The organism is Sphingomonas jinjuensis (genome assembly GCF_014197105.1).
In the GTDB taxonomy this organism is placed as follows: Bacteria; Pseudomonadota; Alphaproteobacteria; order Sphingomonadales; family Sphingomonadaceae; genus Sphingomonas; species Sphingomonas jinjuensis.
This window is the reverse complement of the sequence record NZ_JACIEV010000004.1, coordinates 198784-256454: the sequence shown is the minus strand read 5'-3', so window position 1 is coordinate 256454 and position 57671 is coordinate 198784. Positions and strand designations below refer to the sequence as shown.

The 57671-nt window shown below is 68.6% G+C and carries 46 protein-coding genes, 1 tRNA gene and 1 pseudogene (1 of these 48 running past the window's edge); 24 read left to right on the top strand and 24 right to left on the bottom strand.

Going from position 1 to position 57671, the window contains the following annotated elements; translation table 11 throughout:
• The 7 genes from ctaD to GGQ80_RS08820 all read left to right on the top strand — a co-directional run.
• Positions 1 to 1944 carry the 3' portion of a cytochrome c oxidase subunit I gene (gene ctaD, locus GGQ80_RS08850; RefSeq protein ID WP_183983858.1) on the top strand. It extends 582 nt beyond the left edge of the window, so 1944 of the gene's 2526 nt are visible here — the last part of the coding sequence; its start codon lies off the left edge, out of view; the stop codon is at positions 1942 to 1944.
• Positions 1941 to 2321, top strand: a complete 381-nt coding sequence (locus GGQ80_RS08845; RefSeq protein ID WP_183983856.1) for a hypothetical protein — start codon at positions 1941 to 1943, stop codon at positions 2319 to 2321. The genes ctaD and GGQ80_RS08845 overlap by 4 nt, the downstream gene beginning before the upstream one ends.
• Positions 2318 to 3085: a cytochrome c oxidase assembly protein gene (locus tag GGQ80_RS08840; RefSeq protein WP_343050964.1), complete on the top strand. Its 768-nt coding sequence runs from the start codon at positions 2318 to 2320 to the stop codon at positions 3083 to 3085. Before GGQ80_RS08845 ends, GGQ80_RS08840 begins: the two co-directional genes overlap by 4 nt.
• A complete protein-coding gene (locus tag GGQ80_RS08835; RefSeq protein ID WP_183983852.1) occupies positions 3082 to 4107 on the top strand; it encodes a c-type cytochrome in 1026 nt (341 codons plus the stop codon). Before GGQ80_RS08840 ends, GGQ80_RS08835 begins: the two co-directional genes overlap by 4 nt.
• Positions 4108 to 4218: 111 nt before the next feature.
• Positions 4219 to 5751 (top strand): sensor histidine kinase, encoded by a 1533-nt coding sequence (locus GGQ80_RS08830; protein WP_183983850.1) that lies wholly within the window; start codon positions 4219 to 4221, stop codon positions 5749 to 5751.
• Positions 5752 to 5762: 11 nt separating this feature from the next.
• A complete protein-coding gene (locus tag GGQ80_RS08825) occupies positions 5763 to 6140 on the top strand; it encodes a response regulator (protein ID WP_183983848.1) in 378 nt (125 codons plus the stop codon).
• A complete protein-coding gene (locus tag GGQ80_RS08820) occupies positions 6134 to 6853 on the top strand; it encodes a Crp/Fnr family transcriptional regulator (protein ID WP_183983846.1) in 720 nt (239 codons plus the stop codon). The genes GGQ80_RS08825 and GGQ80_RS08820 overlap by 7 nt, the downstream gene beginning before the upstream one ends.
• On the opposite strand, the gene GGQ80_RS08815 is transcribed toward GGQ80_RS08820, so the two are convergent.
• The 7 genes from GGQ80_RS08815 to GGQ80_RS08785 form a co-directional block, all read right to left on the bottom strand.
• Entirely contained in the window at positions 6850 to 7524 is a 675-nt protein-coding gene (locus GGQ80_RS08815) for a site-2 protease family protein (RefSeq protein ID WP_183983844.1), read from the bottom strand. The two genes, GGQ80_RS08820 and GGQ80_RS08815, sit on opposite strands and share 4 nt — an antisense overlap.
• A complete protein-coding gene (locus tag GGQ80_RS08810) occupies positions 7521 to 8114 on the bottom strand; it encodes a thymidine kinase (RefSeq protein WP_183983842.1) in 594 nt (197 codons plus the stop codon). Before GGQ80_RS08810 ends, GGQ80_RS08815 begins: the two co-directional genes overlap by 4 nt.
• On the bottom strand, positions 8114 to 8506 hold the full coding sequence (locus GGQ80_RS08805; RefSeq protein WP_183983841.1) for a type II toxin-antitoxin system VapC family toxin: 393 nt from the start codon (positions 8504 to 8506) through the stop codon (positions 8114 to 8116). Before GGQ80_RS08805 ends, GGQ80_RS08810 begins: the two co-directional genes overlap by 1 nt.
• Positions 8506 to 8784 (bottom strand): AbrB/MazE/SpoVT family DNA-binding domain-containing protein, encoded by a 279-nt coding sequence (locus GGQ80_RS08800; protein ID WP_183983839.1) that lies wholly within the window; start codon positions 8782 to 8784, stop codon positions 8506 to 8508. The genes GGQ80_RS08805 and GGQ80_RS08800 overlap by 1 nt, the downstream gene beginning before the upstream one ends.
• Positions 8785 to 8805: 21 nt before the next feature.
• Positions 8806 to 9192 carry a 30S ribosome-binding factor RbfA gene (rbfA, locus tag GGQ80_RS08795; protein WP_183983837.1) on the bottom strand — a complete coding sequence of 129 codons (387 nt, stop codon included), beginning with the start codon at positions 9190 to 9192 and terminating at the stop codon, positions 8806 to 8808.
• A 149-nt stretch (positions 9193 to 9341) separates the two neighbouring features.
• Positions 9342 to 12122 (bottom strand): translation initiation factor IF-2, encoded by a 2781-nt coding sequence (infB, locus tag GGQ80_RS08790; protein WP_183983835.1) that lies wholly within the window; start codon positions 12120 to 12122, stop codon positions 9342 to 9344.
• Positions 12119 to 12865: a DUF448 domain-containing protein gene (locus GGQ80_RS08785; RefSeq protein WP_183983833.1), complete on the bottom strand. Its 747-nt coding sequence runs from the start codon at positions 12863 to 12865 to the stop codon at positions 12119 to 12121. The genes infB and GGQ80_RS08785 overlap by 4 nt, the downstream gene beginning before the upstream one ends.
• A 71-nt stretch (positions 12866 to 12936) precedes the next feature.
• Here GGQ80_RS08785 and GGQ80_RS08780 point away from each other — a divergent pair.
• Positions 12937 to 13248: pseudogene (locus tag GGQ80_RS08780) on the top strand (GIY-YIG nuclease family protein).
• A gap of 133 nt (positions 13249 to 13381) precedes the next feature.
• Here the strand turns inward: GGQ80_RS08780 and nusA are convergent.
• Together nusA and rimP are read right to left on the bottom strand one after the other, a co-directional pair.
• The gene (gene nusA, locus GGQ80_RS08775; RefSeq protein WP_183983831.1) at positions 13382 to 15007 is read right to left on the bottom strand and encodes a transcription termination factor NusA; all 1626 of its coding nucleotides are present in this window, start codon (positions 15005 to 15007) and stop codon (positions 13382 to 13384) included.
• 1 nt (position 15008) lies between these two features.
• The gene (gene rimP / locus GGQ80_RS08770; RefSeq protein WP_183983829.1) at positions 15009 to 15581 is read right to left on the bottom strand and encodes a ribosome maturation protein RimP; all 573 of its coding nucleotides are present in this window, start codon (positions 15579 to 15581) and stop codon (positions 15009 to 15011) included.
• Positions 15582 to 15786: 205 nt separating this feature from the next.
• Here rimP and GGQ80_RS08765 point away from each other — a divergent pair, with 205 nt between their 5' ends.
• Positions 15787 to 16932: a PQQ-dependent sugar dehydrogenase gene (locus GGQ80_RS08765; RefSeq protein WP_183983827.1), complete on the top strand. Its 1146-nt coding sequence runs from the start codon at positions 15787 to 15789 to the stop codon at positions 16930 to 16932.
• A gap of 28 nt (positions 16933 to 16960) precedes the next feature.
• On the opposite strand, the gene GGQ80_RS08760 is transcribed toward GGQ80_RS08765, so the two are convergent.
• Positions 16961 to 17347, bottom strand: a complete 387-nt coding sequence (locus tag GGQ80_RS08760) for a PaaI family thioesterase (RefSeq protein ID WP_183983825.1) — start codon at positions 17345 to 17347, stop codon at positions 16961 to 16963.
• Positions 17344 to 17772 (bottom strand): PaaI family thioesterase, encoded by a 429-nt coding sequence (locus GGQ80_RS08755; RefSeq protein WP_183983823.1) that lies wholly within the window; start codon positions 17770 to 17772, stop codon positions 17344 to 17346. The genes GGQ80_RS08760 and GGQ80_RS08755 overlap by 4 nt, the downstream gene beginning before the upstream one ends.
• Positions 17773 to 17941: 169 nt before the next feature.
• Here GGQ80_RS08755 and GGQ80_RS08750 point away from each other — a divergent pair, with 169 nt between their 5' ends.
• Positions 17942 to 18724 (top strand): crotonase/enoyl-CoA hydratase family protein, encoded by a 783-nt coding sequence (locus GGQ80_RS08750; RefSeq protein WP_183983821.1) that lies wholly within the window; start codon positions 17942 to 17944, stop codon positions 18722 to 18724.
• A gap of 41 nt (positions 18725 to 18765) precedes the next feature.
• Here GGQ80_RS08750 and GGQ80_RS08745 read toward each other — a convergent pair whose 3' ends face one another.
• The 3 genes from GGQ80_RS08745 to GGQ80_RS08735 form a co-directional block, all read right to left on the bottom strand.
• Positions 18766 to 19155, bottom strand: a complete 390-nt coding sequence (locus GGQ80_RS08745; RefSeq protein ID WP_183983819.1) for a BLUF domain-containing protein — start codon at positions 19153 to 19155, stop codon at positions 18766 to 18768.
• Between the two features lie 157 nt (positions 19156 to 19312).
• Positions 19313 to 19579, bottom strand: a complete 267-nt coding sequence (locus GGQ80_RS08740; protein ID WP_183983817.1) for a hypothetical protein — start codon at positions 19577 to 19579, stop codon at positions 19313 to 19315.
• 196 nt (positions 19580 to 19775) lie between these two features.
• Positions 19776 to 21116: a DEAD/DEAH box helicase gene (locus tag GGQ80_RS08735; RefSeq protein WP_183983815.1), complete on the bottom strand. Its 1341-nt coding sequence runs from the start codon at positions 21114 to 21116 to the stop codon at positions 19776 to 19778.
• A 482-nt stretch (positions 21117 to 21598) separates the two neighbouring features.
• Here GGQ80_RS08735 and GGQ80_RS08730 point away from each other — a divergent pair, with 482 nt between their 5' ends.
• From GGQ80_RS08730 to GGQ80_RS08705, 6 genes are all read left to right on the top strand, one after another.
• Complete coding sequence (locus GGQ80_RS08730) at positions 21599 to 23815, top strand: beta-glucosidase family protein (RefSeq protein WP_425506037.1); 2217 nt, start codon at positions 21599 to 21601, stop codon at positions 23813 to 23815.
• Between the two features lie 23 nt (positions 23816 to 23838).
• Positions 23839 to 27024, top strand: a complete 3186-nt coding sequence (locus GGQ80_RS08725) for a TonB-dependent receptor (protein WP_221364279.1) — start codon at positions 23839 to 23841, stop codon at positions 27022 to 27024.
• Between the two features lie 361 nt (positions 27025 to 27385).
• Positions 27386 to 28882 carry a tryptophan halogenase family protein gene (locus tag GGQ80_RS08720; protein WP_221364278.1) on the top strand — a complete coding sequence of 499 codons (1497 nt, stop codon included), beginning with the start codon at positions 27386 to 27388 and terminating at the stop codon, positions 28880 to 28882.
• Positions 28879 to 30384, top strand: coding sequence for a tryptophan halogenase family protein (locus tag GGQ80_RS08715; RefSeq protein WP_183983807.1), 1506 nt, complete (start codon positions 28879 to 28881; stop codon positions 30382 to 30384). Before GGQ80_RS08720 ends, GGQ80_RS08715 begins: the two co-directional genes overlap by 4 nt.
• Positions 30384 to 31442, top strand: coding sequence for a LacI family DNA-binding transcriptional regulator (locus tag GGQ80_RS08710; protein ID WP_183983805.1), 1059 nt, complete (start codon positions 30384 to 30386; stop codon positions 31440 to 31442). Before GGQ80_RS08715 ends, GGQ80_RS08710 begins: the two co-directional genes overlap by 1 nt.
• Entirely contained in the window at positions 31432 to 32613 is a 1182-nt protein-coding gene (locus GGQ80_RS08705) for an MFS transporter (protein WP_183983803.1), read from the top strand. The genes GGQ80_RS08710 and GGQ80_RS08705 overlap by 11 nt, the downstream gene beginning before the upstream one ends.
• A gap of 116 nt (positions 32614 to 32729) precedes the next feature.
• Here GGQ80_RS08705 and GGQ80_RS08700 read toward each other — a convergent pair whose 3' ends face one another.
• The gene (locus GGQ80_RS08700) at positions 32730 to 35816 is read right to left on the bottom strand and encodes a type II toxin-antitoxin system ParD family antitoxin (protein ID WP_183983801.1); all 3087 of its coding nucleotides are present in this window, start codon (positions 35814 to 35816) and stop codon (positions 32730 to 32732) included.
• Positions 35817 to 35900: 84 nt separating this feature from the next.
• Here GGQ80_RS08700 and GGQ80_RS08695 point away from each other — a divergent pair, with 84 nt between their 5' ends.
• Positions 35901 to 37469, top strand: coding sequence for an N-acyl-D-amino-acid deacylase family protein (locus GGQ80_RS08695; RefSeq protein WP_183983799.1), 1569 nt, complete (start codon positions 35901 to 35903; stop codon positions 37467 to 37469).
• Between the two features lie 35 nt (positions 37470 to 37504).
• A complete protein-coding gene (locus GGQ80_RS08690; protein ID WP_343050958.1) occupies positions 37505 to 38728 on the top strand; it encodes a dicarboxylate/amino acid:cation symporter in 1224 nt (407 codons plus the stop codon).
• A gap of 175 nt (positions 38729 to 38903) precedes the next feature.
• Here the strand turns inward: GGQ80_RS08690 and GGQ80_RS08685 are convergent, their stop codons facing one another.
• A complete protein-coding gene (locus tag GGQ80_RS08685) occupies positions 38904 to 40751 on the bottom strand; it encodes an amidohydrolase family protein (protein WP_183983797.1) in 1848 nt (615 codons plus the stop codon).
• 180 nt (positions 40752 to 40931) lie between these two features.
• Here GGQ80_RS08685 and dacB point away from each other — a divergent pair, with 180 nt between their 5' ends.
• A complete protein-coding gene (gene dacB, locus GGQ80_RS08680; RefSeq protein WP_183983795.1) occupies positions 40932 to 42308 on the top strand; it encodes a D-alanyl-D-alanine carboxypeptidase/D-alanyl-D-alanine endopeptidase in 1377 nt (458 codons plus the stop codon).
• Between the two features lie 91 nt (positions 42309 to 42399).
• Here the strand turns inward: dacB and GGQ80_RS08675 are convergent, their stop codons facing one another.
• Both GGQ80_RS08675 and GGQ80_RS08670 read right to left on the bottom strand, forming a co-directional pair.
• On the bottom strand, positions 42400 to 43392 hold the full coding sequence (locus tag GGQ80_RS08675; RefSeq protein WP_183983793.1) for a serine hydrolase domain-containing protein: 993 nt from the start codon (positions 43390 to 43392) through the stop codon (positions 42400 to 42402).
• On the bottom strand, positions 43389 to 44885 hold the full coding sequence (locus GGQ80_RS08670) for an MFS transporter (protein WP_246346963.1): 1497 nt from the start codon (positions 44883 to 44885) through the stop codon (positions 43389 to 43391). Before GGQ80_RS08670 ends, GGQ80_RS08675 begins: the two co-directional genes overlap by 4 nt.
• A gap of 300 nt (positions 44886 to 45185) precedes the next feature.
• Here GGQ80_RS08670 and GGQ80_RS08665 point away from each other — a divergent pair, with 300 nt between their 5' ends.
• The 5 genes from GGQ80_RS08665 (at position 45186) to GGQ80_RS08645 (ending at position 53240) form a co-directional block, all read left to right on the top strand.
• A complete protein-coding gene (locus tag GGQ80_RS08665) occupies positions 45186 to 48296 on the top strand; it encodes a TonB-dependent receptor domain-containing protein (RefSeq protein ID WP_183983791.1) in 3111 nt (1036 codons plus the stop codon).
• Between the two features lie 98 nt (positions 48297 to 48394).
• Complete coding sequence (locus GGQ80_RS08660; RefSeq protein WP_183983789.1) at positions 48395 to 49489, top strand: acyltransferase family protein; 1095 nt, start codon at positions 48395 to 48397, stop codon at positions 49487 to 49489.
• 46 nt (positions 49490 to 49535) lie between these two features.
• A complete protein-coding gene (locus GGQ80_RS08655) occupies positions 49536 to 50657 on the top strand; it encodes a glycoside hydrolase family 130 protein (RefSeq protein ID WP_183983787.1) in 1122 nt (373 codons plus the stop codon).
• On the top strand, positions 50654 to 52222 hold the full coding sequence (locus GGQ80_RS08650; protein ID WP_183983785.1) for an alpha-amylase family glycosyl hydrolase: 1569 nt from the start codon (positions 50654 to 50656) through the stop codon (positions 52220 to 52222). The genes GGQ80_RS08655 and GGQ80_RS08650 overlap by 4 nt, the downstream gene beginning before the upstream one ends.
• 4 nt (positions 52223 to 52226) lie before the next feature.
• On the top strand, positions 52227 to 53240 hold the full coding sequence (locus GGQ80_RS08645) for a glycosyltransferase family 4 protein (protein WP_183983783.1): 1014 nt from the start codon (positions 52227 to 52229) through the stop codon (positions 53238 to 53240).
• Positions 53241 to 53256: 16 nt separating this feature from the next.
• Here the strand turns inward: GGQ80_RS08645 and GGQ80_RS08640 are convergent.
• The 6 genes from GGQ80_RS08640 to GGQ80_RS08615 form a co-directional block, all read right to left on the bottom strand.
• Positions 53257 to 53330: transfer RNA gene (locus tag GGQ80_RS08640), tRNA-Gly, on the bottom strand.
• An 87-nt stretch (positions 53331 to 53417) separates the two neighbouring features.
• Complete coding sequence (locus GGQ80_RS08635) at positions 53418 to 53759, bottom strand: TfoX/Sxy family protein (protein WP_183983781.1); 342 nt, start codon at positions 53757 to 53759, stop codon at positions 53418 to 53420.
• Between the two features lie 16 nt (positions 53760 to 53775).
• The gene (locus GGQ80_RS08630; protein ID WP_183984090.1) at positions 53776 to 54810 is read right to left on the bottom strand and encodes a glycoside hydrolase family 43 protein; all 1035 of its coding nucleotides are present in this window, start codon (positions 54808 to 54810) and stop codon (positions 53776 to 53778) included.
• A gap of 19 nt (positions 54811 to 54829) precedes the next feature.
• Positions 54830 to 56200 carry a glutamate--cysteine ligase gene (locus GGQ80_RS08625; RefSeq protein WP_183983780.1) on the bottom strand — a complete coding sequence of 457 codons (1371 nt, stop codon included), beginning with the start codon at positions 56198 to 56200 and terminating at the stop codon, positions 54830 to 54832.
• 57 nt (positions 56201 to 56257) lie between these two features.
• Entirely contained in the window at positions 56258 to 56671 is a 414-nt protein-coding gene (locus GGQ80_RS08620) for a nuclear transport factor 2 family protein (protein ID WP_183983778.1), read from the bottom strand.
• A gap of 45 nt (positions 56672 to 56716) precedes the next feature.
• On the bottom strand, positions 56717 to 57460 hold the full coding sequence (locus tag GGQ80_RS08615; RefSeq protein WP_183983776.1) for a 16S rRNA (uracil(1498)-N(3))-methyltransferase: 744 nt from the start codon (positions 57458 to 57460) through the stop codon (positions 56717 to 56719).
• Positions 57461 to 57671: the final 211 nt, after the last annotated feature.

The window sequence follows — 57671 nt, the reverse complement described above, 5'->3', positions numbered from 1 at the left end:
AAGTGCCGGCCGCCGGGGATGCGGCTGAACCTGATGCCGCTCTATGCCTGGTACATCCTCGTCGTGGCGGTGATGATCCTGTTCGCCTTCCCGCCGCTGATCGCGGGCGACCTTTTGTTCGAGATGGAGCGGCTGCTCGGCTGGCCGTTCTTCGACGCGGCGAAGGGCGGCGACCCGATCCTGTGGCAGCACCTGTTCTGGATCTTCGGCCATCCCGAAGTCTACATCGTCTTCCTGCCGTCGATCGCGCTGTTCGCGATGCTGATCCCGACCTTCGCGCAGCGGCCGCTGGTCGGCTATCCGTGGATCGTGCTGGCGGCGGTGGGGACGGCGTTCCTGAGCTTCGGCCTGTGGGTCCACCACATGTTCGCGACCGGGCTGCCCAAGATCAGCCTGGCGTTCTTCTCGGCGGCATCGGAGGCGGTGGCGATCCCGACCGCGGTGCAGATCTTCGCCTTCATCGCGACGCTGTGGGCGGGGCGCGTCGTGTGGTCGACGCCGCTGCTCTATGCGGTGGGATCGGTCGCGATCTTCGTCATCGGCGGGCTGACCGGGGTGATGGTGGCGATCGCGCCGTTCGACTGGCAGGCGCACGATACCTATTTCATCGTCGCGCACCTGCATTACGTGCTGATCGGCGGCACGCTGCTGCCACTGTTCGGCGGGCTTTATTATTACTGGCCGCTGATCACCGGCAAGAAGCTGTCCGACCGGATCGGGCGCACCGCCTTTTGGGTGCTGTTCGCTGGCGCCAACCTGACCTTCTTCCCGATGCATCTGTCGGGGCTGATGGGGATGCCGCGGCGCGTGTTCACCTATCCGGCGGAGCTGGGGATCGGGAACCTCAACCTCGCGTCGACGGTGGGATCCTATCTCTTTGCGTTCGGCGTGCTGCTGGTGTGCGTCGATCTGGCGCTGAGCCCCCGGCGCGCGAAGTCGCCGCGCAATCCGTGGAACGCGGGGACGCTCGAGTGGCTGGCGCATCCCGATGACGAGGATTGGGGCATCCGCTCGGTCCCGCTGATCGAGAGCCGCTATCCGATCTGGGAGCAAAAGGATTTCGTGCAGAAGGTCGACGAGGGTCGCTTCTTCCTGCCCGACGCCGAGGAAGGGCGGCGCGAGACGATCGTGACCAGCGTGATCGACGCGCGTCCGGTGCAGGTGCTGCGGCTGGGTGCCCCAAGCGCAGTGCCGATGATGACCGCGATCGCGCTGGGCAGCGTGTTCATCCTGACGACGTATCACCTCTACACCCTTGCGCTGGTCGGTGCGGCGGCGACGCTGGCGCTGGTCCTGTACTGGCTGTGGACGGGCACCGCCGAGATTCCCGAGAAGGAAGAAAAGCCGATCGGCCACGGCATGGTGATGCCGCTCTATATCTCCGGCGGGTCGGCGACCGGCTGGTGGGCGATGTTCATCACCATGCTGGCGGATGCGACGGCGTTTTCGGGGCTCGTCTTCGGCTATTATTTTTTCTGGACGGTGCGGCCGGAGTTCCCGCCGACCGGGCCGGGATTCGACGGGCCGGGCGTATTGTGGCCGATGGTCGCACTGGCGCTGACCGCGGCGAGCTGGGGCGCGACGGTGGCAGCGCGCGAGACGCATGCGCGGGGCGGTGTCGGCACCGCCCGGATCCTGCTGGCGTTCGGTGTCGTGGCAAGCCTGGCGGCTATCCCCGCCGGCCTGGCGGGGCCGTGGCTGTCGGGCATGGCGCCCAAGCTGCACGTCTATCCCGCGATCGTGTGGACGCTGGCGATCTGGACGGTGGCGCATTCGGGCGTCGGCGCCATCGCGCAGGGCTATGCGCTGGCGCGGAGCATCGCCGGGCGAATGACGCCGCGCTACGACGCCGACGTGCGTAACGTCACGGTGTTCATGCACTTCATGCTCTTCACCGCGGTCGTCACCTATCTGACCATCGGCCTGTTCCCGGAGGCGTCGTGAAGCGCGGGCTGGGCCATCGCGTCCGCGAACTGCGGGTGACGCTATGGACGCTGATCGTGCCGCCGAGCGTATGGGCGGCGCATTTCCTGTTCTGTTATCTGTGGGTCGCGGTGTCGTGCGCGAAGACCGGCGGGTTCGAACGCTTTCCGATCGCCTTCGTCATCGGCACGCTGGGAGCGCTGGCGATCATCGCCGCGTCGGGCGCGATCGCCTGGGCGCAGGCGAAGACGCCGGGCGATCCGCCGCCGCACGACGAGGGGACGGACATAGACCGCACCCGCTTCCTGGCAAAGTCGACGCTGCTGCTGGCGGCGCTGTCGTTCGTCGGCGTGCTGTTCACCGCAGCGCCGGCGCTGATGCTGACGGATTGCCGGTGAGGGCTTTTGTATCGCAGATCCTCCCCCGGAGGGGGAGGGGGACCAGCCAAAGGCTGGTGGAGGGGTATTCGCCTCAAGCCGTGACGCCTGGGACGTACCCCTCCACCACCGCTGCGCGGCGGTCCCCCTCCCCCTCCGGGGGGGGATTGGGGTGGGTCGTGGCTGTCGTGGCGACGGTGCTCGCGCTCGGCGGCTGGGGCATGAGCGCACATATGGCCGGGCATATGCTGGCGGTCGCGGTGGCGGCTCCGCTTCTGGTCCTGTCCCGGAGGGGTGGCTTAAAGCAGATTGGGTCGCTTGGGGATGGTACCCCTTCACCAGCCTTCGGCTGGTCCCCCTCCCCCGCCGGGGGAGGATTTGGGTTGCCGTTTGCCTACATGGTGGTGGAGCTGGTCACGGTGTGGGGGTGGCATCTTCCCGCCGCGCGCGAACTGGCCGACGGCAACGTCGTGGCGGCGCTGGTCGAGCAGGCGATGTTCCTGGGCGTCGGTATCGGGCTGTGGCGCGCCAGCCTGGCCGCGCCGGCGGCGGGAATCGCAGCATTGCTGCTGACGTCGATGCACATGACGTTGCTCGGCGCGCTGATCGGGCTGGCGCCGCGTCCCTTGTATCCGATGATGGCGATGCATGCTCCCGAGGCGCTGGGTCCGCTGGCCGACCAACAGTTGGGCGGCGTCGTGATGCTCGCGATCGGCGGTGCGGCCTATATGGCGGGCGGCCTGTGGCTGCTCGCGGGAATGCTGAAGGAAAGGGCGCCGGCATGACGCTGCGGATCACCTGGGCGCGAGCCGCGGCGGCGGTGGTGGCGCTGATCCTGGCGGGGCTGCTGTTCGCCTGGTCGGGCCTGTTCAACGTCGCGGCGTCGAGCGGGCACTGGAAGGCGACCGAGTGGTTCCTCCATTGGGTGATGCGCAATTCGGTGCGCACCCACGCCGCCTTCGCGACCCCCGACGAGGTAACGACGCGCGAGGGGCTGGTGAGCGCCGCCGGCCATTTCGCAGGGGCCTGCGCCTCGTGCCACGGCGCGCCTGGGCAGCGGCCGTTGCCGGTGATGCAGAAGGCGATGCCGCCCGCGCCCGACCTGTCGGTGAACGCGCGCGAGTGGACCGACCGGCAGACCTTCTGGATCCTGAAGCACGGCGTCAAATATTCGGGCATGCCCGCCTGGGCCGCCAAGGAGCGGCCCGACGAGATCCGGCGCATGGTGGCGTTCGTGCGCCGGCTGCCGGAAATGACGCCGGCCGAGTATCGCTCGCTCGCCGGCGAGGCGGGGCAGGTCGGCAGGCTGAACGCCTGCGTGGCATGCCATGGCGCCGACGGTCGCGGGCGCGGCCAACCTGACATCCCGGTGCTGGGCGGGCAATCGCCGGCCTATCTGGCGCGGACGCTGGCGGACTATGCGGCCGGGCGGCGCGACAGCGCGGTCATGGCGCAGGCGGCGGCGCTGCTGACCCCCGAGGAGCGCGTGGCGCTGGCGAAGCATTTTGCAGCGATGCCCGGCCTTGGCCGGGGAACGGCGGTCGACGATGCCAGGGCGCAGGACATCGCCGAGCGCGGCCTGCCGCGGGTCCAGCTGCCCGCCTGCCTCAGCTGTCACAAGCCGGGCGGCAGCGCGCCGGTGCTCACCGGGCAGAAGCCGCAGTATCTGGCGGCGCGGCTGCGTCACTGGAAGGGCGATGGCAAGGAGATCGACGCACGTCAGCCGCAGGACGTGATGCCGGTGATCTCTCGGCGCATTCCCGATGACATGATCGACCGTCTGTCGCGCTATCTGGCCGGCCGCTGACGGGCGTCGGGAGAAGTCCCCTTCGCAAGCGGGCGCGGATCGGGCATTCTTGGCCGACGGCCGACCTGCCGCCGGCCGCAGGCATATCATGGCGAGAGGTGGTGCGTCGGCATGGCTCCAGGACGGCAAGCGGGCGGCAGCGGAACGACGGTCGTCGATGCGATCAATCGCATCTTCAGCGAAGCGCTGTCGACGGCATCGATCGAGGCGCTGGCCAGGCTGTGCCTGCGCGAGATGGAGGCGGTGACCGGCGCCAGCTACAGCTTCATGGGCGAGGTGAACGAGGCGACGGGACGGCTCGACAGCCTGGCGATCAGCGACCGGGCCTGGTCGGTCTTCATCGACGGCGATGCGCGCTTTCCGGCGCCGCCCGCGGGCTTTGCGATCAAGGGTTTCTTCGATCGCGTCCTCAATGAGGGGCGCAGCCTGATCGTCAACGATCCGGCGTCGCACCCCGACAGCCAGGGCGTGCCCAACCGCCATCCCGCGCTCGACAATTTCCTGGGCGTGCCGCTGAAGAGCGGCGAGCGGACGATCGGCATGGTCGGGCTGGGCAACCGGCCGGGCGGCTTCGGCGCGACCGAACGCGAGGCGGTCGAGGCGATGGCGCCGGCGGTGCTCCAGGCACTGACCAACAAGCGCGCCGACGAGGCGCTGCGCGACAGCGAGCGGCGGTTGCAGACGCTGATCGAGGGCATCCCCCAGATGGTGTGGCGTGCGGTCGACGGCGGCCAGGTGACCTGGATCAGCCCGCAATGGACCGCCTACACCGGGCAGAGCCAGGACGAGGCGCGAGGGCATGGCTGGCTGGAATGCGTCCATCCCGACGACCGAGCCGGGGGCACTTTCCTGTGGGAGCAGGCGGTTGTCAGCGGACGGCTGGAGATGGACGGCCGGATGCGGCGGGCGGACGGGGTCTATCGCTGGTTCCAGGTGCGCGCCACGCCGGTGCGCGATGCCGCCGGCCGCATCGTCGAATGGCTCGGCACCTCGACCGACATCGACGACCTTCGCCGGTTGCAGCATGGCCAGCAGCTGCTCGTCGCCGAGCTGCAGCATCGCGTGCGCAACATCCTGGCGGTGGTGCGATCGGTCTTCACCCGCACGGTCGAAGGGGGCCGATCGATCGAGGAGGTGGCGGATCATTTCACCGGCCGGCTCGACGCGCTCGCCCGCACCCAGATCATGATGACGCAAAGCCCGACGGGTTATGTCGACCTGGAGGACCTGATCCGCGACGAGCTGCTCAGCGTGCGTGAGGACGACGACAGCGCAATCACCGTCGAAGGCCCCGACATCGCGCTGCCGGCGCACGCCGCGGAATCGCTGGGGCTGGCGGTGCACGAGCTGGTGACCAACGCGGTGAAATTCGGCGCGCTGAGCAGTCCGGCCGGAAAAGTCCGTATTTCCTGGAGAGTTAACTCACATTGTGGAGGGGTTCGAACGCTTAATCTTACATGGAGCGAACAGGGTGTACCCGCGGTGCCGGTGGCGCCGATCCGTCAGGGTTTCGGAGTCGAGCTGATCGAGGAGGCATTGCCGTATCGGCTGGGGGCGGAAACGAGGATCGAGTTCCTGGGCGGTGGCATTCGCTGTGCGATCGCCCTGCCCCTGCGCGATGGCGACGTCGGTACGGTCACGTGAAGGATGAAGCGATGGCACAGCCATTGGCCGGCAAGACGATCCTGGTGGCGGAGGACGACTATTTCCAGGCGGCCGACCTGAAGCGGGCGCTGATCGAGGCGGGGGCGACGGTGGTCGGGCCGGTGGCTGACGTCGACGGAGCAATGGCACTGGTCGCCGCCGGGCGGCTCGATGCCGCGGTTCTTGACGTAAATTTGTCAAGTACGCTATCGTACCCCTTGGCAGATCGGTTGGCCGCTGACGCAATACCCTATGTCTTCCTGACGGGGTATGATGTCTGGGCCCTGCCGGAGGCGTATCGTTCGGTGCCCCGATTGTCGAAGCCATGCCTGATGGACAGCGTGGTCGTGATGGTCGGCCGACTTATGACTGGGGCAGAAGCATGTTGAACCACGCCATCAAGCAAGCCGCACCGTTGCCGCCGGCGGTCACGCGCCTGGCGTCGCTGGCGACGCTCGACGCCGCCGACCTGACCATCCTGGGCAACGCGATGCAACGTGCGCAGGCGGTGCGCGTCCGCCGCGACCTGATGGTCGAGGGGCGCGAGATCGTCCAGCCGCAGCTGATCCTGTCGGGCTGGGCGGCGCGGGTCCGCATCCTGCTCGACGGCCGGCGTCAGTTCCTCCACTTCCTGCTGCCCGGCGACGTCATCGGCATGAGCCGCCATTCGAACCCGATCGCGGTGTCGACGGTCGTGGCGCTGACGGAAGTCACCGCGTGTCCACTGCCCGACGGCGACATGCCGCCCGGCCTGACCGAGGCGCTGGCGGTGAGCGGGGCGGTCGACGAGGCCTATCTGCTCGCCCAGATCGCCCGGCTGGGGCGGATGAGCGCGCGCGAGCGGATCGCCGACCTGATGCTGGAGCTGCACGAGCGGCTGAGCGCCAACGGCACGGCGGAGGAGCGCAGCTTTGACATGCCGATCACGCAGGAGATACTGGCCGACGCGATGGGGCTGACCGCCGTCCATGTGAACCGGATGCTCCAGTCGGCGCGGCGTAGCGGCGACCTGCTCTGGACCAACGGGCGGCTGACGATCCCCGATCCGTTCGCGCTGGCCCGCCAGGTCGGCCGCACGCCGACCCGCGTCACCAAAGGCTAGATGCTGCTGGCGAGGCGAAGCAGCGCTTCCACCACCGCCTGCGCCGGCGGCACGACGATGCGGCCGATCAGGTTGGCGTTGGGGAAGACCATCGGCACGACGACGATCAGCAGGATGACGATCAGCAGGCCGTAGCGCGCGAGCTTGGCATATTGCATCGCCAGGGGCCGCGGCAGCACGCCCTCCAGCACGTGGCTGCCGTCGAGCGGCGGCACCGGCAGCAGGTTGAATAGCGCCAGGAAGACGTTGACGAGGATGAAGTTGAACAGGTTGGCGGTCAGGAAGGCGCCGACCGGCCCGGTCGCCACCGATCCGACGACGCCGATCGCGATCGCCGCCAGCAGCGCCAGCGCGAAGTTCATTCCCGGTCCCGCCAGCGCCACCAGCACCATGCCCCAGCGCGGATTGCGCAGCCGGCTGGCATCGACCGGCACCGGCTTCGCCCAGCCGAACACCGGCGCCCCCGCGACGGCAAGGCCGAGCGGCAACAACACGGTGCCGACCGGATCGACATGGCGGATCGGGTTGAAGCTAAGGCGGCGCAGGTCCCTGGCGGTCGGATCGCCGAGCCAGCGCGCCGCCCAGCCATGCGCGACCTCGTGAAAGACGATCGCGATCACCAGCGGCACGATCCACGCCGCGGCGCGCAGGACGATATTGTCGGGGTTCATGCCGCCGATATGGGGCGGCCTAGGCTCTCCGAGAAGTGGCGACGGCACAGCGCGATATAGCGGTCGTTGCCGCCGATCTCGGTCTGCTGTCCCTCGGCGACGGGATTGCCGGCGGCATCGACGCGCAGGTTCATCGTTGCCTTGCGTCCGCACACGCACACCGACTTGATCTCCACCAGCGCGTCGGCGACCGCGAGCAGCCGCGCCGATCCCTCGAACAGCCGCCCCTGGAAATCGGTGCGCAGGCCATAGGCGAGGACCGGGATGCCGACCGTATCGCACAGGTGCGCGAGCTGCCCGACCTGCTCGGCGGTCAGGAACTGCGCCTCGTCGACGAACACGCAGGCGACGGGCTCGGTCGCAAGGCGGGCGATGACGCAGGCGGCGATATCGGTGGCGGGATCGAACGGCGTCGCCTTCGCCTCCAGCCCGATCCGCGAGGTAATGGTGCCATAGGCGAAGCGATCGTCGACGCCCGCGGTGAACAGCATCGTCGCCATTCCCCGCTCGCGATAGTTGAAGTCGGCCTGGAGCAGGTTGGTCGACTTGCCGGCGTTCATCGAGGCATAGTAGAAATAGAGCTTGGCCATCAGGCGAGCGTTTCGATGGGCAGCGGCGATGCGACGCCGGCATCGTCCGCAAGATCGTATTCGAAGGTGACGAATCCCGTTGCGCCCCGAGCCGCAATCAGATGGATCATATCGGCGAAATCGGCGCCTTGAGCGTATCGATCCACGCACCATGACACGCCAGCATGTCTTTCGATCGTGATGGTGTCCGTCTTCATCACTTCGCGCAGTATCTCGACGATGGCGCCGCGCGCGAGCCCGTATTTGCGGCCGCCCAGAACCCAGACCAATTCGATGAGGACCGTCAACGAGATCATGACGGGTTCCCGCATGACGGTATCGGCCACGAGACTTCGTCGGTCGTCGTCACGGGTGATCCAGCGGACAAGAATGTTGGTGTCGACCGCCCTCATTAACCGCGATCGGCCCGGCGGTCCGCCTCGTCGCGAACAGCTTGATCCATTTCCTCGAGCGTGACGGCAGATCCCGCATGGCGGTAAATCTGCTTGAACCGCGCCACGGCTTCATCCGGGGAGATTGTCTTGCGAGCCGCCCGCCGTCGCCGCAACATGACGCCATCGACCGTTTCGACGACGTCCAGATCGGTCCCCGGCGACCAACCCAGCCGGTCGCGCACCGCCTTGGGTACGACGACCTGCCCCTTCTCCGACACTTTCGTAAACGCGTTCATGGCGGTAAGATGCGTCTTACCTCACTCGCCGTCAAGGTCGCGCGCTACCTCGGGCTTGCGGAGCAGCGCATCGATGTGGCTGCCTTCGTCGAAGCTCTCGTCGGCGAGGAACTTCAATTTCGCCGCGTATTTCATCTTGATGCGATGCGCGACCTCGCGCTGGAGATAGGCGGTGTTGGTGCGCAGCGCCTTCAGCACCGCCTCCTCGTCGCGGCCGAGCAGCGGCTTCACGAACACCGTCGCGTGGCGCAGGTCAGGGGACATGCGCACCTCGGTGATGCTGACCATGTGGCTTGCCAGCGTCTCGTCGTGGACGTCGCCGCGCTGAAGCACTTCCGACAGGATATGGCGCACCTGCTCGCCGACACGCAGCGTGCGGACGGATTTTTCCTGAGGTTCTTTGTTCATCGTCGGTCCTCACCCCTCTCCCATTGGGAGAGGGAGGGGCCCGCCCGGCGCCAGCCGGGTGGGAGGGTGAGGGCAGGGCGACAACTGCCCTCACCCTTCCGCCGACATCGTCGGCTCCCTCCCTCTCCCACAGGGAGAGGGATTGTGGTTTACAGCGTGCGTTCGCGCAGTTCGACCTCGAAGGTTTCGAGATAGTCGCCCGGCTTGATGTCCGTGAAGTTCTGCGTGAACGTCACACCGCATTCCAGACCGGCGCGGACTTCGGCGACATCATCCTTGAACCGGCGGAGCGAGGCGATCTCGCCCTGGTAGATGATGACGTCGTCGCGGGTGATGCGGGCCTTGAGCGCCTTGCGGATGACGCCTTCGGTGACCAGCAGCCCGGCGGCCTTGCCGGTCTTGCCCGCCGAGAAGACCTCGCGGATCTCGGCACGGCCGACGACCGTCTCGAACGCCTCGGGGCCGAGCTCGCCCGCCATGCCGGCGCGGATCTCGTCGATCAGGTCATAGATGACGTCGTAATATTTCAACGCCACCTTCTGCCGCTCGGCGATCTCGCGTGCCTTGGCATTGGCGCGGACGTTGAAGCCGATGATCGGCGCGCCCGAGGCCCCCGCGAGCGTCACGTCGCTCTCGGTGATGCCGCCGACGCCCGAGTGCAGCACCCGCGCCTTGATGAGATCGGTCGAGATCTTGTTGATCGACGCCACGATCGCCTCGACGGTGCCCTGCGTGTCGGCCTTGACGACGAGCGGATACTCCTTCGCCTGGTTGGCCTTCAGCGCCGAGAACATGCTCTCGAGGCTGGCCGGCGCCGCGGTGGTGCGCTTCTGGGTCAGCACGCCTTGGCGATAGGCCGCGACCTCGCGCGCGCGCGCCTCGTTCTCGACGACCTGGAGCGGATCACCCGCCGACGGCACGCCCGAGATGCCGAGCACCTCGACCGGCATCGCCGGGCCGGCTTCCTTAAGCTGACGGCCCTTGTCGTCGACGATCGCGCGCACCTTGCCGCTTTCCGCACCGACGACGAACACGTCGCCGACCCGCAGCGTGCCGCGATTGACGAGGATCGTCGCGACCGGGCCGCGGCCCTTGTCGAGCTTCGCCTCGATCACCGTGCCCTCGGCGGGACGATCGGGGTTGGCCTGCAGCTCGAGGATTTCGGCCTGAAGCTGGATCTTCTCGATCAGCTCCTCGAGGCCGGTCTTCTTGAGCGCCGACACCTCGACGTCCTGGACGTCGCCGCCCATCGCTTCGACCACGACCTCTTCGCTGAGCAGGCGCTCGCGGATCTTCTGCGGATTGGCCTCGTGCTTGTCGACCTTGTTGATCGCGACGATCATCGGCACGCCGGCGGCGCGGGTGTGATTGATCGCCTCGACCGTCTGCGGCATCAGCCCGTCGTCGGCCGCGACCACCAGCACCACGATGTCGGTCACGTCGGCGCCGCGGGCACGCATCTGCGTGAACGCCTCGTGGCCCGGGGTGTCGAGGAAGGTGACCTTCGACTTGTCCTTCAGCGTCACCTGATACGCACCGATGTGCTGGGTGATGCCGCCAGCCTCGCCGCGCACCACGTCGGTGCCGCGCAGCGCGTCGAGCAGCGACGTCTTGCCGTGATCGACGTGGCCCATGATCGTGACCACCGGGGGACGCGGCTTCAGGCTGTCGGGGGCGTCCTCGGTCGTGTCGAGCGCCAGGTCGATGTCGCTGTCGCTGACGCGCACGATGTTGTGGCCGAACTCGGTCACCAGCAGCTCGGCCGTATCCTGGTCGATGGTCTGCGTCATCGTGACGGGCGAGCCCATCTTGAACAGCGCCTTCACCAGGTCGGCACCCTTCTCGGCCATGCGGTTGGCGAGCTCCTGGACAGTGATCGCCTCGGGCACCTGGACGTCGCGGACCTGCTTGGCCTGCGGCTCGCGCGGGCCGCCGAAGCCACGCTTTTCCTTCTCGCGGGCACGCTTGAGCGCGGCCAGCGAGCGGGCGCGGGCGCCATCCTCGTTGAGGGCACGGTTGACGGTCAGCTTGCCGCCGCGACGCTCGTCACCCTTGCGGTCGCGCTGCTGCGGACGTGCCGGCGGCGCATTGCGCGGCGTGGCGGCGCCGGAGGTGAAGCTGCGCTGCTGCGGTGCCGACGACGACGCGCCGGACGAGGCGGCCGGTGCCGGGCTCGCGGTCGCAGCCGCGGCCGCGGCCGGCGCGGCGGCAGGCTGCTTGGGCGGCGGCGGCGGCGGACGCTCGGGACGGGCGACCGGCGAGAAGCGGCGCGGCGCCGGCATCGACGGATCGCGCGCCAGCTCGACGATCGGCGGCGGCGCCGGGGTCGGTGCGGGCGCCGGCTTGGCGGCGACCGGTGCCGGAGCAGGCGTCGGGGCCGGAGCTGGTGCGGGCGCCGCTACCGGGGCGGCGGGCGCCGGCGTCGGTTCGGGCGCGGCCTCGACGACCGGGGTCGGCGCGGGCGTGGGTGCCGGGGTCGGCTCGGGCTCGGGCGCGGGCGTTGCCGCCTCGACGCGCTTCTCTTCGGCGCGGCGACGCTCGGCCTCGGCGGCCTGCTGACGCTCGCCCTCCTCGCGGCGGCGCGCGTCCTCCAGCGCCTGCATGCGCTGTTCCTCGGCCTCGCGCAGCAGCTTGGCCTGGCGCTCCTGCGGCGACAGCTGCTCAGAGGCAGGCGTGCGGACCGGCTGCTGCGGCGCGCGCGCGACCGGTGCCTCGACGGCGGGCTCGGGCGCGGCGGGCGCCTCGTTCTGCGGCGCCGGCGCGGGATCGCCCGGACGGCGGAAGGTGCGTGCCTTCTTGGTCTCGACGATCACGGTGTTCGAGCGGCCGTGGCTGAAGCTCTGCTTCACCTGGCCGGTCTCGACCGTCCGCCGCAGCCCCAGGGGCGCGCGGGTGCCAAGCTTCGGCTTTTCGTTGTCGGTCTCGCTCACTCAGATTCCTCGTATTCGTCTACGGCCTTCGAACGCCCGGAAACTCGGGGCGGCGATGCGCCCTGCGCGGCCGTTGCGCAAGGTGCCGGGTCGGGGGAAGCCGCCAAAGTCGAGCTTTGACGCGATTCCATAGGGTCGGGTCCGATAAAATGCAGCCAGCGGTCGAGCGCATCGCTCACCCGCGCGGCTGCAGCGCGGTCGGTCAGGCCGAGGTGTACCACATTCTCGCGGCCTAGCGCCAACGACAATATGGGTCGGGCGAGCGGAAGTGCCAAGCCCTGAAGGTCGCTTCCTTCGCGATCGGAGCCCACGCGCCATGCCTGTGCGAGCCGGCGCTTGCCGTCGGGCTGCGCATCGGCGGCATGGTAGAGCGCGTAGAGCTTGCCCGATCGGGCGGCCTTCTCGATTCGCTCGGAGCCGCTCAGCAGCGTGCCCATCTTCGCCTCGAGCCCGAGCCGGTCGAGCGCGTTGCGCTCCAGCGCGGCGGCGACGAGTGTGGGAAGGTCGGCGGGAATGGCGAGGTCGCTGGTCTTGAACGCCCGCGCGAGCGCGCCGCGCAGCTTGCCCTTGGCCAGCGCCTCGGCGAGTTCGGCCTGGTTGACGCCGATCCATGCACCGCGGCCGGGCGCCTTGGCGCGGACATCGGGCAGGATCTCGCCCGCCGGTCCGAGCGCGAGGCGAATGAGGCGGTCGCGGGCCGCGCGGTCGCGGGTGAGGATGCAGGAGCGGATGGGGTCGGTCATGCGGCGATGCTCCCACACGCTTCGTCACCCCGGCCCTGAGCCGGGGTCCATCGTGCGGCAGGCGGCGACGCATGAGGGAGCGGCAACCGTGGGCTTACATGCTGGCGAGTGGCACGTACGGTACGTTGTACCTTGGCGTTAGCTCCAACCTGATCGGCCGCCTGATCCAGCATCGGGAAGGGACGTTCGATGGCTTCACCAGCCGTTACCGCGTGCTTCGGCTCGTTTGATACGAGATGGCCGAGACCATGGAAGCGGCGATCGCCACAGAGAAGCGGCTCAAGAACTGGCGTCGAGATTGGAAGATCGCCCGGATCGAGCGGGACAATCCGCATTGGGCGGATCTTGCCGTGGGTTTGGGCCTGCCGCCGCTCGACGACTGAAACAGCGACCTGAGCCGCGCGCTGAGCGATGGACCCCGGCGCAAGGCCGGGGTGACGCGCTGGGCACGCGCCGCCGTCCGCCCCGGGGGTGACCCGGGGCGTCGTCGCGCGACGCTGGTGGCGTGCTATCCGATCATTGCGCCGAGTCCGCATCAGCGTCCTCCTCGGCGGGCTGTTCCTCGTCGGCGAACCAGTGCTGGCGGGCGGCCATGATGATCTCGTTGCCCTGCTCGTCCGACAGGCCGTATTCGGCGAGAATGCCGCCACGGTTCTCCGAACGCTCGGGGCGGCGGGCGGCGGCGTCTTCGCCGCGGCGACGCGGCTCGGCGCGCTTCCTCTCGACCAGCTCGTCGGTCGCGAGATCGGCGAGGTCGTCGAGCGTCTTGATCCCCGCCTTGCCGAGCGTGACCAGCATCGCCTCGGTCAGATACGGCATCGTCGTCAGCGCATCGTCGACGCCGAGCGCGATACGCTCGGCACGATTGGCCTCCTCGCGGCGCTCGAGCGCTTCCGACGCGCGGCTCTGCAACTCGTCGGCCAGCTCTTCCAGCCCCTCGATCTGCGCGATCTCGTCCGCCTCGACATAGGCGACCTCTTCGAGGCTGGTGAAGCCCTCGGCGACGAGCAGCTGGGCCAGCGTCTCGTCGACGTCGAGCTCGCGCTCGAACATCGTCGAGCGATCGACGAATTCCTTCTGGCGCTTCTCGGAAGCGTCGGCCTCGGTCAGGATGTCGATCGCCTTGCCGGTCAGCTGGCTGGCGAGGCGGACGTTCTGACCGCGGCGGCCGATCGCGAGGCTGAGCTGGTCGTCGGGAACGACCACCTCGATGCGCTCTTCCTCCTCGTCGATGACGACGCGGCTGACCGATGCCGGCTGCAGCGCGTTGACGACGAAGGTCGCGATGTCGGGCGACCAGGGGATGATGTCGATCTTCTCGCCCTGCATCTCCTGCACGACGGCCTGGACGCGGCTGCCCTTCATGCCGACGCAGGCGCCGACCGGATCGATCGACGAGTCGCGGCTGATGACGCCGATCTTGGCGCGGCTGCCCGGATCGCGGGCGGCGGCCTGGATGGTGATGATGCCGTCGTAGATCTCGGGCACTTCCTGCGCGAACAGCTTCTTCATGAAGTCGGGATGCGCGCGGCTGAGGAAGATCTGCGGCCCGCGGTTCTCGCGCACCACCTTCAGGATCAGGCTGCGGATGCGGTCGTTGACGCGGACGACTTCGCGCGGGATCTGCTGGTCGCGGCGGATGACGCCCTCGGCACGGCCAAGGTCGACGACGATGTGGCCGAACTCGACGCGCTTGACAACGCCGGTGATGATCTCGCCCTGGCGGTCCTTGAACTCTTCATACTGGCGCTCGCGCTCGGCGTCGCGGACCTTCTGGAAGATGACCTGCTTGGCGGCCTGCGCGGCGATGCGACCGAATTCGATCGGGGGCAGCGGATCGACGATATAGTCGCCGATCTGCGCGCCCTTCTGCAGCTTCTCGGCGCCCTTCAGGTCGACCTGGGTGAAGTAGTTGTCGACCGCCTCGACCACCTCGACGACGCGCCACAGGCGAAGGTCGCCGGTGTTGGGGTCGAGCTTCGCGCGGATGTCGTTCTCGGCGCCGTAGCGCGCCTTGGCCGCGCGCTGGATCGCGTCCTCCATCGCCTCGATGACGATGCCCTTGTCGATCATCTTCTCCGACGCGACCGAGTTCGCGATCGCGATCAGCTCCGCGCGGTTGGCGGTGGCAACGCTGGCCATCTTACTTTTGTCCTTCCATCTCGGCGTCGTCGTCGGACGCATCGTCTTCGTAATCTTCCGCGCCCTCGGTCGAGAGCGGCGCGGTGGCGGCGATCAGCCGGTCGGTGATCGTCAGCTTCGCGTCGGCGACCTTGTCCATCGGTACCGTCATCGCGCCGTGGCCACGCACGTCGATCGTGATCGAGTCGCCCTCGGCACCGACCAGGTCACCGGTCAGCACCTTGCGGCCATCGATCGGCTCGGCGAGCTTGATCCGCGCCTCATGCCCCGCCCAATCGGCGAAGTCCTTCGCGCGGGTCAATGGGCGGTCGATGCCGGGCGACGACACTTCCAGGCGATAGGCCTCGTCGATCGGATCGCGGCCCGCCTCCTCCAGCTCGTCGAGCCGGTCGGAGATGCGGCGCGACAGGTCGGCGCAGTCGTCGATCGTCAGCTGGCGCGTGTCCGGTCGCTCGGCCATGATTTGCAGCGTGCGATCGCCGGCGCCGCCGAACAGCTTCACGCGAACGAGGTCGAACCCCAGCGCCTTCGCCTCGGGCTCGATCAATGCGGTCAGTGCGGCGATATCCGCCATCGATACTCCATGCGTTGTCGCCGCCGCGGAGAGAACCCCGCAGCCTCCAGCATCCGACGATGTAGAGAAAGCACGCGTGATATAGAGTAAGGGGCGGGGCGACACAATCCCCATCGCGCCGCCTGCGTGACGAAAGGTTGCTGGCGGAACCGGCACGACCGTCCGACAGTAACTGCCCGATACCCTATCGAAGGACCGCCCGCCCGTGTCGACCCGCTTGCTCGCCGCCGCCGCCCTAGTCGCCGCCACCGCCTGCTCCGCCGAGCCTGCCGCCAACCAGGCCGCGCCGGCATCGACCCCGGCGGCGGGTGCGCTGCCGTTCAAGACGACGGTCGTCGCCGACTTTGATGCGCCCTGGGCGATGACGTTCCTGCCGGACGGGCGGATGCTCGTGACCGAAAAGCAGGGACAGATGCTGCTCGTCAGCGCCGACGGGCAGCAGCGCCGGACGATCGCGACGATCCCGGTCGATGCAGCGGGGCAGGGCGGCTTGATGGACGTGGTGCCGGCGCCGGACTTCGCCTCGTCGCGCCGCGTCTATTTCAGCTATGCGGCGGCGTGCGAGGGTGGCGGCAAGCATGTCGTTCTGGCGCGCGGCACGCTCGGCGGCCAGGCCGGGGGCGAACAGCTGACCGGCATCGAGACGCTGTTCGCCGCGCGTCCCTGCGTCGAGGGCGACGGCCATTATTCCGGTCGCATCGCCTTTTCTCCCGACCGCCAATATCTCTTCTTCACCAACGGCGAGCGCCAGAAGTTCACGCCGGCACAGGATCCCCAAGCGACGCTGGGCAAGGTGCTGCGGCTGACGCTCGACGGCAAGCCGGCGGCGGGCAACCCGCTGGCGGCGAAGGGCTTCGCGCCCGAGGTCTGGTCCTATGGCCACCGCAACCTGCTCGGCATCGCCTTCGACGCGCAGGGCAATCTGTGGGAACAGGAGATGGGGCCGAAGGGCGGCGACGAGGTGAACCTCATCAAGCCGGGTCTCAACTACGGCTATCCGAACGTGTCGAACGGCAGCCACTACGATGGTCGCGACATTCCCGATCACAAGCCGGGTGACGGCTATGAGGCGCCCAAGGTGTGGTGGAACCCGGTGATCTCGCCGGCGGGGCTCATGATCTATTCCGGCTCCATGTTCCCGCAGTGGAAGGGCGATGCCTTCATCGGCGGGCTGTCCAGCCAGGCGCTGGTGCGGGTCGACCTGAACGGGACGACCGCGACCAAGGGCGACCAATGGCCGATGGGCGCGCGCATCCGCGAGGTGGAGCAGGGCCCGGACGGCGCAATCTGGGTGCTGGAAGATGGCGGCCGCGGCAGCCAGGGGCGGTTGCTGAAGCTGACCCCGGCGTAACTGTCATCCTCCCCCTGGCGGGGGAGGATCAGCTGTCCCGCACGATCAGGTAATTCATCCGCGCCGAGGCGATCGGCTTCGTGCGGTCGTCCTGCCAGGCCACCGCCTCGACATTGGCGACGCGGGTGCCGAGGCGGGTGACGATGCCCTCGGCCAGCGTCGGCTTGTCGCGACCGCCGCGCATAAAATCGACGGTGACGTTGACCGGCTTGATCCGGCCGCCGCCCTCGTCGGCCAGCGCATAGTCGAGCGCGACGATCGCCGCCATCTCCAGCAGCCCGGCGATCGCCCCGCCGTGGAGGAAGCCGGGGCGGCCGAGGACGCTGTCGGCGAAGGGCATGACCAGCAGCGGCGCCTCGCCGTCGCGCGGTTCGATCGTCAGCCCGAGCAGCTGCGCATAGGGGGGCAGCGTCATGCCGCCGCGTCCAGCAACATGAAGGTGCCGGCGACGGTCGCGACCGGATCGGCGGGGTCGCCATCGTGCGCGGTGCCGCGGACGAAGGCGATGTTGCGGGTGACGCGGACGCACTCGCCGCGGCCGATGACGGCACGGTGCGGGGTGGCGGGGCGCAGATAGTCGACGCGCAGGTCGAGCGTCGCCTGAGGGTGGAACGCCCCTCTGCGCTGCCACACCGCCAGGCTGGCCGCCATGTCCATCAGCGCGACGATCGGCCCGGAGGCGAGGACGCCGCTGGCGGGATCGCCGACGAGCCGCGAATCATAGGGCAGCGTCAGTTCGACCCATTCCGGCCCGTGCGAACCAAGCGCGATCCCGAGCGCGCCGCCGTGGCCGAGCTTGAGCGCGAAGGCGCAGAAGCGGTCGATGTCGAAGCCGGTCATGGCGCGCGGCTGTACACGGCTAAGGGGTAGAGGCAACGCCCCGCCCGTTCGTCCCGAGCGCAGTCGAGGGACATGCGACAGGTGCCTCGACTTCGCTCGGCACGAACGGTGTGGGCCAGCTTGCCCGCGGCCGGAGAGGCGGTAGGTTGGCCGCAAACAGGAGAGACCCATGACCGATCGCGTCGCCACCACCGTTCAGGACGGCATCGCCGACGTCCGCCTGACCCGCGCGGACAAGATGAACGCGATCGACCCGGCGATGTTCGAGGCGATCGGCGCCGCGATCGATGCCTTGCGCGATCGCCGCGACGTCCGCTGCGTCGTCGTATCGGGCGAGGGGCGGGGGTTCTGCGCCGGGCTCGACATGGCGAGCATGGCGGCGGGCGGATCGGGGCTGTCGAAGGACGACCGCAATGACGACGGCGCGATCCTGCCGCAGCATGTCAGCTGGGGGTGGCGGACGCTGCCGATGCCCGTCATCGCGGCGGTGCATGGCGTCGCGCTGGGCGGTGGCTTCCAGATCATGTCGGGCGCGGACGTCCGTATCGCCGCACCCGGCACGCGCTTCGCGATCCGCGAGAGTTACTGGGGGCTGGTGCCCGACATGGCGGGCTTTGCGCTGTGGCGATCGCTGGTGCGCGATGACGTGCTGCGCGAGCTGGTCTATACCGCGCGCGAGTTCGAGGCGGAGGAAGCGCTGGCGCTCGGTTTCGTGACGCGGATCGACGCCGATCCCCATGCAGCGGCGAGGGCGCTGGCGCGGGAGATCGCAGGCCGCAGCCCGCCGGCGATCCGCGGCGCCAAGCGGCTGCTCAACATGGCGCACGATGCCGATCCCCGCGCGATGCTGGAGGCGGAAACGCGCGAACAGGTGGCGGTGATCGGCGGCACGCACATGATGGAGGCAGTGCGCGCCAACATGGAAAAGCGCGCGCCGCGGTTCGAGGACTGATGCGCGCGAACGTCAGTCGCGAGCCTAGGCTCGGCCGTCGCTCAGGCGGCTCGGCGTAGCGACGCGAAGCTGTCGAACGTTGCGCGTACCGTCGGCGAGGCATTGCCGGTCAGATCGGCGATGCGGGCGATCAGCGTGTCGGCATCGGCGCCGGGGCGCTTCTCGGCCATCGCCCAGGCGCCGAACTCACGCTCGTCGATCGTGCGATCGGACAGGACGACGAGGCTGCGGTGCCGCGGGTCGGCAGCGATGCGGGTGAAGGCCCGGCGGACCGGTAGTTCGGGCCCTTCGAGGACCTGAAGAAAGCGAACGCCATCGGCGTACAGCAGGCCGGTGATGTCGTCGCGGGCGTTGTTGCGGCGCGACGCGGCGAGAACGTCGCTGATATCGGGCGTGCCGCGGGCGGTGCTGATGTAGAGAAGCTGGATCACGCTGATCTCCCTTTGCACCCATTGTGGGTGTAAGGGTTTGAAATCCCGTAAATTCACCGTTGATGACGGTTAATGATCGGTCGCAATCCTGCCGTCGCTGTAGGTCGAAGAGCGTCCACTCCCCCGGTACGCCAGGGGGGAAGCCAGCCGACCAGGGTCAGAGGACGATGGTCTTCGGCCTTGCCTCGTCGATCGCGGCGAGGATCATCCGTTCCCAGATGGCGACGTCGCCGACGGCGGCCATCGCCTCGTCCGGTTCGCGCAGCGTGCGCAGGACGGCGCGGGCGTCGTCGAGATAGTTGGGCCAGGCGCTATCGACGGCTGCTGCGGCGGACTCGGCCTCGCCCTCGGCATTGGCGCTGATCCGCTGGGCGGCGAGCACGCGCGCGATGCGTTCGGCGATCGGGGTGATGGACACGTCCATGATGCTGTTCCCTTCACGCGATCAAACCGGCGAGGGGGCAGGGGGTTGCGCGTAATTTCATCCTCCCCCGCCAGGGGGAGGTGGCGGCGAAGCCGTCGGAGGGGGCGGATGCCGCGCACCATCGATGGCGCAAGGCGTCCTCCCCCTCCGACACGCTGCGCGCGCCGCCTCCCCCTGGCGGGGGAGGATCGAAGGTTTACGCGTTCGCCTGCGCCCGGCCGCTGGTCGCGCCACGGCGACGCTGGCTGCCGCCGCGACGGTTGCGGAACTCGCCCGTCTTCACCGGAGCATGGGTTGCCCGCGGCTTGGCCGGGCCGCGCTGCTGACGCTGGCGGTCGTCGCGCGGGGCGGGATCGTTGCCGATCGCCTTGACGCGCGTCGCCTTGATCGCCTCGGCCTGGCGCATGAAGTCCGCCGGCAGCGCCTGGATCTGGATCTTCTGGCGGGTCAGCTTCTCGATGTCCTTCAGATACGCCCGCTCGTCATCGGCGCAGAAGGCGATGGCGATGCCGCTGTTGCCGGCACGCGCGGTGCGGCCGATGCGGTGGACATACTGCTCGGGCACGTTGGGCAGCTCGAAGTTGATGACGTGGCTAACGCCCGACACGTCGATGCCGCGCGCGGCGATGTCGGTGGCAACCAGGATCGGCACTTCGCCCGACTTGAACAGACCGAGCGCCCGCTCGCGCTGGCCCTGGCTCTTGTTGCCGTGGATCGCGTTCGCCTGGATGCCGTTGCCCGCCAGCAGCTTCACGACGCGGTCGGCGCCATGCTTGGTGCGGGTGAAGATCAGCGCGCGGTCGATCGCCGGATCGGCGAGCGTGATCGTCAGCAGCGCCTGCTTCTCCATCTGGTTGACGAAGGTGACATACTGGTCGACGCGCTCGGCGGTGGTCGACGCGGGCACGACCGACACCGTTTCCGGCTCGTGCAGGAACTGCGCGGCGAGATCGCGGATCGACGACGGCATCGTCGCCGAGAAGAACAGCGTCTGGCGACGGCGCGGCACCATCTTCACGATGCGGCGCAGCGCGTGGATGAAGCCGAGGTCGAGCATCTGATCGGCCTCGTCGAGGACCAGGATCTCGATCATCGACAGGTTGCAGAAGCCCTGCTCGACCAGGTCGAGCAGACGGCCCGGCGTGGCGACCAGGATGTCGACGCCGCGCGACAGGTCGTTGCGGTTCTTGTTGATGCTGGTGCCGCCGAACACGGTCGCGACCGATAGCTTGGAAAACTTGGCATAGCCGCGGGCGTTGTCGGCGATCTGGCTGGCCAGCTCACGCGTCGGGGCCAGCACGAGCATGCGGCAATGCGTCGGCAGCACGCGCTTGGCGTTTTCGGCCAGGCGCTGGATCGACGGCAGCACGAACGCTGCGGTCTTGCCGGTGCCGGTCTGGGCGATGCCCAGCAGGTCGCGGCCGGTGAGGACGGTCGGGATCGAATCGCGCTGGATCGGCGTCGGCGTCTCGTAGCCCTTGGCTTCGAGCGCACGGACGAGCGGCTCGGCGAGGCCGAGGTCGGTGAAATTGGTCATGTGGTACCTTGAGATATGAGGCCGTCCCACGCGCGACATGGCGCACGGGCGGCGGGGGGAAAATCCGACGCCCCGCGTGACGAGAGCCCCTTAAAACGAATGCCAGCTGCGGAGCCAAGGCGGTTAAGCCCGTTCACGCTGCAACGCTGCGGCAGCCCATCAAATGCTGCGCCGCGGTGGAAAAGTCAAGCTGTGGCTGCGCTGCATCACCCCGACATACGAATGCAGGGGCACAAACTTTATTGTTGTGAACGTTATCAGTCTGTGCTCCATTAGCGTCGTGGACGATGCGCGAACAGCATCGCTGCGGGAGGATGGGATGGAGGTTATCCAGTAATTACAGGCTGATGCGGCTGCGCCCATGCGTGTGCCGCAAGCAACGGGATCGGCCGTGCCGCGGGCATGGCGACGCCGCCGGGGACTGCGCCTCGACGGGCGGATTCGTGCGTGTCGACGACAGGGGATTTGGGATTTTGCTGAAGCTGACGGGACTATTGCTGGCGGGATCGGTCGCGGTCGCCGCGGTGGCGCAGGAGCCGACCGCGAGCGGCGCGCGCGCCCGCGCCAATGCGCTGGTCGCGCGGATGACGATCGACGAGAAGATTGAGCTGGTCCACGGCCTGTTCCCGCCGATGGCGACGGGCAAGACGCGGGAGGAACTGATCCCGTCCGCCGGCCATGTCGACGGCATTCCCCGGCTCGGCATCCCGACGACGCGCCAGAGCGACGCCAGCCTCGGCGTCGCCAACCAGGTCGAGCAGCGCAAGGGCGACACTGCGACCGCGCTGCCCTCCAGCCTCGCCACCGCCGCCTCGTTCGATCCCGCCGTCGCGCGCGCCGGCGGTGCGATGATCGGCGCGGAGGCGCGGGCGAAGCGCTTCAACATACTGCTGGCGGGCGGCGTCAACCTGACGCGCGATCCGTGGGGCGGGCGCAACTTCGAATATCTGGGTGAAGATCCGCTGCTCGCCGGCACGCTGGGCGGCGCGCATATCGCGGGCGTCCAGTCGAACGCGATCGTCTCGACGGTCAAGCATTGGGCGCTCAACCCGCAGGAAACCGGACGATCGATCCTCGACGCGCGGATCGGCGAGGCAGGGCTGCGGATGAGCGACCTTCTGGCGTTCGAGATCGCGATCGAGCAGGGACGGCCGGGTGCGGTCATGTGCGCCTATAACAAGGTCGGCGGCGACTGGGCGTGCGAGAACCGCTTCCTCCTCACCGATGTGCTGAAGCGCGACTGGGGCTATCCCGGCTGGGTGATGAGCGACTGGGGCGCGGTGCATTCGACCGTGAAGGCCGCGAACGCCGGGCTCGACCAGGAATCGGGGCAGGAACTCGATCGCGCGATCTATTTCGGTGCGCCGCTGAAGGTCGCGGTGGAGGCGGGCCAGGTGCCGATGGCGCGGCTCGACGACATGGTCGCGCGCTATCTGACCGGGCTGATCGCGACGGGCGCCTTCGACAAGGCGATGCCGGCCAAGCCCTTGCCGATCCCCTATGCCGCGCATGCCCGCGTCGCGCAGGACGCGATCGAGGCGGGGATGGTGCTGCTGCGCAACGAGGGCGCGCTGCTGCCGCTGTCGCCGAGCGTGAAGCGGATCGCGGTGATCGGCGGGCGTGCCGACATCGGCGTGCTGTCGGGCGGTGGGTCGAGCCAGGTGCGATCGGTCGGCGGCGTCGCGCTCGAGATACCGCTGCCCGCCGATCATCCCGCGGCGTCGTTCACGCGGATCACCTATCACAAGAGCGTGCCGCTCGCCGCGATCCGCGCGCTCGCCCCGCAAGCGCGCGTGACCTTCGACGACGGCCGCGATCCGGCGCGGGCGGCGGCGGTGGCGAAGGCGGCGGACGTCGCGATCGTGTTCGCGACGCAATGGACGACCGAGGCGGCCGATGCCGATGACCTGTCGCTGCCCGGCCGCCAGGACGCGCTGGTCGAGGCGGTCGCCGCCGCGCAGCCGAAGACGGTGGCGATGCTGGAGACGGGTGGCCCGGTGCTGATGCCCTGGGTGCAGAAGGTGCCCGCGATCGTCGAGGCCTGGTATCCCGGCCAGCGCGGCGGCGAGGCGATCGCCAACATCCTGTTCGGCCAAGTCAATCCGTCGGGCCGCCTGCCGATCACCTTCCCGGCGAGCGCCGACCAGGCGCCGCGTCCGACCCCGCCGGGCCGCGAGCGGATGGCGAAGTCCGCCGCCGCTGCCGCCGCCAACCCGGGCGCGCCGCAAGCCAATGCGCTCACCGGCTGGACCGTCGACTATCCCGAGGGCGCCGACGTCGGTTACCGCTGGTACGAGAAGAAGGGGCAGCGGCCGCTGTACCCCTTCGGCCATGGGCTCAGCTACACGCAGTTCGCCTATCGCAACCCGGTGCTGACCGGCGGCACGCGGTTGTCGCTTACCGTCGACGTCGTCAACACCGGCAAGCGCGCCGGCGCCGATGTGCCGCAGATGTACGTCGCGCGCGACGGCGGCGGCCATCCGATGCGCCTGGCCGCGTTCGAGCGCGTGACGCTGAAGCCGGGCGAGACGCGCCGCGTGACGCTGATCGCGAACCCGCGGATCGTCGCCGATTACGACACCACGCTGCCCGGCTGGCGGATCGCCGGCGGCCGTTACCGCGTCGCGCTCGCCCGCGACGCGACCGACCGCACGATCGTCCGCACCGCCGAGCTTCGACCCACGACGATGAAACCATGACCAACGAGAAAAAGAGGGGAACGATGAACACCAAGAGGATCGCCGCCGCGTTGCTCGCGACCAGCGCGCTCGCCACGCCCGCCTGGGCGCAGACCGTCACGCCGGCCTCGACCACCGAGGCGCCGGTCGAGGCCGGGCCGCCCAGCCAGGACACCGATGGGCCGGGCGGCGACGAGATCGTCGTCACCGGCATCCGCGCCAGCCAGGCCAAGTCGATCGACGTCAAGCGCCAGAGCGCGGCGATCGTTGACGCGATCAGCGCCGAGGATATCGGCAAGCTGCCCGACGTCACCATCGTCGATTCGCTCCAGCGCATTTCCGGCGTGCAGATCCAGCGGTCGGCGGGCGAGGGCGCGACGGTCAACATCCGCGGCCTGCCGCAGGTGGTGACGCTGCTCAACGGCGAGCAATATCTGTCGCCGGCCAACCTCGGCAGCGCGCAGCCGAATCTCAACGACATCCCCGCCCAGCTGTTCAGCGGCGTCGTCGTCTTCAAGTCGCAGGACGTGCGCAACGCCCTGTCCGGCCTGTCGGGCACGCTCGACTTGCGCACGCGCCGCCCGTTCGACTTCAAGACCGGCCTGACCGCCTCGGCGCAGGGCGAATATCAGACCGGGCGCGACACCAAGACCGACGATTACGTGACGTCGGGGCTGCTCAGCTGGCGGACGGATCGCTTCGGCGTCCTCGTCTCGGCGGGCTACGGCAACATCACGCTCGGCAATAATTATGCGGGCTTCAGCCAGTCGAACCTGCTCAACAACGATTGGGGCGGCGACGGCGCCAACTGGGTGTCGCCGCACGGCTACGACACCTTCCACCGCGAGGTGGAACGCGAGCGGCTGGGCGTGTCGGGATCGTTGCAGTGGGAGATCGACGACGGCGTCACGCTGACCGGCGAGGGCTTCTACACCCGCTTCGTCGAGCATGACCTGCGCGCGGGCATGAACATCTCCAACCGCTGGACCGGCCTTGGCTGGACCAGCCCGGCGGTGTCGAATCAGACCAGCATCGTCGGCCCCAACAACGCGCCGGTGCTTAACGTCCAGCAGTACAACCTCGACGCGTGGTGGGTGAACTCGTTCAGCGTCAACCGCACGATCCATTCGGAATCGAAGAACTTCAACCTCGAGCTGAAGTACGACAAGGGCGGGCCGCTGACCTTCACGTCGCGCGCGATCTATGCCGACGCCGATTACAAGAACACCAACGGCCAGGTGCAAGGCGACCTTTCGAACTGGCAGGCGTCGACCGCGGACGGCAGCGTCGACCACACCTTCACGCTGTTCCGCAACTCGGCGGACCCCACGCGCGGCACCTTCTATCCGGCGAACATCGCCAGCCAGTATCCGGCGAGCCAATATACCAACGGCGTCGTCGGCAGCCGCGGCGGCCGCTACATCGCGCCCAACCCGCTCGGCTATGCGCGCGATCCGCAGCTGACGCTCGGCTTCGCGCCGAACAACCTGTATTGGGGTGGCTTCAATCGCCCGATCGGCGGCGGGCTGGGGCCGAACGCAACGCTCCAGCAATATATGGCGAACCTCGACAGCTATACGGTCGCCGCCTATTCGTCGGAGGGTAACAACCGTAACAAGTCGGATCTTCTCGCCTTCCGCCTCGACGGTGCCTACGACTTCGAAAAGAACGGCGACAAGCTGTTCGGTATCCTGAAGCGCGTCGACATGGGCGCGCGCGCCAGCCGGCGGCGCACCGAGATCGAGGTGTATCACCTCTTCTCGCGCCTCTATGCGGGCAATGGCGCCAGCGATCCCAACGGCTGCGCGGTGCAGTGGAAGGCGATCGACGTCGTCCTCGACAACACCACGGCGGGCGCCTGCCGCGCCGGCGAAAACGTGCCCAACCCGGCATTCAATTCGAACCTGCCGGCGAGCGCCAGCAACCCGGTGTCGATCTTCCAGGGCTACACCGCCAATCGTCCGACCAAGCTGGCGGCGAACAACAACACCTATTTCCTCAGCGACTTCGGCAGCGTGACGCGCGGCTTCCCCGGCGTGTGGGTCGCCGATCCGCGCGACTTCAACGATCCGCAGGCGTTCCAGGAGCGGGTGTTCGGCAATGCCTTCCCGGTCATCATCCCGGGCTCGTCCTACGACGTCGATTTCTATGAGCAGTCGGGCTATGTGAACGCCGATCTGGAACTCGGCCCGGTCGAGGTGAATGCGGGGGTGAAGGGTATCCACACCCGGATCCGCGTGCGCCAGAACCTGACCGGCGACACCATCCCCTATGGCGACACGAATCAGGACATCGGAGATTTCTTCGCCGGCAACAGCTATTGGGACTGGCTGCCGACGGTCAACGCGCAGTGGAACGTTACCGATCGGTTGAAGGTACGTGGCTCCTACGCCAAGACGATGATCCCCCTCGACCTCGGCAATTACGGTGGCGGCCTGACGATCGCGACCAGCGATTCGCAGTGCGATCCCACCAAGCGCGTCGCCACCGATGCGCCGTGCGGCATCCGCCAGGTCACCAGCGCCTCGTCGTCGGGCAATCCCAACCTCAAGCCGTGGCGATCGAACAATTACGACGCGGCGGTCGAATATTATCTGGGCCGGGCGTCGCTGTTCAACGTCGGCTATTTCCGGCTCGACGTCGGCAGCTTCGTCAACACCCAGACTGTGAACGACGGGCGCTTCGCCGATGGTGACGGCCAGATCCGTCGCACCGTGCCGTTCACCCGCCCGATCCAGGGCGCGGGCGGCAAGATCGAGGGGCTTGAGGTCGGGCTGAAGCTGGCGATGAGCGACATCACGCCGAATGCCTTCCTGCTGCGCAACTTCGGTGTCGACGCCAACTACACCCGCGCCGGCAGCAAGCAGACGCAAAGCGCCCCGCAGCGCGATGGCGAGGCATTCCCGTTCGTCGACAATTCGAAGAACCAGTATAACCTGGCCGTCTGGTATCAGGATTCGGCCTTGCAGGCGCGTATCGCCTGGAATCGCCGCTCACCGCGCTTGACCGGCAGCTTGCAGAATATCGCGATCTTCCAGGATACGACCAACTACTGGGACGCGAACGTCACCTATTCGATCAACAACATGTTCCAGGTGTATGTGAACGGATCGAACATATTCGGCGAGATCGAGCGATATTATTATCAGTTCGACAAGGACAACAAGCAGATCCAGAGCTTCAACCAGTTCGAACCGCGCTATTCGGCGGGCGTCCGGGTGAAGTTCTGATGGCAGGAGATTGTTCAGGCACCACCCCGGCGAAGGCCGGGGTCCAGTTCCGCCGGTCGCAGTTATGAAGCGAATGGTGCTTAACCGCCTTCCTGCAACTGGGCCCCGGCCTTCGCCGGGGTGGAAATAGGTTTTCCCCACTAGGCCGGTGGCGGTGACGCCGCCGGCCGTTTTTTTGAGACGGGCATATTATCCCCGAACCGTTCGTGGTGAGGAGGCGCTGAGCGAAGCCGAAGCGCCGTCTCGAGCCACAGGTGGCTTGGCCTGCCCTTCGAGACGAGCCTTCGCCTGCGCTCAGTCTCTCCTCAGGGCGAACGGAGGGGGTAGGAAACCCCGGCGATTCAAGAGCAAGATGGATGACATGACGCCCAACCCCATCCAGAACCTCGTCATCGTCGGCGGCGGCACCGCGGGGTGGATGGCGGCAGCCGCCTTCGCCAAGCATTTCCACGGCACGCCGCTCACGATCACGCTGGTCGAATCCTCCGACATCGGCACGATCGGCGTCGGCGAGGCGACGATTCCGACGATCCGCCGCTTCTACGCCAAGCTCGGCCTCGACGACCGCACCGTCATGCAGGCGACCGGCGCGACGGTGAAGCTCGGCATCCTGTTCCAGGACTGGAAGCGGGTGGGCGAGGGGTTCATCCACCCTTTCGGCCTCTATGGTCAGGATTACGGCGAGATTGCGTTCCACCACCTGTGGCATCGTCGTCGCGCCGAGGGCGATGCGACGCCGATCACCGCCTATTCACTCGGCGCGATGCTGGCCGAGGCGGGGCGGATGGCGCTACCCCAGCCCAATGCGCCGACGCCGCTCGCGGTGTACGACTGGGCGATCCACCTCGACGCGTCGAAGTTCGCGCAGTTCCTGCGTCGATATGCCGAAGCCTCCGGGGTGACCCGCATCGATGCGCGCGTCGATGCCGTCGAGCTGTGCGCGCAGGGTGTCGCCGCGATCCGCCTCGACGATGGCCGCCGTATCGAGGGCGACCTGTTCATCGACTGCACCGGCTTCCGCTCGCTGCTGCTCGGCGAGGCGATGGGGGTCGGGTTCGAGGATTGGCAGCAATGGCTGCCATGCAATGCCGCCGTCGCGGTGCAGACCGAGAATGCGCTCGCCGAACCCCCTGCCTATACCCGTGCCCATGCCAAGGCGGCGGGCTGGCAATGGCGCATTCCGCTGCGCCATCGCGCCGGCAACGGCATCGTCTATTCCAGCGAGCTGATGAGCGAGGACGAGGCGACCGCGACGTTGCTCGCCGACCTGCCCGGCGCGCCGCTGACGGAGCCGCGGCGCATCCCGTTCCGCTCGGGGCGGCGGGCCCAAGCCTGGGCGGGCAACGTCGTCGCGCTTGGGCTGGCGAGCGGCTTCCTGGAGCCGTTGGAATCCACCTCGATCGCGCTGATCGAGACCGGGATCGAGCGCTTGAAGGAGCTGTTTCCGACGCGCGCCATGGCGCCGGCGCTGCGTGACGAATTCAATGACGCCACCGCGCGCGAGATGGAACGCGTGCGCGACTTCATCATCCTCCACTACAAGCTGACGCAACGCGACGACACGCCGTTCTGGCGCCATTGCCGCGACATGGCGGTGCCCGACACGCTTCGCTGCAAGCTCGATCTGTGGGACGCGCGCGGCGAGTTCGTGCGCTATCGGTGGGAGATGTTCCACCCTGCGTCCTGGCTGGCGATGTACACCGGTTTCGACCGCGTGCCCGACAGCCTCAACCCGGCGGTCGCCGGCGTCGATCCGCGTATCGTCGGTGGCGCGCTCGACCGGATGCGCGCCAGCGTCGCCGATACGGTGCGGCGGACGCCGACGCATGCCGAGTTCCTGGCGACGCTCGACCGATGACGCGCGCACCCCTGAAAACCGTCTGCATTGTCGGCGGCGGCACCGCCGGCTGGATTGCCGCTGCGTTGATCGCGCATTTGCATCCCGATCTGTCGGTCGAGCTGGTCGAGAGCGACGACATCGGCACGATCGGCGTCGGCGAGAGCACGATCCCGCCGTTCATCCAGCTGCTTCACCTGCTGGGCGTCAACGAGAGCGAATTCATCGCCGAGTGCCAGGCGAGCTACAAGCTCGGCATCGAGTTTCGCGATTGGCACCACGTCGGCGAGCGCTACTTCCATCCCTTCGGCGCGATCGGCACGCCGATGACGCATGCCGATTTCTACCAGCTGTGGCTGCGCGCGGTGGCGGACGGCTACACCGGCGCGCTGATGGATTTCGCGCCCGCCGCGGTGATGGCGCGCGAGGGGCGCTTCACGCCCGCCTTCATGGCGCTGCGCACGCCGATCGGCGGCGCCGCCTATGCGCTCCACGTCGATGCCAAGCGCGTCGCGCGTTTCCTGCGCCACTATGCCGAGGAACGCGGCGTCGTGCGGACCGAGGGGATCGTCACCGATGTCGCGTTGCGCCCCGACGGCTTCGTCGACCGCATCGTTCTGAGCGACGGGCGCCAGGTGGCGGCGGAGTTCTTCATCGACTGCTCCGGCTTTCGTGCGATCCTCGCCGGCAAGGCGCTGGGCGGCGCGTTCGACGATTGGGGCGAATGGCTGCTGTGCGATCGCGCGATCGCGGTGCAGACCGAGAATGTCGGCCCGCCCTCGCCCTATACGCTGGCCGAGGCGCAGCCGGCCGGCTGGCGCTGGCGCATTCCGCTCCAGCATCGCACCGGCAACGGCCATGTCTTTTCGAGTCGCCACATGAGCGACGACGAGGCGACCGCGATTCTGCTGGACAAGGTCGAAGGCGAGCTCGTCACCCAGCCGATGCCGGTGGCGTTCCGCACCGGCGTGCGCTTCAGGCCGTGGGATCGCAACGTCCTGGCCGTCGGGCTGGCGGCGGGTTTCATCGAGCCGCTGGAATCGACCGCGATCCATCTGATCTATCGTGGGATAGAATATTTCTTGCGCTTCCTGCCGACGACGGCATGTGAGCGCGAACTGGCCGACGAATATAATCGGCGGATGGTGACCGACTATACGGAGATCCGCGACTTCATCGTGCTGCACTATTGCCTCACCCAGCGCGACGACACGCCGTTCTGGCGCGCCTATCGCGACATGACGCCGCCCGAGGGGCTGGCGCGGCGCATCGCGCTGTTCCGCGCGGCGGGGCTGATCCCGGAGGGTGTCGACGAGCTGTTTCGCGCGGTGAGCTGGCAGTCGGTCATGGAAGGCATGGGGGTCCGCCCGGCGCGCCATCACGCGTCCGCCGATCGCATGGCGATCGACGACCTGCCGCGCGAACTCGACATCGCGCGTTCGACGCTATCGCGTTACGTCGCGACGGTGCCGAGCCACGGTGACTTCATCGCGCGCCACGTCGCCGCGGCCCCGCCGCGCTGATGGCGCGCGCGTCCCGCCAGGCGGTCACCATCCGCCACGTCGCCGCCGAGGCCGGCGTGTCGCTGCAGACCGTGTCGCGGGTGATGAACAACGAACCCAACGTCCGCGACGCGGTGCGCGAGCGGGTGAACGAGGCGGTGGCGAAGCTGGGCTATGTACCCAGCCTGGCGGCGCGGCGATTGTCGGGATCGCGATCCTATCTGATCCTGGCGCTCAACGACCGCGATCGCACGATCGAGGGCTGGCGGCTGGGGCAGGGCAACGACTGGGTCGACCAGATGCTCTACGGCGGCATGCTGAAATCCGCCGAGCACGGCTATCGCATGATCTTCGAGCTGATCGACAGCCATGCGGCGCATGTCGAGCGCGAGGTGTCGGCGGCGCTCGCGGCGTTGCGCCCCGATGGCGTGATCCTGACGCCCCCGCATTCGGACAATCCGGTGATCGTCGCGCTGCTCGAGGCGCGCGGCATGCCCTTCGCGCGGATCGGGTCGTACGAGAGCGGCGCCGGCGTCGCGATCCGCATGGACGACGCCGCGGCGGGGCGGGCCGCGACCGAGCATCTGCTGGCGCTGGGCCATCGCCGCATCGGCTTCATCGCCGGCCCGGCGGAATATACGCTGTCGACCGAACGGGCCGAGGGATATCGCCAGGCACTGCTCGGCGCGGGCATCGCGCTCGACCCGGCGCTCGAGGAGATCGGCGACTTCACCTTCGACAGCGGCGTGCGCGCCGCCGAAGCGCTGCTGGCGCAGGCGGAGCGCCCCACCGCGATCCTGGCATCGAGCGACCAGATGGCGCTCGCCGCCGCACAGGTCGCGCGGGCCCGGGGGTTGGCGCTTCCCGAAGGGCTGGCGGTGGTTAGCTTCGACGATACTCCCGTGGTCCGCTTCAGCATGCCGCCGCTGACCGCGATCACCCAGCCGATCGCGGCGATGGCGTCGACCGCCGCCGATCTGCTGATCCGCAGCGCCGGCGGCGATGTCATTGAGGCTGGACCCTATATTTTGCCTTTCGCGCTGGCCGTGCGGGGCTCTACCCAGGGCAATGACCACTGAGGACCGGCGCCGGTCGACCAGCTTCCTGATCGCCTTCGCGCTCGCCTATGCGGGCGGCGTTATCGCCTATCTGCCGCTGCTCGCGCTGCTGCTGCCGATCAAGGTCGAAGGCGTGGCGAGCGCGACGCGGATCGACCTCCTGACCGCCGCCGCCCTGGTGGGTGCGGTGGCGGCGAGCCTCGCCAATATCCTGTTTGGCTGGTTGAGCGATCGATCGGTCGCCCGCGGCCGCAGCCGGCGGGGATGGATCGCGGGCGGCCTGGTCGCCACCGCGCTGAGCTATGCCGCCTTGCTCGCCGCCGACACGCCGATGACGGTGATGGCGGGCGTCGCCGCATTTCAGGTCGCGCTCAACGCTGCGCTCGCGCCGCTGGTCGCGACGATGGCGGACGAGGTGCCGGATGCGCAAAAGGGCGTCGTCGGCGGCCTGCTCGGCCTTGCCAATCCGCTGGCGTCGGGGGTGTCGGCGCTGCTGGTGCTCGTCGAGGGTGAGGGCGTACGCTACGCGCTGGTCTGCGGTATCGCGACCTCGCTGATCGTGCCGCTGCTGCTGACCCGCGCGCGAGTGGCGGTCGAGGCACTGGCGAACGGCGCGTCGGTCGCGCGGCGCGATCTCGCCGTCGCCTGGGGCGCGCGGCTGCTGGTGCAGGTCGCGGGCAACGTCCTGTTTCTCTACCTGTTGTTCTATTTCGAAAGCATCGTGCCGGCGAGCGATGCGGCGGGGCTGGCGCCCGCGGTCGGCCATGTGATGACGGTGGCGTTCGCGTTGCCGCTGCCGATCGCGGTGACGGTCGGCTGGCTGTCCGACCGCAGCGGCACGCGCAAGCCGTGGCTGCTGGCGGCGGCGCTGGTCAGTGCGGCGGGGCTCGCGACGATGGCGCTGGCGCACGACTGGACGAGCGCCGTGATCGGCTTCGGCATCTATGCCGCGGGCAGCGCGGTGTTCCTCGGGTTGCATCAGGCATTGGCAATGCAATTGCTGCCCTCGCCGACGCGGCGGGGGCGCGACCTGGGGCTGCTCAACCTCACCAACACGCTGCCCGCGCTGATCGGGCCGGCGCTCGCCTGGTCGCTGGCGACGCCGCAGAGCTTCAGCGCGCTGCTGGTCGTGCTGTGCGCGATGAATGCGGGGGGCGGATTGCTGGTACTGGCGGTGCGGGGGCGGGGGTAGGACTTCCAAGCCCCTCCCCTTCAGGGGAGGGGATGGGGGTGGGGAGGTGTCTCACCGAGCCTTCTCGCCTGCCTCGCCCCACCCCAACCCCTCTCCTGAAGGGGAGGGGCTTGAAACTACCCCTCGGCCTTCACCTCATCCTTCGCTCCCGCCATCGCCGGTCCCGCCCCGGCCTTGCGCACGGCGGCACGCAGCGCCTCCATCGTGAAGGGCTTGGCGAGGATCTGCGCGTCGTCACGCGCGAGATCGGAGGCGGTGGGGTCGCCGGTCGCGAACACGATACCGACGTTGCCGCGACCCTCGCGCGCCTGCTCGGCGAGCGCCGCGCCGCTCATGCCGGGCAGGTTGAGGTCGGTGACGAGCACGTCGACGGGCGCGGTCTGGAGCGCGGTCAGCGCCTCCTCGGCGCTCCCTGCCTCGACGACGATATAGCCGGCGTCCTGGAGGGAATCGGCGGCGACCGATCGGACCATCGGATCATCCTCCACCAGCAGCACCGTCGACCGCGCCGAGGGCTCGGCGGACGATAGCACGCCGCCACCCTCTACCTCCTTCTGCCGACGCAGCACCTGGCGGAATTTCCGCGCCAGCGCCTCACGCGTGTACGGCTTCGACAGCAACTCGACGCCGGCGTCGAGCTTGCCGCCGTGGACGATCGAATTCTCGGTATAACCCGACGTGAACAGCACCGCACAGCCCGGCAGCCGCTGGCGCGTGCGGCGGGCAAGCTCGGGGCTCTTCAGCTCGCCCGGCATCACCACGTCGGTGAAGAGCATGTCGATGGGCACGCCGCTTTCCACCACGGCCAGCGCGCTCGATGCGTCGACCGCCTTCAGCACGCGATAGCCGAGGTCGGTCAGCATCTCGACCACGGTGGCGCGGACCTCGTCGTCGTCCTCGACGACCAGCACCGTCTCGGTGCCGCCGGTGATCGGGCCGTGATCGACGACCACCTCGACATCCTCCGCCGCCATCGCGCGCGGCAGATAGAGCTTGATCGTCGTACCTTCGCCGACCTCGGAATAGATCTTCACATGGCCGCCGGACTGCTTGACGAAGCCATAGACCATCGACAGGCCGAGCCCCGATCCCTTGCCCTCGCCCTTGGTCGAGAAGAACGGCTCGAATACCTTGTCCAGCACGTCGCGCGACATGCCGCTGCCGGTGTCGCTGACCGCCAGCATGACGTACTGGCCGGGGACGACCTCGTCGTGGGTCATCGCATAGTCCTCGTCGAGCGAGGCATTGCCTAGCTCGATCGTCAGCCTGCCCTGGCCTTCCATCGCGTCGCGCGCGTTGATCGCCAGGTTGAGCAACGCGTTCTCGACCTGCGCCGGATCGATGAAGGTGTTCCACAGCCCGCCGGCGACGATCGTCTCTACCTCGATCCCCTCGCCGATCGCGCGGCGCAGCATGTCGTCCATGCCGCGCACGAAGCGGCTGACGTCGACGACCTTGGGCTCCAGCGCCTGGCGGCGGCCGAAGGCGAGCAGCTGCGACGCGAGCTTCGACCCGCGCGAGACGCCCGCCATCGCATTGGCGACGCGCTGTTCGGCGCGGCCGTTGCCGGCAATGTCCTTGGCGAGCAGCTGGAGATTGCCCGACACGACCTGGAGCAGGTTGTTGAAATCGTGCGCGACGCCGCCGGTCAGCTTGCCGACCGTCTCCATCTTTTGCGCATGGGCCAGCTTCATCTCGGCCTGGCGGCGATCGCTGATCTCCTGGATGACGCGCGCTTCCAGCGTCTCGTTCAGCTCGCGCAGCTGCGCCTCGGCGCGCTCGCGGTGGCGGATCTGGCGCTCCAGCTCGGTCGCATGATCGCGCAGCGCCTGCTCGGCGGCGCGGCGGTGCGTGATGTCGGTGTGGACGCCGACCCATTCGCGGATCTCGCCGTCGTCGTCGAGGATCGGCAGCCCGCGGATCGCGAAGGTCCGCCAGGCGCCGTCACGATGACGGACGCGGTGCTCGAACACGAACATCGATTTGGCCGCAACCGCCCGGTTCCACGCCTCGACGGTCGCCTCGGCATCGTCGGGATGGACCGCCGAGGCCCAGCCATAGCCCTGATATTCCTCGAAGGTCTGGCCGGTGAGTGCCGCCCAGCCGGGCTGCTCGCCGAGCATCTGTCCATCGGCGCTGTTGGTCCACAGCACACCATGGATCGCGTCCATCGCGGCGCGGAAGCGGCGGTTGCTGGCGTCGAGCGCCGCCTCGCGCTGCGCGCGGTCCTCCAGATCGAAGACCAGGACCTGAAACCCGATCACCATGCCAGCGGCGTCGCGGCGCGGCGAATACTGGATGTTGACGCGATGCTCGGTGCCATCGCCATCGACGATCACGCCGTCGCAGTCGGTCGGTTCGCCCGCCAGCGCGCGCTCCATGATCGGCAGGCGGCTGGCGAAGTTGACGTCGCCGATGACGTCGCGCGCGTGGCGGCCGACGATCTCGTGCGGCTCGAGCCCAAACCACTGGACGTAATGGCGGTTGGCGAAGCGGAAGATATAGTCGCGATCGATGAACGAGACGAGCACGGGCAGCGCATCGGTGACGGCGCGCAGCTCCGCCTCGCGGGCGGTGAGCGCGCGCTGCGCCATGACACGCTCGGTATGCTCGACGACAGTGCACAGCACGCCGCCGACGCTGCCGCCGGCATCGTAGACGGGGGTGTAGAACAGGTCGAACACCACATCGCCCAGGACGCCGTCGCGCCTCAGCTGCATCGGCTGGTCGCGATAGGCCAGCGTCTCGCCACGGAACCCCGCCTCGAGCACCTTGCGGTTCCAGTCCCAGATTTCGGGCCAAACCGCGGGTACGGTGCCGCCGAGCGCCCTGGGATGGTTGGCGCCGGCAATCTCGATATAGGCGTCGTTGTAGATCATGATGTGGTCCGGGCCCCACATCAGCACCTTGGGCACCGGCGAATTGACGACGTTCGAAACCGTGGCACGCAGTTCGGCCGGCCAGCCCGCGACCGGTCCCAGCGAGCTGCGCGACCAATCGCGGGTGCGAACGATCTCGCCGCACTCGCCGCCGCGGAGCGGCCAGCCGGGGTGGACCAGGCGTGCCTCGCCGTCGCGCAGCGCCCTCAGGCCGGCGCGTACCACCTCGCTGGCGTTGGCATAGTCGCCCGACGCCAGCTGTTCCGACACGAAGCCGTCGAGTTCCGACGTCAGCGAGATGTTGCGCGCGTATTTCGAGGCCATCGGGTCCGGGTGCCGCCGTCCACGACGGGTGTCAACAGATGACACCCGTTGACCTCACCCCGGTTAGGCAGAACGTTATGCCGAATGCGGCGAAGCGTTTCCATGGTCGGGTTGGCAAGCCTCGCGCTGCTAGGTGCGGCGCCTGCGGCGCGGCCTGCCGACCTGATCGTTCGCGGCGGCACGGTATTTCCCGGGGGCGGCGATCCCTTCGTCGGCGACGTCGCCATCGCGGGTGATCGCATCGTCTATGCCGGCCCCCATGCCGCGATGCCGGCGCGGCGGACGATCGAGGCGCGGGGCATGGTGGTCGCGCCCGGTTTCATCGACCCCCATACCCATGTCGGCGACGACCTCTCGTCGCCCGATGCGGCGCGTCGGCTGATCCCGGCGTTCCTGCTTCAGGGGGTGACGACCGCGTTCATCGGCAACGACGGCGGCGGCGAGCCTGATGTGGCGGCGGTCCTCGGTCGGGCGACGGCGCGGCCGGTGGGGATCAACTACGCCGCCTATGTCGGGTTCGGTGCAGTGCGGCAGGCGGTGGTCGGCGCTGCCAGGCGTGCCCCAACCGCCGACGAGCTGGCACGGATGCGCGCCCTGGTCGCAGGGGCGATGTGCGACGGTGCGATGGGGCTGTCGACCGGGCTGTTCTACGCGCCGCAGAGCTTCGCGCGGACCGATGAGGTGGCGGCGCTGGCGCGCGAGGCAGGGGCGCGGGGCGGCACCTATGACAGCCATATCCGCGACGAATCGAGCTACACGGTCGGGCTGAAGGCCGCCGTTGCCGAGGTGATCGCAATCGGGCGGCAGGCGCAGATGCCGGTCCACATCAGTCATATCAAGGCGCTCGGCATCGACGTGCAGGGCCAGGCGCCGGCGATCATCGCGATGGTCGAGGCGGCGCTGGCGCATGGCCAAACGGTGACGGCGGACCAATATCCGTACGACGCCAGCGGCACGAGCCTGGTCGCCGCGCTGGTGCCGCTCTGGGCGCAGGACGGCGGCCGTGCGGCATTGCTGAAGCGGTTCGACGATGCGACGCTGGCGACTCGGCTCGCCGCCGATATGCGCGAAAATCTGCGCAAGCGCGGCGGCCCGGCGGCGCTGCTCATCACCGAAGGCGCCGAGAAGGGCCGGACGCTGGCGGCGGTGGCGCGGCGGATGGGCGTCGATCCGATCGCGGCGGCGATCGCGACGATCCGCGTCCACGACCCCGCCGTCGCCTCGTTCAACCAGAGCCAGCGCGATATCGAGGCGTTCATGCGCGCACCCTGGGTGATGACCGGCTCCGACGCGTCGACCGGGCATCCGCGCGTCTACGGCAGCTTCGCGCGCAAATATGCGGAATATGTCGTCAGGCGGCGGATCATCTCGTTGCGCGACTTCGTCGACCGCAGCAGCGCGCTGACCGCCGACACGTTCGGCTTGGCGGGGCGCGGGCACCTGCGCGCCGGGGCGTTTGCCGACGTCGTGGTATTCGATCCCAAGACCTATGCACCGCGCGCGACCTATGAGCAGCCGACGCTCACCGCGGTCGGGGTGAGGCTGGTGACGGTCAACGGCCGCATCGCCGTGGAGGACGGGCGCGTCGCCGGCGTCGCTGCAGGTCGCGCCTTGCCGCATCGGCCGACGCGGGGGAGCTGCCCATCGCGCTGATCCGCGCCTGGTTCGCGATCCCGCTGTGGCAGCGCGTGCTCGGCGGGCTCGCGCTTGGCCTCGTCTTCGCGCTGGTCGCGCCCGGGGCGACGCCGGCGGTGGCGTTCGTGGGCGACATGTTCGTTCGCGCGATCCGCATGCTGGTGGCGCCGATCGTGCTGGTGACGATCGCGGCGGGCATCACCATGCTCGGCGATCCCAAGCGGTTGGGCGGGATCGGCGGGCGGACGATCGCGCTGTTCGCGGCCACGACGCTGATCGCGGTGGCGGTCGGGATGCTCGTCGCGACGCTGCTGCGGCCGGGCGTCGGCGCGCTCGTCGGCCAGGCTGCGGCGCACGCGCTGGGGCCGGCGGTGACGCCCTACGACCAGCTGGTCGGCATCATACCCACCAATATCGTCGAGGCGCTGGCGAAGGGCGACATGCTCGCGTTGATCGTCGTCGCGATCCTGACGGGCGTCGGCACGGTGCTGGCGGGCGAAGCGGGGCGACCGTTCGCCGCGCTGCTCCAGTCGCTGTCGAGCGTGCTGCTGCGCATCGTCGCGCTGGTGATGGAGGCGACGCCGTTCGGGGTCTTCGCGCTGATCGCCAATGCGGTGGCCGCGAACGGCTGGGCGGTGTTCGTCAACATCGGCTGGCTGGCGGCGGCGGTGGTGCTTGGCTCCGCGATCCAGATCGTCGTCGTCCACAGCCTGTTGCTGCGGCTGGTCGCGCGGTTGCCGGTGCTGCCGTTCTTTCGCGGGATCGTCGACGCGCTGGTGATCGCCTTCTCCACCGCCTCGTCGTCGGCGACGATGCCGGTGGCGATGGGCGTCGCGGGGGAAAAGCTCGGCGTCGCGCGGCCGGTCTATTCGACGGTGCTGCCGCTCGGCGCGAGCATCGGCAAGGACGGGACGGCGATGTACGTCGGCCTGCTCAGCCTGTTCGCGTTGCAAGCGTTCGCGGTGCCGCTGACGCCGGCGATCTATCTGACCGTGCTGGGCACGGGCGCGCTGGCGGCGTTCGGGACGGCGCCGGTGCCTTCCGCCTCGCTATTCATGCTGGCCGCGGTGCTGAGCGCGTGCGGCGTCGCGGCGGAACAGACCGCGCTCGTCGTCGGCCTGGTGCTGCCGTTCGACCGGCTGCTCGACATGACCCGCACCGTGCCGAGCGCAAGCGCGAACCTGGCGGTGGCAACCACGGTCGCGCGGCTGGAGGGGGAGCTGGATGTTAGGATTTATGAGGGTTCACGCGAAGACGCGAAGACGCGAAGGATTTGATTGTCGCGCGGAGGCGCAGAGGCGCGAAGCGATATGCTGCAAGGCGGCGCGGCTGCACCCCAACGTCTGTCAATGAAGCGCCGCTGGCGCGGCGAGCACGCCATCTCTGCGTCCTCCGCGCCTCCGCGCCTCCGCGCGCGCACAACTTCTTCGCGTCGTGGCGGCTTCGCGAGAATCACCGATAAAAGTGTAACTTCGCCAGTTGCAGCCACTCGCGCCCGCGCGGTTCGCCCGACAGGCGGAAGGCCAGCGCGCGTAGCCGTGCGGGATCGAGGCGGACGGCGCCATCCGGTGAGGTGAAGGCGCTGAACGGCAGCCGCACCTCCACCTCCTGTTCGCCGGCGGTGAAGGGCGCGGCGAAGGCGGCGCCGCCGTCGATGCCGTAACTGTCGAGGATCAGCCGATACTCGCCAGTCCCCCGCGCGGTAAAGGCGATGCCGGTGAAGCCGCTGGCGTCGGCTGGCAGGATCGCGCCCCTGGTCAGCGGCACGACCAGCTGGGCATAGGGCCGCGGCCCGCCGCCCATCCGCGCGGTGACGAACAGCCGCTTCGCCGCGCCCTCGTCAGGGCGGACGACGTCGAGGTGACTGTGGTCGACGCCGGCCTCCGTCGAATCGACCGGCAGCGTATTAAGGTCGGTGCGCCCGTCGCCGCGCGCGCCGGTGTCGATCGGCCCCGTCATTCGCACCACCGGCAACGGCGAGGGCCGATCGCTATCGACCAGTGCGCGCAGCCGCTTGAGCGGCACTTCCAGCCCAGACACGAACACGCGGCGGACGTCGTAGAGGTCGTCGATCCGCTCGTCCGGCCGCCCGCCCGTCAGTACCAGGTCGGCGCGCTGGCCGGGTGCGATGCGGCCATGGTCGGTCGATCCGATCAGCCGCGCGCTGACGCTGGTCGCCGCCGCCAGCGCCTCGGCAGGAGTGAGGCCGAGCTGCGTCAACAGGCGGATCTCGCGGATCGTCGAGGTGCCGTGATAGACGCCGCCGATGCCGGCATCGGTGCCGATGCCGATCGGGATCCCCGCCGCCTTCAGCCGGGCGATATTGTCGCGCATGATCTGCCAGCGCTTCTCCTCCAACGCGGGGATGGCGGCGATCGGTGCGTCCATCCGCGCCTGTTCGCGGGCGCGCTCGGGCGCGCGTAGGTCGCGCCATTCGGTGGGCAGGAACGTGCGATCCTGCTGCGGCTCATACACGACCAGCGTCGCGACATAGCCGGTGCGATGCGCGCGCATCAGCGCGATCAGCTCGTCGTCGATACCGGCATCGCCGACACCATGCCCGACCGCATCGACCCCGGCGGCAGCGGCGACCTTCGCCCCCTCCAGCGTTACCGTATGGGTGATGACGGGCGTATTCACTGCGTGCGCATCGGTGACGATCGCGGCCAGCGTCGGCTCGTTCATGCTGTTGAGGTCGGGCGATCGATCGTAGCGCCAGCCGTCGGCAAAGACCTTGATGACGTCGGGTCGATAGGCGAGCGCGGCCTTTATCGCGGCATGCGCAGCGCGCGGCGTCGCCGCCTCGAGCGTGAAATAGCTGCCCCAGCCGAACTCGGTGCCATGGCCGCCCGGCACGCCTAGCCGCACCGCCAGCTCGAGATGTGGCGCGACGACCTGGCCCGACGCGGTCATCGCGCGGATCGGCTCGATCATCTCACCCGACAGCGAATAGTCGTTCACGCTGGTGACGCCTGCGAGCAGATATTGGGCATAGGCCTTGGCCAGGTCGTCGGGCGCGGCGAAGGCGGGCGAGCGCAGATGCGTGTGAAGGTCGTGGAGGCCGGGCAGGAGCGTCAGGCCCCTGGCGTCGATGGTATGAGCGCCGCGCGGCTTAACGAGGTGCGGGCCGACCGCGACGATCCGGTCGCCCTCGACCAGCACGTCGGCCGTTTGCGCGGGGGCACCGGTTCCGTCGAACACGCGCGCGCTGCGGATCAGGATGGCGTCGCTGGCGGGTGCCTCACTCGACCCGCTGCCGAGAAACAGCGCCGCGGCGAGGGCGAGGAGCGGGCGGAGCATGGGGGCGAGTGTGTCGCGGAGTGCGCCCCGTCACAACCCCCTCCGTCACCCCGGCCTTGAGCCGGGGTCCAACCTTCAGCGAGCGGCTAGGTCAATTGTGTCGTGAGTCGCTCGCGCGACGATGGATCCCGGCTCGAGGCCGGGATGACGAAGTGTTCCAAGAGCGATAGTTTCGCGCCTATGCGCGCTCTCCTCCCCATCCTGCTGATAGCGACCCCAGCCCTCGCCGATCCCGCCGCCACGCTGCACAGCCGGTTACCCGCAGGCGCCCGCGCCGGGCTGCTCGTGGTCGACGAGGGGGGCCGCGAGATCGTGGCGGTCGATCCCGACGGCCGCTACATCCCGGCGTCGAACACCAAGCTGTTCACCACCGCCGCCGCCTATGCGACGCTGCCCGTCGACGCGCCCGACGATTCCGGCGGCGCATCGGTGCGGCTGGAGGGGGGCGACGTGATTCTCGCTGGGCATGGCGATGCGCGGCTGTCGAGCGCGCCGGATTGCCGGGCCGACTGCCTGGCGACGCTCGCCGATGCGGTGGCGGCGGTGGCGCGGCGGGTTCGCGACGTCGTCGGCGACGACAGCGCCTTCCCCGACGAGCGCTGGAGCCCCGGGATGAGCTGGAACAACATTCCGACGCGGTCGGGCACGGGCATCTCGGCGCTGACGCTCGATGACAACGAGGCGGTGGTGACCGTTACCCAGGCGGGAGTCACCAGCGGCTATTTTGCGATCGACAACCACGTCGTGCCGGGCGCCCGCACGTCGATCGACGCGACGCGGATGCCCGGCGAGCGCTCGCTTCGGCTCGACGGCACGATCGCGCCGGGTGGCGAGGAGCAGTTGCGCGTCGGGATCGACGATCCGGCGCATCATGCGGCGTGGCGGCTCAAGACGCTGCTCGAGGCGCGCGGCGTTCGGGTGACGGGGGGTGTCCAGGTGCGGCATCGGCGGCTCGTCGCCGCCGACGATCCGGCCGTGCGCGGGACCGCACCCGCCGCCCGGCCGCCCGAGCCGCCGGTGCTCGCCCGATTGACGCCGCCGCCGCTCGCCGAGGATATCGCGCTGACCAACAAGGTCAGCCAGAACCTCCACGCCGAATTGTTGCTGCGCCGACTGGGCGCGGTCGACGGCACCGGCTCGATCGCCGATGGCCGCGCGAAGGTCGCGGCGACGCTGGTGCAGGCGGGTGCGCCGCGCGCGGGGTGGGATTTCGCCGATGGTTCGGGGATGTCGAGCTACAATCGCGTCAGCCCGCGCGCCGGCGTCGCGCTGCTACGCTGGGCGGCGGCCCAGCCCTGGGGCGCGGCGTGGCGGGCGACGCTGCCGATCGGCGGGCTCGACGGGACGCTGAAGCGGCGTTTTGCGGGGACCGCGCTGGCGGGCAAGATCTTCGCCAAGACGGGGACACTCAGCGCCACCAGCGCGCTGTCGGGCTATCTGATCGCGGCGAGCGGGCGGGTGCTGACCTTCTCCAGCTTCGTCAACGACGTGACCGAGGGGCAGAGCGGGACGGCGGCGGTGGATGCGACATTGGTCGAGGTGGCGGCGGACAACTAAGGTCACCCTCACCCTTCCGCGGCTTCGCCGCTCCCTCCCTCTCCCAGCGGGAGAGGGAAGAGCCGCCGCAGGCGGCGAAGGGTGAGGGTGGTTAGTCCAACGCCCCGATCACCGCATCCCCCACCTCGGGCCGCAGCGAATAGATCCGCTGCGCCTCACGAGAATGCCGGCTCGGATGCACCCGGTTGGTCAGCAGCGTCCACGCCACCCCGCGGCCATAGTCGATCCACAGCCCCGTGCCGGTGAAGCCGGTGTGCCCGATCGTCTCGTCGGAACAGCCATCGCCGCCGGGCCAGCCATCGAACCGCCGTTCCCACCCCGCGGTGCGGTCGCCGTTCATCCGGGTGCGCATCGCCGCGACCGCCGGCATGTCGCGGGTCAGCAGCGCCTGCGCCGCATCGAGGACGCCGTCGATCGTCCCGAACAGCCCGGCATGCCCCGCCGCGCCGCCGAGCGCGAAGGCGTTCTCGTCGTGCACCTCGCCCTTCATCACCCGGCCGCGCCAGGGGCAGGCCTCGGTCGCGACGCAGGGGCCGGGCGGGCGATAGGACAGGCCGGGCGCCAGCCGCCAGGCGTCAAGCGGTGCGCCGGTCAGCCGTTCGATCGCAATCCCCAGCAGGATGAAGTTGATGTCCGAATAGACCGCCGGTCCCGCCCGCCATTCGCGTTGGAGGACGAAGGCGCGCAGCCGCGCGGGGTCGTCGCCATAGGTGTAGATCGGCTCGACCGCGGGCAGATGCGTGGCGTGCGACAGGCAGTCGCGGAACGTCAGCCGCCGCTCCGCCGCGCCGGCGACGTCATATTGGCGCAGGTCGGGGATGGCGTCGGTCAACGGGCGGTCGAGGTCGATCCGCCCCTCGTCGGCGAGCGCCAGGATCATCGGCGTCGTGGCGAGCACCTTACTGACCGAGGCGAGGTCGAACCAATGGGCGCGGGTCAGCGGTTCGGGCACCGCATCGCCCGCCAGCCGCACCGCGCGGCGGCCATCGGCGGTGACGATGCCGAGCGCAGCGCAGGGCAGCTCTCCGGCCCGGATCGCGGCGGCGGCGATCGCGAAGCCGGCATCGGCGGCGGCCTCGATCATGCGGCGTCCTCACGTGGACGCAGGCGAGCGATTACCGGCAGGAACAGGACGGCAGCGAGACTAAGCCCGCCCGACAGCCAGAAGAAACCGTCCCAGCCGATCGCCCGCTGAATATTGCCGCCCGCCCCGGCGATCAGCCGCGGCAGCAGGAAGGCGAAGCCCGACAGAAAGGCATATTGCGCCGCGGGCCAGCGCGGATTGACCAGCATTGACAGGTAGACGACGAAGATCGCGCCCTCCAGCCCGTGCGCGAACTGGTCGAGCGCGGTCGCGCTATAGATGACGAAGGCGCTGGGGGCGGCGTACCACAGCCACACGAAGATCCAGTTGCCGACCGCCGACGTCGCCGCGCCGATCGCCAGCGCCACCGGCAGGCGAAGCTTCACCGCCAGCCATGCGCCGAGCGCGACCCCGACCATGCTCGACGGCAGCGCGATGACGCCGTCGGCGACGCCCATCGTCGTCAGGTCGTAGCCGGCGGCGATCTCGAGCGGCTTGGACAAGGCCAGCGTCAGCACGTCGCCCATGCGATAGAAGCTGACGAACGCCAGCACCGGCAGCGCGGCATAGCCGAACCGCCAGAAGATATCGACATAAGGCGCGACCAGTGACGAGGTTCGCAAGGGGGCGTCGGGATGAAGTCGCCTGATCCGCGGCAGCGCGGCGGCGAGCAGGACGAAGGGCAGGAGGCCGATGACGAGCACGGCGCGCGTCGCATTGGTCTTGGCGCTGATGCCGATCGCCTGCGCTGCTGCCAGCACCGCCCAGCCCACCACCGCGGTCAGCAGCACGCCGGCGGCGAGGATCGCGGCGCTCGCGACCAGCCCGGTGCCGATCGCAACCCAGCGTTCGCCGGTGCCGCTCGCATCGCGCTTGAGCGTGGCGAGGAGCGGCAGCGCCAGCGCGGCGGCGGCGGCGATGACGAGGTATGCGGCGGTCCAGCTGGCATGGTCGGCGACGATCAGCGCGCCGCTCCCCGACGCCACCATCGCGCTGCGATAGCCCCACAGGTTGGCGGCGGCGAGCGGTCCCTGCGTTTCGGGCGTCGGGCCGAGCTCGATTCGCCAGGCATCGGCTGCGACCTCGAGCGTCGTCGTCCAGAAGGCGAGCAGGACGGCGAACAGCGCGGTCAGCGGCAGGCTGGCATCGCTGGCGGTGAACGCCATCGCGACCATCGACGCGACGATGCCGAGCTGCGCCAGCATGATCCAACCGAGCCTTTTGCCCCAGAAGCGCGAGAAGCCGGGGATGGCGAACCGGTCGACCAGCGGCGCCCAGGTCCATTTGAACGTCGGCAGCAGCTGCACCCAGCCGAAGAAGCCGATCAGCACGAGGTCCACGTCGTGCTTGGTCAGCCGTGCGGCGAGCACGGTGGAGAACATGTAATAGGGCAGACCCGCCGAAAAGCCGAGCAGTCCGAACAGCGCCATCGTCTGGCGGCGGCTTGCCGGTGCGGCGGCGAGGTCCGCGGCGAGGTCGGGGGCGGGGTGCATCGGCGCGAGGTTTCCGCGGGATGGCGGGCGGCGTCAACGGGGCGTGCTGCCTCCGCCCTTACCTCGTCATCCCCGCGAAGGCGGGCATCCATACTCGCTGAACGACGTGGGTCCCAATGCCACCTGCGACTATGGATCCCCGCCTGCGCGGGGATGACGGGGCCGCGCCTGTGGCTTCCTCGCGTCACCCACAAAAATTGTGCAGCGCGCCGAAAAACCCTCTTCCGTTCCGTGACCGATTGATGACTATTCACGGTCAAAGCCTGCCCATGGGGAGCGCGGGCGAGGGGGAAACATATGATGCGCAGCTCAGCCCTGGTTCGGGCCGTCCTTCTTGCGGGCTCGGCGCTCGCCAGCCCCGCGGCCATCGCGCAGACCGCCGGCGCCGTGGTCGAGCCGGCGACGGGTGACGCGCCCCCGGCCGTCGTCGCGACGACGCAGGAGACGCCGCCCGCCAACACCCCGACCGGCGCGGCGACGCCGCTCAGCGGCGCGAACCTCGCGGCGACCGAGCAGACCAACGGCGAGGTCATCGTCACCGGATCGCGGATCAAGCAGGACCCGAACAACTCGGCGCTGCCGCTGCAGATTATCACCAACGCAGAAATCACCCGCAACGGGCTCAGCAGCCCCGAACAGCTCATCAGCTTCCTGACCACCAACGGCTCGGGCGCGGATAATCTGGCGTCGAACGCCGACGTCACCTCGGGCGCGCAGCGCGGCACCAACGGCCTGTCGGCGGCGAACCTGCGCGGCCAGGGATCGGCGGCGACGCTGGTCCTGCTCAACGGCCGCCGCGTCGCCGCGCACGGCCTGTCGGGCTCGGCGGTCGACGTGAACCAGATCCCCTTCGCCGCGATCGAGCGGGTCGAGGTGCTGAAGGACGGCGCCTCGGCGATCTATGGCACCGACGCGATCGGCGGCGTGATCAACTTCATCACGCGCAAGGATTACAAGGGCATCGGCGTCCAGGCGTTCAACGACATCACCGAAGAGGGTGGCGGCAACATCTATCGCCTGTCGGCGATCGCCGGCTATGGCGACCTCGACCGCCAGGGTTTCAACATCATGGGCGCGGTCGCCTATAGCTGGAACAAGATCCTGCGCGGGTCGGATCGCGACTTCGTCAACGGCAACCAGCCCAATCGCGGCCTGTCGATCGACACCCGCGGCACCCCGATCGCCACCGCCTTCGCGCTGAACAACGCCGCGAACATCCAGCGCGGCGCGTTCGCGGGGCAGGTCGGCACCTTGTTGGGCGGCACCAGCGGCACCTTCACCAACGGCGGCGCGGCCGCGACCGGGCCGCTCAACGGCCTGCTCGTACCCGGCGGCACGACCACCTATGGCGCGGGCGGCATCAATTACCTGAACCTGCCGGGCGGCGCCGGCTGCGAGTCGATGGACGGCGGCATGGCGTACGATGCCCAGCTGTGGAACAACGCCAGCGCGCGCTATGCCTGCGCTTGGGATACTGGCCGCGCCGCGGTGATCCAGCAGCCGATCGAGACGCTGACCTATTACGCGCGCGCCGTGTGGCGCCCGGTCGGCAGCCACGAGCTGTCGCTCGAGGTGACGGGTTCGGACGCCAAGTCGGCGAAGAGCTTCTCCAACCCGCAGGTGTCGACCAACACGTCGAATTTCCAGGTCACCTATCCGCTCAACAGCCTGACCGCACCGACGTACAACGCGGTCTACAACGCCATCGCCGGGCAGTTCCCCGGCGTCGCCGCCAATTACGGCAAGCCGATCGCGTTCCGCTGGCGCTGCATCGCCTGCGGCCCGCGCGAGTACAAGACCGACACCAAGACGCTGCGCATCGCGCTCGCCGCCGAGGGCCCGCTGTGGGAGGGCTGGGACTATCGCGCCGGTGGCAGCTATTCGCGGTCCGAGGCCACGTCGGTGCTGGGCAGCGGCTATTACTACCGCGGCACGCTGGCGAGCGGTGCCTATGATCCCAGCGCGCCGACCGCGCCGGGGGCCGCGGGGCCGGGCCTGGCGGGGCTGATCAACAGCGGCATCCTCAACCCCTTCAGCCTGCAGCAGAGCGATGCCGCGCTGGCCGGCCTCAACGCCGTGTCGGCGTTCGGCGCGACGCTGTACGGCGGCAAGTACGAGCTTCGCCAGGTCGACTATTCGATCTCGGGCCCGCTGTTCCGGCTGTGGGGCGACCAGTCGGTCCAGCTCGCCGCGGGCATCGATTATCGCCGCGAAACCTATTCGTTCAACGGTTCGGCCGCCGCCGCCGCGACCGCACCCAACATCTTCCTGGCCGCCTTCGACAACGTCAACGCCCTGACCCCCCGCAATCGCACGGTGAAGGCGGCCTATGCCGAAATGCTGGTGCCGATCCTGCCGGGGCTGGAGGTGAGCGCGGCGGGCCGCGTCGACGACTATACCGGCTTCGGCACGACGACGAACCCCAAGGTGTCGATCAAGTTCAGGCCGTGGGCGCCGCTCTTGTTCCGCGGATCGTACAACACCGGCTTCCGCGTTCCGGCGTTCAACCAGATCTTCAACGGCGCGACCGTCTCGCCCTATTCGGGCAGCGATCTCGCCGATCCGATCCGCTGCCCCGGCGGCGTGCCCAACGCGACGGTGCCGGCCTGTGCGATCATCCGGCCCGACGTCATCACCGGCGGCAATCCGCAGCTGGGGCCGGAGACGGCACGCCAGTTCAGCGCCGGCGTCGTCATCCAGCCGGCGCCGATGTTCTCTGCCTCGGTCGACTGGTGGAAGATCGACGTCGACGATACCATCCAGCTGCTGACGCTGCGCCAGCTGATCGACAACGCCGCGCTGTTCCCGACCCGTTTCCAGCGCGATGCCTCGGGCACGATCATCGGTCTCGACGACACCTGGATCAACGCCGGCTCGCGCCGCACGCAGGGGCTGGAGGTCGCGCTGCGCGGCGGCGTCAATGCGCTCGGCGGGCTGTTCTCGGCGGGACTTGACGGCACGTACCTGCTCAAGAAGCGCGAGAAGCTGACGCCGACATCGGCCTATGGCCCCAGCCTGATCGGCGTGTTCACCTTTGCCGGCGACCTTGGCGTCCGGTGGAAGCACAATGCCTTCGTCAGCTATTCGACCGACCAGTGGGTGCTGGCGTTCACCCAGATCTTCCGCAAGGGCTACAAGAACTTCGCGCTTCCCGGCATCGCTGCGGGCACGGTGACGCGGCCCGACTACAACACGCGGGTCAACGACTATATCATCTACAACCTGTCGGGCAGCTACACCGGCCTCGCCCCCGGCTTCCGCATCACCGCGGGCGTGCGCAACCTGTTCAACATCGATCCGCCCTTCGCCGTCACCTACGACGGCAACACCGGTGCCGGCGGCAGCTGGGAACCCCGCATCGCCGACCCGCGCGGCCGGTCGTACACCATGTCGGTGGAGGTGAAGTTCTGAATCGGGACGAAACCGCTGTGGCGATGCGGCACCTGGAAAGGTAGCAGTGGGAGCATGATGCGCTCCACCGACCTGTTGATTCCCCGCGACGCGCTGCGTTGCGGGCGAACAACTTCGACGCCATTCGCTTGTTGATGGCGCTGCTCGTGGTGTGGTCGCATTGCTTCGCGCTGTGGCTGGGCACTGAGGACGGCGAACCGATTTCCCGCCTATTTGGTGGTGTATACAACGCCGGCAATATTGGTGTGCTCGCGTTCTTCACGATCAGCGGCTTTCTGATCACGCTGAGCTACGAGCGGACGAAGTCCCCTCTGCAATTTCTGAAAAAGCGCGTGGCGCGTATCTACCCCGGGTACCTTGTTTCGGTGACGGTATCGTCGCTGGTCTTTGTTCCGCTGATTTCAGACTGGCGGTGGAGCGATCTGACGGTCGGCGATATTCAGGGGATGCTGTCGAACCTGCTGCTGCGCAATTTCATTGTCGGGGCTGACCGTTTGCCCGCTGTCAACGGTGCGCTTTGGAGCATTCCCTTTGAATTCTGGTGCTATATCGGGGTCATGGGGCTTGGACTGACCGGGCTCATCAAGCGGCGCTGGAGCTATGCGATCGCCGCGGCCGGGGTAATGTTGGTGCGCGTCTGGCTCGATGCGACAGGCCGACGTCCGGGCGGCGGACTGATTGAATCGATCATTGGCTTTCCCTATTTTTGGTTCAACGTTGCGCCGCCATTTCTGCTCGGCGGCGCTGTCTACCTCAATCGTGATCGCCTGCCGCGCAATGCGATCGTGTTCGCCCTCATGCTCGTTGCAACGATCCTCGCGTCGCATCTGCCGATCGCTGACCCCTGGCGAAGTATCGTTACGCGAACCATGCTACCGCCCACGCTGACTTATGGCGTATTGCTGCCGGCTTTCTCACGAACCGTGCGGTTGCCCGATGTGGCGCGTTTCGGGGACTTTTCGTATGGCTGTTATCTTTATGGGTTTCCGATCCAGCGATTGCTCGAGCATTACGGGCGAGGATCGATCAGCTTTAGCACCTACATCGTGCTGTCATTGACGCTGTCACTCCTTGCTGGTTCGGTGAGCTGGTATGCGGTGGAGCGCTGGTTTCTACCCCGACTGCGGCGGCAACCCGATCGCGTGAAGGTTGGTCCCGCATTGCGCGAGGAAGCGACCGTCGTCGCGCCATAGGATACGCCGCCGGAACGATCGGCGGCGTTCGCGCGCTTGGGCGCCGATGCCGAGCAATCGCGACTATCTGATCTTCACCCCCGACGATGTCGATCTGTCCCGCTCGCCGCTGCGGCGGGGGATCGATGTCGACACCTATGTGCTGGGCGCGTTCAATCCGGGGATGACGCGACTGCCGAGCGGCAACCTGCTGCTGATGGTGCGCGTCGCCGAGGCGCTGCGCGACCCGGTGGCTGGCGATATGGTCCATGCGATCCGCTGGACGGCGGACGGCTATGTCCTCGACGCCTGGCCGCTCGACGCGGTCGACATGGCCGATCCGCGCCAGTTCGCGCTGAAGGCGAGCCGCCATCGCATGCTCGCGCTGACCTCGCTGTCCTGGCTGCTGCCGGTGGAGCTCGATCCCGAGGGACGACGCGTCGTCGACGTCCATTACGATCACGCGATCGAGCCGGCCGCGACCTGGCAGGACTATGGCGTCGAGGACGCGCGGATCAGCCGGATCGACGGGCGCTGGTACATGACGACCTGCTCGGTCAGCGCCGAGCGGCATTCGACGACCCTCCACACCTCCGACGACGGGCTGAACTATCGGCTGGAGGGCATCATCCTCGATCACCAGAACAAGGACATGCTGTTCTTCGAGGGCAAGCCGCAGGGCCGCTTCCTGGCGCTGACGCGGCCGCTGGGCGAGGTGTATTTCGCCTATCCGCCGGGCAGCGACTATGTCGGCGGGCCGTCGATCAATCTCGCGTCCTCGCCCGATGCGCTGCACTGGAAGCCCGTCGAGGCGCCGGGGATCAGGGCGCGCAAGGGATCGACCTCGGCGATGAAGGTCGGTGGCGGCACCCCGCCGGTGCTGACCGACAAGGGCTGGCTGGCGATCTGGCACGGCGTCGAATCGCGCGAGACGGTGGGCGTGTATCGCAGCTTCTGGGCGCTGTTCGACCGCGACGATGCGACGCGGCTGATCGCCATCGACGATGCGACGCCGCTGATCGAGGCCGATCCGGCGCTGACCGCGCCGATCGCGCACCAGATGTACCTGCCGACCCCGGTGGTGTTCTCGACGGGCATCGTCGATGCTGGGGACGATTGGCTCATCGCCAGCGGCGAGGCGGACCTCGCCTGCCGCATGACGCGGATCGCCAAGGGGGAGTTCGGGTGAGCGGCGAGGACGCGCCCTGGTGGCGATCCGCCGTCATCTACCAAATCTACCCGCGCTCGTTCCAGGATTCGAACGGCGACGGCGTCGGCGATCTCGCGGGGATCGAAGCGCGGCTCGATCACCTCGTCGACCTCGGCGTCGACGCGCTGTGGATTTCCCCGATCTATCCGTCGCCGATGGCCGACTTCGGCTATGACGTTGCCGATTACTGCGACGTCGATCCGCGCTTCGGGAGCCTCGCCGATTTCGACTCGCTGACCGCGGCGGCGCACGCGCGCGGGCTGAAGCTGCTTCTCGATTTCGTCCCCAACCACACGTCGAGCGAGCATCCCTGGTTCCGGGCCAGCCGCTCGTCGCGCGACGATCCCAAGCGCGACTGGTACATCTGGCGCGACGCCGCACCCGATGGCGGGCCGCCCAACAACTGGATCAGCGACTTCGGCGGCTCGGCCTGGGAATGGGACGAGAGCACCGGGCAATATTACTACCACGCCTTTCTGAAGGAGCAGCCCGACCTCAACTGGCGCAACCCGGACGTCGTCGCGGCGATGATGGATGTGCTGCGTTTCTGGTTCGCGCGCGGCGTCGACGGTTTCCGCATCGATGTGCTATGGCACATGGTCAAGCACCCGGGTTTTCCCGACAATCCCTGGAACCCCGACTGGGTGCCGGCGATGGGCGAGCGCGATCGCGTGTTCCAGACCCATTCGACCGACCAGTCCGAGGTGCATGAGCTGGCGGCGGCGATGCGCGCCATCGCCGACGAGTTCGGCGAACGGGTGCTGATCGGCGAAATCTATCTGCCGGTGCCGAAGCTGATGACCTATTACGGCTCGGCGGCGGCGCCCGAAGTGCATCTGCCCTTCAACTTCCAGCTGATCGGTGCCCGCTGGGACGCGCGCGAGATCGGCAGGATGATCGCCAATTATGAGGGCGCACTGCCCGCCGGTGCCTGGCCGAACTGGGTGCTCGGCAACCACGACCAGCCGCGGATCGCGACCCGCGTCGGCGAGGCGCAGGCGCGCGTCGCCGCAGTGCTGCTGCTGACGCTGCGGGGCACGCCGACACTCTACTATGGCGACGAAATCGGCATGGTCGACGGCATCATCCCGCCCGACCGCGTCATGGACCCGCGTGAATTGCGTGAGCCCGGCTATGGCCTGGGCCGCGATCCCGAGCGCACGCCGATGCAATGGGATGCGTGTGCGCATGCCGGCTTCTCGACCGCGGAGCCGTGGCTGCCGCTCGGCCCCGACTGGCAGACGCGCAACGTCGCGGCGCAGGCGGCGGACGATCGGTCGATGCTGGCGCTCCACCGCCAGTTGCTGGCGCTGCGCCGCGCGCACATGGCGCTGGCGATCGGCAGCTGGCAAGCGCTGCCGGCGGCGGGTGATGTTCTTGCCTATGAGCGCCACCATGGCGACGAGGCGATCGTCGTCGCATTGAATCTGGGCGATACGCCGCAGCCAACGGCGCTGCCCGGCGGCGAGACGCTGCTGAGCATCGGTGGCGGCCTGTCCGGCGGTATGCTCGGTGCCGACGCCGCCGTCATTCTGAAGAGGTAAGCCCATGAAAATCGCGATGATCGCGCCGATCGCCTGGCGCACGCCGCCGCGCCACTATGGCCCGTGGGAGTTGGTGACGAGCCTGCTGACCGAGGCATTGGTTGCGCGCGGCGTCGACGTGACTTTGTTCGCAACGCAGGACAGCCATACCGCGGGCACGCTCGCCGGCGTGGTGCCCGCGCCCTATGAGGAAGACCCCTCGATCGACGCCAAGGTGTGGGAATATCGCCACCTTTCGCACATCTTCGCGCGCGCGGGCGAGTTCGACCTGATCCACAACCAGGCGGACTTCCCCGCCCATGCCTTCGCGCCGCTCGCCGCGACGCCGATGGTGACCACGATCCACGGCTTTTCGTCGGACCGGATCATGCCGATGTACAAGCCGTTCGAGGATCGCATCCACTATGTCGCGATCAGCGATGCCGACCGCGCCGAGGGTCTTCGCTATGCCGCGACGATCCACCACGGCATCGTCCTCGACGACTTTGCCTTCGATACGGTGGGCAGCGACGATCTGCTGTTCTTCGGTCGTATCCATCCCGACAAGGGCGCGGCCGAGGCGATCGCGACCGCGCGTGCCGCGGGGCGGCGGCTGCACATGGCGGGCATCGTCCAGGATCGCGGCTATTACGAGCGCGAGGTCGCCCCGCACGTCGACGGCGATCGCGTCCTCTATCACGGCCCGGTCGGCGGCGAGACGCGGGTCCGCATGCTCGGCGCCGCGGCGGCGCTGCTCCACCTGATCAACTTCGACGAGCCGTTCGGCCTGTCGGTGGTCGAGGCGATGGCCTGCGGCACCCCCGTTATCGCCACACGGCGCGGATCGATGCCCGAACTGATCGACGACGGCGTGACGGGCTATCTCGTCGATCGCGCCGAGGACGTGGTAACGGCCATCGGCCGCATCGACGCCCTAGACCGCGCGGCGCCCCGCGCGGCGGTGGCCGAACGCTTCACGGTCGACGTGATGGCGGAGCGCTACCTGGCGCTATATCGGGAGATATTGGGGGGCGCCTGAGCCGTCATGGTCAGTCTGGAGCGGGTGAAGGGAATCGAACCCTCGTCGTAAGCTTGGGAAGCTTCTGCTCTACCATTGAGCTACACCCGCACATCAGGCGACGCGGGCAATGCCATGAAGGAGAGGCTGGCGTCAACGGCGCAAGAAGGGGTGGTCGCGGCGACGACGGCGGACGCTCTATCGCGTCTTCGCTCGCTTCGGCGCCCCGGCCTTGGGCGGCGGCAGTTCGTCGGCGGTGATGTGGGCCAGCGCGCTCATCCAATCGGCGTCGTCCCAGCGGTCCGGGTCGATTAGCAGGCTCGGTTTGGCGCCGGGATAGGGCGGTGCTTCCTCGGCCCCCGCGGCATGGGCGCGGCCGCCGGCGGTCGGTTTGACGAACAGCTGGTCGTCGGCGACGATCGCGATCATCGTGCCGTCGCAATAGACGCCATATTCGCCGAACATCGGCTTTGCCGTGACGGCGCCCGCCCCGGACAGTTGCTCGACGAGGAAGTCGACGGTCTTTCGCTGCGAGGCCATGGACTTCTCCTGTCGGTCAGTGGGTGGGCCGGGTCTCGCCGTCCAGTTCGGTGGCCTCGCGCACCACCTCGATACGGTCCCCGGCGTCGCGCATGACATAGAGCTTGCCGCGCGCGTTGTTGAACGGACGGTGGAGGACCATCATCAGCGTGCCGTCGAACCGCCGGAACAGCATGCCGTGGCCGCTGTCGGCACGGACCAGCGGCGGCAGCTGCTCCCACGGCCCGGCAAGCGTGCCCGACCGGGACCGCGCGAGCGACTGGACATAGCCGTTCGCGTCGTAGCTCGACCACAGCATCAGCAGCGTGCCGGTGCGGGTGCGGAACAGTTCGGGGCCGTCGGTGACGAAATCCTGCTCGGCGGCGGGCTTCGACGACCGTTTCACCCATGGCGCGTCGGACGCCTTGAACAGGAGCTGCGGCGCCCCTGCGGCGGCGAGGTCGTCGGTAAGCGGCATCGCCTCGATCGTCCCGTCGCCGATCTGCACCCATTCATGCGCATAGACGAGCCACGGCTTGCCCCAGGAATCGACGTAGAGCGTGCCGTCGAGCGTCATGCGCGACGGATCGACGAGCGGGGCGCCGTCGCGAACGAGGCGGAACGGTCCTGCCAGGCTATCGGCCACCGCCAGGATGGTGCTGCGCCGGACCGGCCGACGCGGCCCGACCGGCGGCAGCGCCATCGCCTCGTTGTGGAAGGTCGCGAACAGATACCAGCGCCCGCGCCAGCGATGAACCTCGGGCGCCCAGGCTCCGTCGTTCGCCCAGCTGTCGGCGGGCAGGGTGAAGACCAGCTGCGGACGACGCCAGTGCTTCAGGTCGCGGCTGGTATAGGCCATGATGCCGAGACGGCGGTCGCCGGTCAGCGCCGGCTCGTTGCGGGTGAACAGGTGATAGGTGCCGCTGGCCCGGTGGGCGACGATCCAGGGATCGTGGAGCGGCATCGCCGGCATAGTCAGCGGTGCCGCCGCATTTCGTGCAGGGCGGGCGGGCCGCGCCGCATTGCCGCCGGTCGCCGCCAGCAGCGCGCCGGCGATCAGCAGCGTCCGCATCATCGCATCCCTTTCGCGATCAGAAGCTCGCCTCGTCGTACACCTTCGCCACGTCGCCGTTCCAGGCGCCGTGATAGCGTTCGAGCAGGCGTTCGGCGGGCACCTTGCCCGATCGGACGATCTCGCGCAGCGGATCGAGGAAGCCGGTTTCGTTGTCGCCCGCCTTGTCGAGCCGCGCCCGCGCCGACAGCCCGGCGGAGGCGATGTCGATCACCTCGGCGGCGATGTCGCGCAGACGCCCGTTGCCCAGCGGGGCGTCGAGGCCGAGCTTCGGCACCGCATCGCGCAACGTCTGCCGCTCGTCGAGCGACCAGCCCTTGACCAGATCCCACGCCGCGTCGAGCGCACCCTGGTCGTAGAGCAGGCCGACCCACAAGGCGGGCAGCGCGCAGATCCGGCCCCACGGCCCGCCGTCGGCGCCGCGCATTTCCAAGAAGGTCTTCAGCCGCACTTCGGGGAAGGCGGTCGACAGATGGTCGGTCCAGTCGTCGAGCGTCGGCTTCTCGCCGGGCAGGACCGACAGCTCGCCCTTCAGGAAATCGCGGAACGACAGGCCGGCGGCGTCGATATACTGACCATCGCGGTAGGCGAAGTACATCGGCACATCGAGCATATAGTCGGCGTAGCGCTCGTAGCCGAAGCCGTCCTCGAACACGAACGGCAGCATGCCGGTGCGTGCGGGATCGGTGTCCGACCAGATATGGCTGCGGTACGACAGGAAGCCGTTGGGCTTGCCTTCGGTGAACGGCGAATTGGCGAACAGCGCGGTCGCCAGCGGTTGCAGCGCGAGACCGACGCGGAACTTCTGCACCATGTCGGCCTCGGACGCATAGTCGAGGTTCACCTGGATCGTGCAGGTGCGCAGCATCATGTCGAGCCCCATGCTGCCGACGCGCGGCATGTGGTTGAGCATGATGCGATAGCGGCCCTTCGGCATCAGCGGCAGGTCGCCGCGCGCCTTGTCGGGCCACATGCCGAGGCCGAGGAAGCCGATCCCCAGCTCGTCGCCGACCTCCTTCACCTGCGCGAGGTGACGGCCGGTTTCGGCGCAGGTCTGGTGAAGATTTTCGAGTGGCGCGCCCGACAGCTCGAACTGGCCGGCGGGCTCCAGGCTGACCGAGCCGTCGGCACCGATCAGCGCGATCAGCTTGCCGTTCTCCTCGACCGGCTGCCAGCCGAAGCGCTGCAGCTGGGTGAGGAGATCGCGGATGCCGCCCTGCTCGTCCCAGCTCGGCGCGCGATGATCGTCGCGGCGATAGACGAACTTCTCGTGCTCGGTGCCGATCCGCCAGCGCTCGGCGGGTTTTTCGCCGCGCGCGAAGCTGGCGATCAGCTGGTCGCGCGACTCGATGATCGGCGAGTCGGTCACCACGGCGGTCTTGGTCGTCATGGGCGCGCCTTACGCGGGGATGAACCGGTTCGCCAGCGGCTCGTTATGTGCGATGGATCAGGCGGGCTTGGGCGTGCGGATCGGGGTGTATTGCGCCGACACTAGGCGCCAGCCGTCCTTGTCTGCCCGGGCGACATAGACGCCACGCAGCCCCATCGGGCCATAGCCGAGCCGGATCGTGACGATCGCGGTGGCTCCGAAGCGGCGGACGGTCTTTTCAGTGACGGTCACCGGCGGCGCCTCGCGCTTCTTGTCGGGCGCGTAGAAGCCGATCACCTTGTCGCGCGGATCGACCTCGCCGACCGGCGAAATTTCGACAAAGTCGGGCGCGGTCAATCTAGTCAGCGCCGCCTGGTCGAAGTCGCGCTGGGCGGCGACATAGCCGTCGACCGCCGCCTCAGGCGTTGTCGCCTGCGCCAGCGCGGGGCCGGCGGCGAGGAGCGAGACGGCGAACAACGCATGGCGGATCATCGGCGACCTTTCGAAGTGTGTCGCCCGGCTAACACACGATCGTGGTTAGCGCCAGTCCCCCGCCGCCGCCATCCACAGCGATACCGCCGCCGCCGCCGCAGTGTCGGCGCGCAGGATGCGGGGGCCGAGGCCGATGCCGACCGCCTGGGGTAGCGCGCGGATCGCGTCGCGCTCGTCCGCGTCAAAGCCGCCTTCCGGCCCGATCAGGATCGCCGCCGCGCCGGGATGCGCGCGCATCGCCTCGAGCGCCGGCACGCCGCCGGTTTCGTCGGCGAAGAACAACGTGCGGTCCTGGGGCCAATCGCGCAGGAGGGCCGCCAGCTTCACCGGCTCGGCGAGAGCGGGGAGCGCGGTGCGGCCGCACTGCTCGGCGGCCTCGACCAGATGCGCATGGAGTCGTTCGAGGTTGAGCCGGTCGACGACGGTGCGCCGCGTGAGCACGGGTTGCAGCCGGGCGACGCCCAACTCGCAGGCTTTCTCCGCCAGCCAGTCGACCCGCCCCTTCTTCAGCGGTGCGGCGCATAGCCACAGGTCGGGCACCGTCTCGCGCGGCGACAACTGCTGGGTGATGTCGAGCGTGATCCGGCGCTTGCCGACGTCGGCCGCGATTGCGAGCCATTCGCCGGTCGCGTCGTCGAACAGCTTGAGCGGATCGCCCGCCTTCATCCGCATCACCTGCACCAGATAGTGCGCCTGCGGCCCGTCGATCGTGATCGGGCCGGCGGAGAGCGGGCCGGGGACGTAGAGCCGCGGGGTGGATTGCGGCGGCCAGGCGGGGGTGGCGGTCATGGGTCGGGCTTAGCGAAACCTTGCCGACTTCGTCATGCTGAACTTGGTTCAGCATCTCCCATGATGGCGTGCGCGGGTGGCCAGAGATGCTGAAACGAGTTCAGCATGACGGTTGGGACGCGGCGGCGGTCGCCCCAACTTTCCTGCCATCCCCGCGAAGGCGGGGATCCATAGTCGCGGATGTGACTGAGTCCCACTACGACCAGCCAGT

What these genes read in the sequence shown, in the direction of transcription:
- GGQ80_RS08835 (WP_183983852.1), top strand. Translation starts at nt 3,082, where the DNA reads ATGACGCTGCGGATCACCTGGGCGCGAGCCGCGGCGGCGGTGGTGGCG.
- GGQ80_RS08830 (WP_183983850.1), top strand. Translation starts at nt 4,219, where the DNA reads ATGGCTCCAGGACGGCAAGCGGGCGGCAGCGGAACGACGGTCGTCGAT.
- GGQ80_RS08825 (WP_183983848.1), top strand. Translation starts at nt 5,763, where the DNA reads ATGGCACAGCCATTGGCCGGCAAGACGATCCTGGTGGCGGAGGACGAC.
- GGQ80_RS08820 (WP_183983846.1), top strand. Translation starts at nt 6,134, where the DNA reads ATGTTGAACCACGCCATCAAGCAAGCCGCACCGTTGCCGCCGGCGGTC.
- GGQ80_RS08815 (WP_183983844.1), bottom strand. Translation starts at nt 7,524, where the DNA reads ATGAACCCCGACAATATCGTCCTGCGCGCCGCGGCGTGGATCGTGCCG.
- GGQ80_RS08810 (WP_183983842.1), bottom strand. Translation starts at nt 8,114, where the DNA reads ATGGCCAAGCTCTATTTCTACTATGCCTCGATGAACGCCGGCAAGTCG.
- GGQ80_RS08805 (WP_183983841.1), bottom strand. Translation starts at nt 8,506, where the DNA reads ATGAGGGCGGTCGACACCAACATTCTTGTCCGCTGGATCACCCGTGAC.
- GGQ80_RS08800 (WP_183983839.1), bottom strand. Translation starts at nt 8,784, where the DNA reads ATGAACGCGTTTACGAAAGTGTCGGAGAAGGGGCAGGTCGTCGTACCC.
- rbfA (WP_183983837.1), bottom strand. Translation starts at nt 9,192, where the DNA reads ATGAACAAAGAACCTCAGGAAAAATCCGTCCGCACGCTGCGTGTCGGC.
- GGQ80_RS08785 (WP_183983833.1), bottom strand. Translation starts at nt 12,865, where the DNA reads ATGACCGACCCCATCCGCTCCTGCATCCTCACCCGCGACCGCGCGGCC.
- nusA (WP_183983831.1), bottom strand. Translation starts at nt 15,007, where the DNA reads ATGGCCAGCGTTGCCACCGCCAACCGCGCGGAGCTGATCGCGATCGCG.
- rimP (WP_183983829.1), bottom strand. Translation starts at nt 15,581, where the DNA reads ATGGCGGATATCGCCGCACTGACCGCATTGATCGAGCCCGAGGCGAAG.
- GGQ80_RS08760 (WP_183983825.1), bottom strand. Translation starts at nt 17,347, where the DNA reads ATGACGCTGCCCCCCTATGCGCAGCTGCTCGGGCTGACGATCGAACCG.
- GGQ80_RS08755 (WP_183983823.1), bottom strand. Translation starts at nt 17,772, where the DNA reads ATGACCGGCTTCGACATCGACCGCTTCTGCGCCTTCGCGCTCAAGCTC.
- GGQ80_RS08750 (WP_183983821.1), top strand. Translation starts at nt 17,942, where the DNA reads ATGACCGATCGCGTCGCCACCACCGTTCAGGACGGCATCGCCGACGTC.
- GGQ80_RS08740 (WP_183983817.1), bottom strand. Translation starts at nt 19,579, where the DNA reads ATGGACGTGTCCATCACCCCGATCGCCGAACGCATCGCGCGCGTGCTC.
- GGQ80_RS08735 (WP_183983815.1), bottom strand. Translation starts at nt 21,116, where the DNA reads ATGACCAATTTCACCGACCTCGGCCTCGCCGAGCCGCTCGTCCGTGCG.
- GGQ80_RS08725 (WP_221364279.1), top strand. Translation starts at nt 23,839, where the DNA reads ATGAACACCAAGAGGATCGCCGCCGCGTTGCTCGCGACCAGCGCGCTC.
- GGQ80_RS08720 (WP_221364278.1), top strand. Translation starts at nt 27,386, where the DNA reads ATGACGCCCAACCCCATCCAGAACCTCGTCATCGTCGGCGGCGGCACC.
- GGQ80_RS08715 (WP_183983807.1), top strand. Translation starts at nt 28,879, where the DNA reads ATGACGCGCGCACCCCTGAAAACCGTCTGCATTGTCGGCGGCGGCACC.
- GGQ80_RS08710 (WP_183983805.1), top strand. Translation starts at nt 30,384, where the DNA reads ATGGCGCGCGCGTCCCGCCAGGCGGTCACCATCCGCCACGTCGCCGCC.
- GGQ80_RS08705 (WP_183983803.1), top strand. Translation starts at nt 31,432, where the DNA reads ATGACCACTGAGGACCGGCGCCGGTCGACCAGCTTCCTGATCGCCTTC.
- GGQ80_RS08700 (WP_183983801.1), bottom strand. Translation starts at nt 35,816, where the DNA reads ATGGCCTCGAAATACGCGCGCAACATCTCGCTGACGTCGGAACTCGAC.
- GGQ80_RS08695 (WP_183983799.1), top strand. Translation starts at nt 35,901, where the DNA reads ATGCGGCGAAGCGTTTCCATGGTCGGGTTGGCAAGCCTCGCGCTGCTA.
- GGQ80_RS08685 (WP_183983797.1), bottom strand. Translation starts at nt 40,751, where the DNA reads ATGCTCCGCCCGCTCCTCGCCCTCGCCGCGGCGCTGTTTCTCGGCAGC.
- dacB (WP_183983795.1), top strand. Translation starts at nt 40,932, where the DNA reads ATGCGCGCTCTCCTCCCCATCCTGCTGATAGCGACCCCAGCCCTCGCC.
- GGQ80_RS08675 (WP_183983793.1), bottom strand. Translation starts at nt 43,392, where the DNA reads ATGATCGAGGCCGCCGCCGATGCCGGCTTCGCGATCGCCGCCGCCGCG.
- GGQ80_RS08670 (WP_246346963.1), bottom strand. Translation starts at nt 44,885, where the DNA reads ATGCACCCCGCCCCCGACCTCGCCGCGGACCTCGCCGCCGCACCGGCA.
- GGQ80_RS08665 (WP_183983791.1), top strand. Translation starts at nt 45,186, where the DNA reads ATGCGCAGCTCAGCCCTGGTTCGGGCCGTCCTTCTTGCGGGCTCGGCG.
- GGQ80_RS08655 (WP_183983787.1), top strand. Translation starts at nt 49,536, where the DNA reads ATGCCGAGCAATCGCGACTATCTGATCTTCACCCCCGACGATGTCGAT.
- GGQ80_RS08645 (WP_183983783.1), top strand. Translation starts at nt 52,227, where the DNA reads ATGAAAATCGCGATGATCGCGCCGATCGCCTGGCGCACGCCGCCGCGC.
- GGQ80_RS08635 (WP_183983781.1), bottom strand. Translation starts at nt 53,759, where the DNA reads ATGGCCTCGCAGCGAAAGACCGTCGACTTCCTCGTCGAGCAACTGTCC.
- GGQ80_RS08630 (WP_183984090.1), bottom strand. Translation starts at nt 54,810, where the DNA reads ATGCGGACGCTGCTGATCGCCGGCGCGCTGCTGGCGGCGACCGGCGGC.
- GGQ80_RS08625 (WP_183983780.1), bottom strand. Translation starts at nt 56,200, where the DNA reads ATGACGACCAAGACCGCCGTGGTGACCGACTCGCCGATCATCGAGTCG.
- GGQ80_RS08620 (WP_183983778.1), bottom strand. Translation starts at nt 56,671, where the DNA reads ATGATCCGCCATGCGTTGTTCGCCGTCTCGCTCCTCGCCGCCGGCCCC.
- GGQ80_RS08615 (WP_183983776.1), bottom strand. Translation starts at nt 57,460, where the DNA reads ATGACCGCCACCCCCGCCTGGCCGCCGCAATCCACCCCGCGGCTCTAC.